Origin of the sequence: Rathayibacter sp. AY1C5, assembly GCF_002931705.1 — a bacterium.
In the GTDB taxonomy this organism is placed as follows: Bacteria; Actinomycetota; Actinomycetes; order Actinomycetales; family Microbacteriaceae; genus Rathayibacter.
Map to the genome: position 1 here is coordinate 168,289 of NZ_PSWD01000003.1, position 56,106 is coordinate 224,394.

Below are 56,106 nucleotides of genomic sequence, written 5' to 3' on the forward strand. Positions count from 1 at the left end.
TACCAGGCGCAGCGGAGCACTCCGCCGTTCTCCTCCGCGGCCTCGCGGATCAGCTCGCCCGAGGAGCGCGTCGTCACCTCGCGGCTGCCCTCGAGAGCGCTGCGGGAGACCCCCAGCGCCGAGGCCGCCCGCGTGGCGGGGAGGAGGGAGTCGCAGCCCAGGCGGGTCGAGGCCGTGGGCGTGGGCGAGGGCGTCGGAGTCGCGGAGGGAGTCGGAGCGACGGTCTCGGACGCCGACGGGGTGGCCGCGACGTCCGAGCGCTCGGCCGACGTGCAGCCCGTCAGCAAGACGAGAACGGCGAGCGCGGCGCCGACCGTCGCCAGGCGCGGGAGGCGGGCCCTCACGCGGCCAGCTCGCGCTCGATCGCGGCCGTGAACGCGTCGATATCGTCCTCCGTCGTGTCGAAGGAGCAGACCCAGCGAACCTCGCCGGTCGCCGGGTTCCAGTCGTAGAAGCGGTAGGCGGCGCGGAGCCGGTCCGCGACTCCGGGCGGCAGCGTCGCGAAGACCGCGTTGGCCTGGGTCTGCTGCGTGAACTCGAGCCCGGTGATCCGTCCGGCGGCGATCGCCTCCTCGAGCCCCGAGCGCAGGCGCGCCGCCATGGCGTTCGCGTGCCGGGCCGAGCGGAGCCACAGGGGCTCCTCCTCGCCGCCGTCGCCGAGCAGGGCGAGCAGCTGCGCCGAGATGAAGCGCATCTTGGAGGACAGCTGCATGTTGGTCTTGCGGAGGAAGGTCAGCCCGGTCGAGGCCGCCGGGTCGAGCACGACGATCGCCTCGCCGAGCAGGATGCCGTTCTTGGTGCCGCCGAACGAGAGCACGTCGACGCCCGCGTCGGTCGTGAAGGAGCGCAGGGGCAGGCCGAGGGCGGCCGCGGCGTTCGCGATGCGCGCCCCGTCCATGTGCAGCCGCATGCCGAGGCCGTGCGCGTGGTCGGCGAGCGCGCGCACCTCCTCGGGGGTGTAGACGGTGCCGAGCTCGGAGGACTGGGTGATCGAGACCACGAGCGGCTGGGCGCGGTGCTCGTCGCCGAAGCCCCACGCCTCCTGGTCGACCAGCGCCGGGGTCAGCTTGCCGTCGGGCGTGGGGACCGTGAGGATCTTGATCCCGCCGACCTTCTCCGGCGCTCCGCCCTCGTCGGAGGTGATGTGCGCGGTGCCCGCCGAGACGACGGCGCCCCACCGCGGCAGCATCGACTGCAGGCCGGTGACGTTGGCGCCCGTGCCGTTGAAGACGGGGAAGGCCTGGGCCTGCTCGCCGAACTCGCGGCGGAACGCCTCCTGCAGGCGCTCGGTGTAGACGTCCTCGCCGTAGGCGATCTGGTGCGCTCCGTTGGCCGCGGCGATCGCGGCGAGGACCTCGTCGTGCACTCCGGAGTAGTTGTCGGAGGCGAAGCCGCGGACGTCGGGATCGTGCAGAGCGCTCATCCCTCCATCTTCGCAGCCCGCCGCCCGGAGGAGCCCCGGAGGCGCCCTCCGAGACACCCCTCCTGCCTCCCGCATGTTTCGGGCAGGTGAAAGGACGACGACCCGAAAGCCGATCTCCGTCAAGAAGTTGGTATCGGCTGGGAGGCAGGCCACTCTTGACGTATGCGCATGGACACGACGGGAGCTGTCCGCGACATGCCCGCCCCTCCCGGGGTGGACGAGATCGCGGCTCGCTTCGGCGATCCCGTCCTCGCGTTCGCGCCCCAGCCGAGGCTGGAGGAGTTCGCCGCGGCGCAGACGATGGCGCTCGGCCGCTTCGTCGAGATCTCGCTCTCGTACTCGTTCTACAAGAACCCGCGCAACCGCGCCGACCCCGTCAACCACGTCCCGCTGACCCCCGAGCAGAAGCGCGCGATCGAGCGCGCCGAGAACGACCACCTGCCGCCGTGGATGGTCGACCAGGTGACGCGGATGCGGTACCCGGTGCTCTGGGAGGCGGTCCGCACCTCCGTGCCGATCCCCGCCGAGCGCAGCCGGCCCCTGGAGTCCCGCCTCGCGGCCCACATGGGCGACGTGCTCCGCAACACCTTCCCGGGCCGCGTGCGCAGCCGCCGCGGCGGGATGCCGGTGGTCGCCGCCGCCCTCCGCGACGAGGACGTCGTGCGGGGCGTCCCGGTGATCGTGGACGGGGAGGCGCTGCGCGGCTACCGCGTGGACACCGATCCGGACGTGGTCGCGATCGGCGCCCGCGTCGACGGCCGCTACATGACGGTCGTGCTCGACCGGAAGATCGTGCCGGAGATCCGGATGGAGTTCGTCCGCCGCACCCCGCCGCGCCCGGCCTCGAGCCAGCCCCGGCGCTGACCGCCCCGGCGTCGAGCACCTCCGACCTGTCCGCCCCGCTGCCGACCGCCCGGCCCACCGCTCAGGGGCGCCCCGGCACCGCGATCCCGTGCTCGTAGGCGAACACGACCGCCTGGATCCGGTCGCGCACGCCGAGCTTCATCAGGATCTTCGAGACGTGCGTCTTCACGGTCGCCTCGCCCACGAACAGCTCGGCCGCGATCTCGGCGTTCGACCAGCCCCGCGCCAGGTGCACGAGCACCTCCCGCTCGCGGTCCGTCAGATCGGCCACTCCGGGGTGGTCGGCGGCGGTCGGCGTGCGCTCGGGCACGGACGCGAACCGCTCGATCACGCGCCGGGTGACGTCGGGGGCGAGCATCGCGTCGCCGCGGGCGACCACCTGCACGGCCTCGACCAGCTCCTCCGGCGACGCGTTCTTGAGCAGGAACCCGCTGGCGCCGGCCGAGAGCGCCTCGAAGAGGTAGTCGTCGCGGTCGAAGGTGGTGAGGATGAGCACCCGCGAGCACAGGCGCGGGTCGGCCACGATCTCGCGGGTCGCGGCCAGGCCGTCGAGCCCGGGCATCTGCACGTCCATGCAGATCACGTCGGGGCGCAGCTCGGAGGCGCGCTGCAGGGCCTCGAGCCCGGTGCGGGCCTCGCCGACCACCTCGATCCCCGGCTCCGACTCGAGGATGATGCGGAAGCCCACGCGGACGAGCTCCTGGTCGTCGACGAGCAGCACGCGCACGTGCTCGGTCATGGGCGGCCCCCGCTCGCTCGCTCCTGACGCCCCCGCGACGTCTCCGACGACGGTACCGGGTCGTCGGCGTCCGGCACGCTCGCCCGGACGGGGGACAGCGGCACCCGGGCGTGCACGAGGTAGCCTCCGCCCCTCGGCCCCATCTCGATCCAGCCGCCGACCGCGGCCGCGCGCTCGCTCATGCCGGTGTGCCCCAGTCCGCAGGAGGCGGGAGCGCTCGGGTGCGGGCCGGACCCGCCGTCGTCGGCGATCTCGAGCTCGACCGCGTCGGGGGCGTAGCGGAGGCGCACCTCGGCGTGCGCGCCGCGCCCCGCGTGCTTGCGGACGTTCGTGAGCGACTCCTGCGCGATGCGGTAGAGGCTGAGCCCCACCGTCGCGGGGATCTCGCGGGGCGTGCCGAGGGTGAGGAAGACGGTGGGCAGGCCCGACCCGCTGGACGCCGCGACCAGCTCCTCGAGCTGGGCCACCCCGCGGGTGGACGCGGCGTCGGTGAGCGGATTCGGGACCGCGTCCTCGGCGCGCAGCGCGACCAGGATGCGGTGCAGCTCCTCGATCGCCGAGCGCGCGTCGCCCTCGATGGCGCTGAGCGATGCCGCCGCCCGCTCCGGATCCCGCGCCAGCACCCGCCGCGCCGCTCCCGCCTGCACGCCCATCACGCTGACGTGGTGCGCGACCACGTCGTGCAGCTCGCGCGCGATCCGCAGCCGCTCGGAGGACACGGCCTGCCGCGAGGAGCGCTCCCGCTCGTCGTCGAGCTCGGCCGTGCGCGTCTCGAGCGCCTCCAGCCGGCGGGCCGACTGCCACGACGCCTCGCCGAAGACGTAGGCGCTGCCGAAGTAGAGCAGGTTCGACACGACCGCGAGGGCCGACTCCGCCGCGTAGGGCGAGAGCAGGCCGGGGGAGTCGTCGACCGGCACGGAGCTGCCGAAGTACTCGCCCGTGGCGAGGGTGGTGAGCAGCCAGCCCAGCATCCCGACCGCGATCGCCACTCGGACGACGAGCGCCGTGCGCCGGTTCCGGCCCCACGCGCCGACCGTGTAGAGCGCGAGGAACAGGCAGATCTGGCCGAAGAGCGACTCCGGCACCTGGAGCACGATCCCGAGCGCGTAGACGACGGAGAGCCCGGCCGCCACGCTCGCGGGGAACCGGCGGCGCAGCGCGAGGGGAAGGGTCATCAGGACGGCCCAGTGGGCGCTGACGACGGGGTGCGCCGCGTCCGGGAAGCCCGCCGAGGAGTACAGCGCGACGGAGACGATCGTCGCCACCAGCAGGATCCCCGCGGTGACCGCATCGCGCACGTATCCGGCCCGGCTCGGCGCTCGCCGGATCCAGCCCGCGTCGAGCGGGTCCGCGGCTCCGTCACCTGAGGGCATGCGCCCCACGCTAACCGACGCCGGTCGGACGGGGCCCCGGGAGGCGGAGGAGCGCACCCCGCCACCTCCCGGGCGCGACGTCAGTCCCGGCCGGTGATGCCCCGGGTCGAGGCGATGACGTCGCCCATCTTCTTCCCGAGGGCCTCGTAGAACATCGACAGCGGGAACTCGTCGTCCAGCACCGCGTCGGTGAGCCCGCGCGGGGCGCCGAGCAGCACCTCGTCCGGGAGCCCGCGGGACCAGGCGGAGGCGGGGTGCGGAGTGAGAGTGGCCGCGATCAGCTCGTGCGCGGCCAGCCAGTGCGCCGTCTTCGGCCGGTCGATCGATCGCCAGTAGAGCTCGTCGATCGCGTCCGAGAGGGCGACGACCACGTCGGCGACGCCGTCCCACTCGAACGCCAGCCGGGTGTCGGTCCAGTGCAGGACGCCGTGCTGGTGCAGCCAGGCGAAGAGCAGCTGGCCGCCGAGGCCGTCGTAGTTGCGCACCCGCGACCCGGTGAGCGGGAAGCGGAAGAGCCGGTCGAACAGGATCGCGTACTGCACGAAGCGCGAGCGCTCGGCCAGCGCCTCCTCCTCGTCGTCGCGGCGGTCGAGCGCGCCGAGGCGGCGCTCGATGGCGACGGCCTCGCGGAAGGCGGTGAGGTCGCACCGCAGCTCCTCCAGCGAGTAGAGGAAGAAGGGCATCCGCTGCTTGATCATGAACGGGTCGAACGGCAGGTCGCCGCGCATGTGGGTGCGGTCGTGGATGAGGTCCCACATCACGAAGGACTCCTCCGCCAGGCGCTGGTCGGCCACCAGGCGCTGCGCGTCCTCCGGGAGCTCGAGACGGGTGATCCGGGCCGCCTCCGTGACGACGCGGCGGAACCGGGCCGCCTCGCGGTCGGCGAAGATCGCGCCCCAGGTGAAGGACGGGACGGAGCGCATCGCGACCGTCTCGGGGAACAGCACAGCGCTGTCGGTGTCGTAGCCGGCGGTGAAGTCGACGAAGCGCACGGGCACGAAGAGGGCGTTGGAGTAGTCCCCGGCCTCCAGCTCGGCGACGAACCGCGGCCAGACGACCTCGACGAGGACGGCCTCGACGTGGCGGTCGCGGCTGCCGTTCTGGGTGTACATGGGGAAGACGACGAGGTGGCGGCGGCCGTCGACGCGCTCGAGCTGCGGCTGGAACGCGGTGAGCGAGTCGAGGAAGTCGGGCAGGCCGAGTCCGCCGGCGCTCCAGCGCTCGAGGTCGACGACCAGCGCGTCGAGGTACGCGGCGTCGTGCGGGAACGCGGGGGCGAGGGTGCGGACGCCGGCGACGATCCGCTCGACGAGGGTGCGCGCCTCCTCGAGCCGCTCGGGATCGGCGAGCGAGCCGTCCTGGGACTGGAGCGGCTGCAGCCCGGCGGCAGCCGCCTTCAGGTCGAGCCAGGCGGCGGACTCCTCCACGCGGTCCTCGACGACCTCGGGTTCTCCGACGACGGTGCTCTGCACGGCTTGCGACATGGTGATCCTCCTCACGCTGGTGATACGGGGCTGCAGGAGCGGAACGCGCTCCGACTCCGAGCGTATGGGCTCGTGCGCGCGCTTTTCTTGCGTCTCAGCGGAGCGAAGCGGCGATCTCGCGGGGGCGGGCGCACGTCTCCGCCGCCCCTCGGAGGCCCCGCGGTCAGCGGCTGCCCAGGTGTTGTGCAGGTGCCACCCCCCGTCCGGGGCTAGATTCCTCACCGCTTCCGTTTCCCTCCCCTGATCGGGTCGAAAATGGGGCGACACCGTGTCCGCATCCCGAGTGCGGAGACATCCGATCGGACAGGCGCGCCGAACACCCTGGCGGCGCGCTCGATCGGCGAGCCATCCTGAGAGAGAGGATCGGAGCGCGTGACGGGACCCGAACCCGGAAGCGACCAGAGAACAGCCAGCATCGACCACCACCCCGAGAACCTCCGCCTGCTCCCCTGGCCGCAGGCGGACGCCTCCGTCCTGCGCGACACCCTCGCGCACGCGGGCGGCGGACTCGAGAGCGAGAGCGAGATCCTCGTGCGCCACGACCGCTACCTGCGCGGTTGGGCGGACGGCGACGCGTTCTTCTACGTGGTCGAGCTGGACGGACTCTCCGTCGGCTCCATCGGCTATTGGTACGGCTGCTCGCGCGGCGTCGTCGCCTACGAGGCGGCGTGGAGCATCGCTCCGCACGCCCGCGGCATCACCGCGGCCTCCGTGCGGATGCTGCTCGAGGAGGCGGCGGCGTTCCCCGTGCCCCGCTTCGTGCACGCCTTCGTGGCGGAGAGCGACCTGGACGCGGGCGCGACCTGCGTCGAGGCCGGCTTCGACCGGATCGACCTCGTCGAGCAGGGCGAACCGCCGGAGCTCTACGTGGACTGGGCGTTCGACCTGGCCGCCGTGGCCTGATCAGATCCCGTGGCGCTCCAGCCACGGCCGCAGCACCGCGAGGAACTCCTCGGGGTGCTCGAGGCCGGGCAGGTGCGCCGCGTCCTCGAGCACGTGCAGCTCGGCACCGCCCACCTCGGCGGCGAGGTGCTCGCAGACCGGCAGCGACTCGGAGAGGTCGTGCGCGCCCGCCACGACGAGGGTCGGCACGGCGATCTCCCCGAGCCGCTCGCCCGCCGGCCCGGAGGGATCGATCGGGCGGGGGGCCTCCGCCTCGTGGCCGACGCCCGTGAGCGCGAGCTCCCGGACCCGCGCGAGGAACTCCGGAGCCACGTCGTCCGCGGAGCGGTCGGGACCCACGGCCCAGAGCTCCGCCTCGACGATCGCCGCGGCCTCCCGCTCGCCCGCGAGCTCCAGCGCCTCGACCTCCCCGAAGCGCCGCTCCTCCTCCGCCGTCAGCGCGGGGTAGTCGAAGCCCGCCAGGCCCGGCGCGATCACGACCAGGCCGGTCACCCGCTCCGGATGCTCGAGCGCCAGGTCGAGCGCGAGCGTCCCGCCCCGCGAGCAGCCGACGACCACCGCGCGCTCGACCCCGAGGTGGTCGAGCACGTCCAGGGCGTCCCGGCGCGGGTCGTACTCCACGTCCTCCGTGCTCGTTCCGCCCGCGCCGCGGACGTCGTAGCGGACCACCAGCCGGTCGCGCGAGAGGTCGGGGACGAGCGGGTCCCACATCCGCAGGTCGGCGATGCCCGCGTGCACGAGCAGCAGGGCGGGCGCGGAGGCGTGGCCGTCCGCCTCCCAGTAGAGGCTCGCGCCGGGGACCTCGAGATGCGGCATGCCGCACACCGTAGGCGCGTCCCGCCGGCGCTGCAACGCCCGGCCACTGCCTAGGGTGGAGGCGCGACAGCGGACGGGCCGCGGCGGGGAGGCGGCGGCGTGGAGGGCGTGCTCACCGGCTTCTCGATCATCGGGGTCGTCATCGCGGTCGGCTACCTGATCGCGCGGTTCCGGATCGTCCCGCCCGAGAGCCGGCTGATCCTGTCGCGGATCGCCTTCTTCGTCACGACGCCGGCGCTGCTGTTCACCGTGCTGTCGCGGGCCGACGTCTCCGTCCTCTTCTCCTCGTTCCTGCTCGTCTCGCTCCTGACGGTGCTGACCGTCGCCCTGCTCTACGTGCTGGCCTCGCGGCTGCTCTTCCCCCGCCCGCTGCCGGAGACGGTGATCGGGACCGCGGCCTCCTCCTACGTCAACGCCAACAACATCGGGCTGCCGGTCGCCATCTACGTGCTGGGCGATCCGCAGTGGGTGGCCCCGACGCTCCTCCTGCAGCTGATCGTCCTCGCGCCGACGATCCTGACGCTGCTCGACGTCTCGACGAGCGGGCGGACCTCGGTCGGCGCGATCCTCACGCAGCCGCTGCGGAATCCGATGATCATCGCCTCCGCCCTCGGCCTCGTCGTCGCCCTCACCGGCGTCGAGCTGCCCGCGCCCGTGCTGCAGCCGTTCTCGATCATCGGCAACGCGTCGATCCCGCTGGTGCTGATCGCCTTCGGGATGTCGCTGCGCGGGCAGCGGCCGCTGGAGGCGGGGCCGGCGCGGGTCGAGGTGGTCGTCGCCTCCGTGCTCAAGTCGCTGGTGATGCCGGCGGTCGCGCTGCTGCTGGGGCGCTTCGCGTTCCACCTCGACTCCGAGCACCTCTTCGTGGTGACGGTGACCGCCGCGCTGCCGACCGCGCAGAACATCTTCACCTTCGCCTCGCGCTACGACCGGGGCGTCGCCGTCGCCCGCGACACGGCCCTCGTGACCACGGTCGCCGCGGTGCCCGTGCTCATCGGGGTGTCCCTCCTGCTGGGCTGAGCGGAGCAGCATCCCCGGCTCCCGCTCGGGCCCGGCGGAGGCGCCGGACGGCCCGCGCATCCGCGTCGCGTGTCCCTCGTCCTGGGACGGGGCCGGTGGCGCGGGCCCGGTCGCACTCCGCCGACCGTCGCTTAGGCTCTCTCGAATGAGCACCACCACGTCCGCCGACCGCTCCGCCCGCGGCAGGCCGCGCCGCCGTCGCGGCCTCTGGATCACGCTGATCGTCCTCCTGGTCCTGCTGATCGGCGCCGTCGTCGCGGTGCTCCTCGGCGTGCGCACCTACGACAAGGCGATGACCGTCCGCGACAAGCTGACCGAGGCGATCCCGCTGGTGTCGCAGGTGACGGACAGGCTGACGACGTTCGACACCTCCGGGGCGGAGGAGACCGCGGGCCGGATCGCGACCCTCACCGGCGAGGCGCGCGACGAGACCGAGGACCCGGTGTGGCGGGTGATGGAGGTGGTGCCCGTCCTCGGGCCGAACCTGTCCGCGGTCCGCGCCGCGACCGAGATCGCCGACGACGTCTCCGGCCGGATCGTCACGCCGCTCTCCACGACCTCGCTCGACATCCTCAAGCCCGTCGACGGCAGGGTCGACCTCGCGGCGATCACCGAGCTGTCGCAGAAGATCACCGTCGCCAAGGAGGTCGTCGACGCGGCGCAGACCCGCGTCGAGGGCATCGACCGCGGCCCGCTGGTGCCGCAGGTCGCCTCGGCCCTCGACTCCTTCACTCCGCAGCTGGCCACCGCGACCGCGGCGATGGAGCAGGTCGAGCCGCTCACCGCGATCCTCCCCGACTCCCTCGGAGCGTCCGGTCCGCGCCACTACCTGGTGATGTTCCAGAACCTGGCGGAGTCGCAGGCTCTGGGCGGCGGCGCGTCGTCGGTGATGCAGCTCGACGTCGACGGCGGCGCGATCTCGATCGGCCGTCAGCTGGGCAGCGGCGACTTCCGCGGTCTGGCGCCCGTCACCGTCGACCAGAGCGCGCTCGACACCATCGGCGAGAACATGGCGACGACCTTCAACGTCTCGACCAGCCGCCCCGACTTCCCGACGGCCGCCTCGATCGCCTCGCAGTTCTGGGCGCAGAAGTTCCCCGAGCAGAGGATCGACGGCGTCCTCGCGATCGACCCCGTCGCCCTCTCCTACCTCCTCGGCTCGACCGGGCCCGTGACCCTCACCGACGGCACGGTCCTCACGAGCGAGAACACCGTCTCGACCCTGCTCAACGAGGTCTACTTCCGCTACCCGGAGTCGGTCGTGGCCGAGCGCACCGACGAGTTCTTCTCGGAGGCGAGCGCGACGGTCCTGGGCAAGATCCTCGGCGGGGAGATGGAGCCGACGAAGATGCTCCCGGCGATCGTGAAGGCGGTCGACGAGAGCCGCATCCTCGCCTACAGCTCCGACGCCGACGAGCAGGCGCTCCTCGCGCCCACGCCGATCGCGGGGGTCCTGCCGCAGACGACGACCGACGGCACGACCACCGGAGTGTTCTTCCAGGACGCCTCGGGCGGCTCGAAGATGGACTACTACCTGAGCACGGCGGTCACGCAGTCGAGCGCGGGCCGGTGCGCCGCCTCCGGCGCGGTCTTCACCACCTCCGTCACCGTGACCAACACGATCTCGAAGGCGGTCGCTCGGACGCTGCCCGGCTACGTCGCCGCGGCCGGCGGGCGCGGTGCGTACCCCCTGGGCGACTTCGTCACCAACATCTACGTCTACGGCCCTCCCGGGACCACGGTGTCGAGCGCGGCCTGGGCCGACGGCACGGGGTACGGACCCGAGAGCCTCGACGACCTCGGCCGTCCCGTCTCGAAGGTCGCGGTGCAGCTCTCGCCCGGCCAGTCCGAGACGTTCGACGTGCAGTTCAGCGCCGGCGACGCCTCCGGCTTCGGCGACCAGACCGTGCGGGTGACCCCGATGATCAACCCCACCGCGGTGACGCTGAACGACGAGCCCGCCTGCGGCTGACCTCGCCTTCGCGCGCCTCCGGGTCGGTGCTGGACCAGCGCCGAGCACGCCGACCGCTGGCGCGCCACCGGGTCGGTGTTGGACCAGCGCCGACCGCGCCGACCGCTGACGCGCCCCCCGGGTCGGTGCTAGACCAGCGCCGACCCGGGGATCGAGCTCGTCACGAGCGAGGAGGCGAGGAACGCGGTGGCGATGCAGAGCACGAACCCGATGACCGGCACGAGGAACGCGCGGCGGCCCACGAGGTAGCGCACGACCGTCACGGCCACGGCGATCAGTGTCAGCGCGGGCGGCCCGATCAGCGCGATCGAGACGCCCCAGTCGATCCGGTCGAAGTCGCAGGCGAAGTTCTGACCCTCGCACTGCGCGGGGAAGACCGAGAGGATCGCGGCGAGGTAGCCGAGCACGATCGTGAGCAGGCCGAGGGCGAGGCAGCCGAGGATCGAGAGCACGAGGTCCCAGCGGCGCCGGCGCGGCTTCCCGGCGGCGATGATCTCGCCCACCGAGCGGTAGGCGTCGGACCGGAACTCGTCGTGCGCGGCTGCGGGACGGGCGGTCGCAGGGCGGGCGGTCGCAGGGCGTGCCGTCGCGGGTCGGGAGGCGGGGCGGGAGGCACCGGCCGAGGCGGCCTGGGCCCGCGCGCGCTTCTTCTTCGACGAGGCCATGCTCAGAAGATCATCGGGCGGTCGTCGTCGAGGGTCGTCTCCAGGTCGAGATCGACCACCACCGGGACGTGGTCGCTCGGGGCGTCGCCCTTGCGCTCGTCGCGGTGGATCGAGGCGCCGGTGACGAGCTCGCCGAACGCGGGGGAGCCGAGCACGAAGTCGATCCGCAGCCCCTCGTTGCGCGGGAAGCGGAGCTGCTTGTAGTCCCAGTAGGTGTAGCCCTCGGGCACGAGGGGGCGGACGACGTCGCGCAGGCCCGCGTCCTCGAAGGCGGCGAAGGCGGCGCGCTCGGGGATCGAGACGTGCGTGGATCCGGGGCCGAGGCTCGGATCGCCCACGTCGCTGTCGAGCGGCGCGACGTTCCAGTCGCCGACCAGGGCGAGCGGCAGGTCGGGCTCGGCGGCCAGCCACTCGCGGGTGCTCGCCTCGAGGGCCGCGAGCCACTCGAGCTTGTAGAGGTAGTGCGGGTCGTCGACCGCGCGGCCGTTCGGAACGTAGAGGCTCCAGACGCGCACGCCGTCGACCGTCGCGCCGATCGCGCGGGCCTCGAGCGGGTAGGAGCCGTCGGCCGCCGCCTCCTTCGCGAAGCCGGGCATGCCCGGGAAGCCGACCTGCACGTCCTCCATCGGCAGGCGCGAGGCGATGCCGACGCCGTTCCACTGGCTGAGCCCGACCATCTCGACGTGGTAGCCGGCCTCGGCGAAGGCCTCGTGCGGGAACTGCTCGGGCTTGCACTTGAGCTCCTGCATGGCGAGGACGTCCACGTCCTCGCGCACGAGCCAGTCGACGACGCGGCCGGTGCGGGCCCGGATGGAGTTCACGTTCCAGGTGGCGATGCGCATCCTGGAAGTGTAGGAGCCGCCGCCGACACGTCTCCTGCGCGTCCTCCGCGCGTCCCGGCGGCCGCGGGCCGGGGGAGTCATCCCCTCGGCGGATTGCGGAACCGGTGTCGGTGGTCGATGGTTGTCTAGCGCCGTCCCGACCGGCCGTTCGTGCCGTCCGGACGCCGCCGCCGCCCGCGCCGTGCGGGCCCGACGGGCTCCCCGGCGCTCCGCGCTCCCCAGCCCGGTCCCCTCCCCTCCCGCTCCTGCTCCGCCCCTCCGGAGGACCCATGATCCTGCTCCGCCTCGCCTCCGCCTACGCGAAGCCCTACGCGCGGTGGGTGGCCGCCGTCGTCGTGCTGCAGCTCGTCGCGACGCTCGCCGCGCTCTACCTGCCGAGCCTCAACGCCGAGATCATCGACCAGGGCATCGGCCGCGGCGACACCGACTTCATCTGGGGCACCGGCATGACCATGCTCGGCGTCTGCGTCGTGCAGGTCGCCGCGGCGATCGGAGCCGTCTACTTCGGCGCCCGCACCGCCATGTCCGTCGGCCGCGACCTGCGCCGCGACGTCTACCGCCGCGTCGACTCGCTCAGCGGGCTCGAGGTCGGCGGCTTCGGCACGGCCACCCTGATCACCCGCGGCACGAACGACGTGCAGCAGGTGCAGATGCTCGTGCTGATGACCCTCAACTTCATGGTCTCCGCGCCGATCATGTGCGTCGGCGGCATCGTCTTCGCCCTGCGCGAGGACGCCGGCCTCTCCTGGCTGGTCTGGGTGTCGGTGCCGCTGCTGTTCGTCGTGGTCGGCTTCCTGGTGTTCCTGCTGCTGCCGCTGTTCCGCCTCATGCAGGACCGGATCGACGGGATCAACAGCGTGCTGCGCGAGCAGATCACGGGCATCCGCGTGGTGCGCGCCTTCGTGCGCGAGCCGTTCGAGTCCGAGCGGTACCGCAAGGCCAACGCGGCGATCACCGAGGTGTCGATCAAGGTCGGCAACATCTTCGTGCTGATGTTCCCCGCGATCATGATGATCCTGCACCTGGCCACCGCGGCCGTGCTGTGGTTCGGCGGGCAGCGGGTCGACGCAGGTCAGATGCAGGTGGGCTCGCTCACCGCGTTCCTGCAGTACCTCCTCCAGATCCTCACCGCCGTGATGATGGGCGTCTTCATGGTGATGATGATCCCGCGCGCGGTCGTCTGCGCCGAGCGGATCCAGCAGGTGCTCGACGCCCGCACCAGCCTCACCACGCCCCAGGGCGGAGTCCCGACGCCCGCGCGCGGCCGCGTCGAGTTCTCCGGGGTCGTCTTCGGCTACCCGGGCGCCGAGCGCCCCGTGCTCTCGGGCATCGACATCGTCGCGGAGCCGGGCCGCACCACGGCCGTCGTCGGCTCCACCGGCGCCGGCAAGACGACCCTGCTCGGCCTCGTGCCGCGCTTGTTCGACCCGCAGGAGGGCAGCGTCACGATCGACGGCGTGCCCGTCTCCTCCCTCGACCGGGCGCAGCTCGCCGAGGTGATCGGGCTCGTGCCCCAGCGCCCCTACCTCTTCTCGGGGACGATCGCCTCGAACCTGCGCTTCGGCCGCCCCGACGCGACGGACGCCGAGCTGTGGGAGGCGCTGCGCATCGCCCAGGGCGAGGACTTCGTGCGGAGCAAGGAGCACGGGCTCGACGAGCCGGTCTCGCAGGGCGGCACCAACGTCTCCGGCGGGCAGCGCCAGCGGCTCTGCATCGCGCGCGCCCTCGTCGCGAAGCCGCGGGTCTACCTGTTCGACGACTCGTTCTCGGCGCTCGACGTCGCGACCGATGCGCGGCTGCGGGAGTCGCTGGCCGACGCCACCACCGACGCGACCGTGATCATCGTGGCCCAGCGGGTGTCGACCATCCGCCACGCCGACCAGATCGTCGTGCTCGACGCGGGCCGCGTCGTCGGCCGCGGCACGCACGACGAGCTCCTCGAGACGAACGCGACCTACCGCGAGATCGTCGAATCCCAGCTGAGCGTCGAAGGAGTGTCCTGAGATGGCGCGCACACGCGACACCACCGCCCCCGAGGAGACGACGTCCCCCGAGCCCGAGTTCGAGCCCGGCGAGGGTGACGGCGGCATGTTCGGGGACGGGCCGCCCGCCCGCAAGGCGCAGAACTTCTGGCCCTCGGCCAAGCGCCTCTTCTCGCTGCTCGGCCCCGAGCGCGCTCGGATGGTCCTCGTGGTCGCCCTGGTCTCGCTGTCGGTCGTCCTCACCGTCATCGCGCCCAAGATCCTCGGGCAGGCGATGGACACGATCTTCAACGGCGTGATCGGCTCGCAGCTGCCCGCCGGCGTCCCGCTCGAGCAGATCATCGAGCAGCAGCGCGCCTCGGGCAACGGCACCTTCGCCGACATGCTGGCCAAGACCGACATCGTGCCCGGCGCGGGCATCGACTTCGTGGTCCTCGGCCGCCTGATCATCATCGTGCTGCTGATGTACGTCGTCGCGTCGGTGCTCATGTGGGCACAGGGCTACATCCTCAACGGCCTCGTGATGCGGGTGGTCTTCGACCTCCGCCAGGACATCGAGGCGAAGCTCAACCGCCTCCCGCTGCGCTTCTTCGACACCCGGCAGCGCGGCGACGTGATGTCGCGCGTCACGAACGACGTCGACAACATCCAGACGGCGCTGCAGCAGGCCTTCTCGCAGCTGGTGCAGTCGGTGCTCACCATCATCGGCATCGCCGCGATGATGTTCATCGTCTCGTGGCAGCTCGCGCTGATCGCGCTGATCTCGATCCCGCTCTCGGGCGTGATCGCAGGCGTGATCGGCGCCCGCTCCCAGAAGCTCTTCGCCGCCCAGTGGAAGAACACGGGCGCGCTCAACGGCCACATCGAGGAGACCTTCTCCGGGCTCGAGATCGTCCGCGCCTTCGGCCGCGACCGCGAGATGCTCGAGGAGTTCGACCGCCGCAACGACAGCCTCTACACCGCCTCGTTCGGCGCCCAGTTCGTCTCGGGCATGATCATGCCCGCGATGACCTTCGTCTCCTACCTCTCCTACGTGCTCATCGCCGTGGTCGGCGGCCTGCGGGTCGCCTCCGGTCAGCTGACGCTCGGCGACGCGACCGCGTTCATCCAGTACTCGCGCGAGTTCACCCAGCCGGTGACCCAGCTGGCGAGCATGGCGAACATGCTGCAGTCCGGCGTCGCCTCGGCCGAGCGCACGTTCGAGCTGCTCGACGCCGAGGAGCAGGAGCCGGAGACGGCGACCGCGTCGCTCCCGCAGCGCACCGACGGCCACGTGGAGTTCGAGGGCGTCTCGTTCTCGTACGACCCGGAGCAGCCGCTGATCGAGGACCTGACCTTCTCCGCGCAGCCCGGGCAGACGGTCGCCATCGTCGGTCCGACCGGGGCGGGGAAGACCACGCTGGTCAACCTGGTCATGCGCTTCTACGAGCTCACCGGAGGGCGCATCCTGCTCGACGGCGTCGACATCACGAGCCTCGCGCGCGGCGATCTGCGCTCGCGCGTGGGCATGGTGCTGCAGGACGCGTGGCTCTTCCAGGGCACCATCCGCGAGAACATCCGCTACGGGCGCCTGGACGCGACCGACGAGGAGATCGTCGACGCGGCGAAGGCCACCATGGTCGACCGCTTCGTGCGCCAGCTGCCCGACGGCTACGACACGGTGCTGGACGCCGACGGCGGCAGCGTCTCGGCGGGCGAGCGGCAGCTGATCACGATCGCGCGCGCGTTCCTCGCGAACCCGTCGCTGCTGATCCTCGACGAGGCCACCTCCTCGGTCGACACCCGCACGGAGCTGCTCGTGCAGCACGCGATGAACGCGCTGCGCACCGACCGGACCTCGTTCGTCATCGCGCACCGGCTCTCCACGATCCGCGACGCCGACACCATCCTGGTGATGGAGTCGGGCCGGATCGTCGAGCAGGGCGCGCACGAGGCGCTCCTGAAGCAGCGCGGCGCCTACTACGAGCTCTACATGACGCAGTTCCGCGGAGGAGGCGACGAGGCGGGCGAGCACGCCGCAGCGGGCGCGCTCCCGAGCGGGGGAGGGGTCGCCCCGTAGAGTAGGCGCGTGACCGACGCACGCCAGCAGCTCATCGAGTACATCGGCTCCGACGCCGTCTTCCACGGGGACTTCACCCTCACGAGCGGCAAGAAGGCGTCGTACTACGTCGACCTGCGCCGCGTGAGCCTCGACCACCGGGTCGCGCCGCTGATCGGGCAGGTCATGCTCGACCTCATCGCGCCGCTCGAGCGCGTCGACGCCGTCGGCGGCCTCACCATGGGAGCCGACCCGATCGCCGCCGCGATCCTCCATCAGGGCGCCGCCCGCGGTCTCGCCTACGACGCGTTCGTCGTGCGCAAGGAGCCCAAGGACCACGGCCGCGGCCGGCAGGTCGAGGGCCCCGACCTCGAGGGCAAGCGCGTCGTCGTCGTCGAGGACACGTCCACCACCGGCGGCTCGCCGCTGAAGGCGATCGAGGCCCTGCTGAAGGTCGGCGCCGAGATCGCAGGAGTCGCCGTCGTCGTCGACCGCGCGACCGGTGCCCGCGAGATCATCGAGGACGCCGGCTACCCGTACTTCGCCGCGATCGGTCTGGCCGACCTCGGCCTGAGCTGATGGTCGACGAGGGGGGACGCGGCGGGGGCCCGGGAGGCGGCGAGCACCCGGAGCCGGAGCGCCGCGGGTCCGAGGGCCGCGAGCCGGAGCCTGCCGGATCGGAGGCCTCCGAGCCGGAGCGTGCCGAGCCGGAGCGTGCCGAGCCGGAGCGTGCCGAGCCGGAGCGACCCGAGCCGGAGCGTCCCGTCGGCAGCAGCGAGTGGCTGCTCCAGCAGCTCAGCGGCGGCCGCCTGAAGAGCATCTTCGACTCGCCCCGCCCCGTCCCTCCCGTGGAGGAGTCGCGCGCGGAGCGGACGTCCGGTCCTGCTGAGTCCGCAGCCGACGAGGCCCACGCGTCAGCGGAGGAGCGGAGGGTTGCGAGCGAGTCGGCCTCCTCCGCCGACGCGGCCGGACCGTCGTCGAGCGACAGCGACTCCGACGCGGCGCCGCGCCGTGCCCCTGCCGCTCCGGTCGGCCTGTGGCCGGGGGAGCCCGTGCTGAGCGCGACGCCCGCCGCCGAGGAGGCCGGCGGCGACCTCCCGAAACCCGCGGACGACTCCGCTCGGGTGGAGGAGCAGGACGCCGACGCCGATCGCGGAACGGTCGTGGAGCCGGAGCGCTCCTCCGACCGCGACGGCGTCTCCGCCGAGGGACGGAGCTCTCCGGGCGACGACACGGGAGTCTCCGACACGGGAGCCCGCGCCATGGGAGTGCACGAGACGGGTGCCCGCGAGACGGGTGTCCGCGAGGCGGGTGCCGGTGGGACGACTGCCCGCGACACGAGTGCCTCCGACGCGGACGTGTCCGACGAGGACGCCTTCGACGCGTTCTTCGCCCCCCTCCGCGACGACGACGCCGACGGCTCCGGCTCCGACGCCTCCACCGATGCCGGCCGCACCGAGGTGCACCGCCGCGGGGCGGACTCCGTGCGCCCGGTCCTGCCGCACACCGACCCTCCCGCCGACCTGCCGACCGCCCCCGCCGGACTGCGCAGCGCCCACCGGCCGGACGACGAGCCCGATGCCGGATCCTCGACCGACGTCGACCCGGCGGACCGCTCCGGCGCCCTCTACCCCGCTGACGGACGCCCGGTCGGCGCGACCCCGCCGACTCCGCGCGAGCCGACTCCGCCCGCCGTCTACGAGTGGCCCGACCCGCGCGGGGACTGGGACCAGCCGCCCGTGTGGGAGCAGGTCGTCGCTCCGCAGGACGAGCCCGACGAGGACGGCGGCGACGAGGAGCTGTGGCGCGAGACCGCCGGCGCCTACTCGTGGAACCTCGAGCCGGCCGCCGAGCCCGCCGACCGCGCCGAGCCCGCGCCCTTCCGCACCGCTCCCGCGGCCGCCCACGTCAACGCCGCTCCGCCGCGGAAGCGCCGCTCCGCCCGGTCCCGACCCGAGAGCCGCGAACGCGACTCGGCGACCGCCGCAGCGCCCGCGTGGCGCACGCTCAGCCGACGCCGGCTCCTGATCGGCCTGATCGCGGCGGGTGCGGTGATCCTCCTCGCCGGGCTCTTCGCGATCGGCATCGCCGTCGGGAGCGCCGGCGGCCGAGCAGAGCCGCAGGCCGTCCCGGTCGTCAGCGAGACGCCCACGGCGGAGCCGACCCCCTCGCCCACGCCGACCGCGACCCTCCCGACCGTCGGACCGCTGCCCGTCGGCACCTGGGCCTGGAGCGCGCTCCTCGGCGGCGAGTGCGTCGAGCCCTTCGACTCCGTCTGGGCGGAGGAGTTCACCGTCGTGGACTGCGCGGGGGCCCACTCCGCCCAGCTCGTCGCCACCGCGGAGCTGACCGACGCGGCGTTCCCCGGCCAGGACGCCCTGGCCGTCACCGTCTCCTCGCTCTGCCAGGCGCAGGGCGTCGTGGACGTCGCCGCGGCCGAGACCTACGGCGACGTGCAGGTCGCCGGTGCGTTCCCCGTCACCCAGGAGCAGTGGGACGCGGGCGAGCGCAGCTACTACTGCTTCATCGACCGGGCGGGCGGCGGCGAGCTGACCGGCTCCCTCGCCGGCACCCCCGCGGCCTGACGCGCGCCGTCCCTCAGGCTTCGGGGGACGCCGCCGGGCACCGGCCCGGTGCACCCGGCCGAGCCGCGGAGCGCCCAGTAGGATCGCTCGTCGTGCAGGAGAACGAGGCGACCCCCGCGACCGGACCCACCGCCTCCGTGGAGCTCACCACGAACGGCGTCGGCCCCTGGCAGGGCGAGCGGCCCGAGGACGACCGCCTCGACCCGGAGCTGCTGGAGCGCGGCGACGCGCGCAACGTGGTCGACCGCTTCCGCTACTGGCGGATGGACGCGATCGTCGCGGAGCTCGACCGCACGCGGCACCCGTTCCACGTCGCGATCGAGAACTGGCAGCACGACATGAACATCGGCTCGATCGTCCGCAGCGCCAATGCGTTCGGCGCGGAGGGCGTCCACATCGTCGGCCGGCGGCGCTGGAACAAGCGCGGCGCGATGGTCACCGACCGCTACCAGCACGTCCAGCACCACGAGACGGTGGCCGACCTCGTGAAGTGGGCCGCGGAGGCGGACGTGCCCCTCCTCGCCGTCGACAACGTCCCCGGCTGCGTTCCGCTCGAGACCTACCGGCTCCCCGAGCGCTGCCTCCTGCTGTTCGGACAGGAGGGACCCGGCCTCTCGGAGGAGGCGATCGCCGCCTCGGAGGCCGTGCTCGAGATCACGCAGTTCGGCTCGACCCGGTCGATCAACGCCTCGGCGGCGGCAGCCGTCGCGATGCACGCCTGGGTGCTGCAGCACGTCCGCTTCTGACCCCCGCGAGCCGCGGTGCCGTGTCAGGAACCGGCGCCCGGCCCGCTGCCGGGCCGCCGGGACTCAGACCGCCGAATCCGGCGGGAACTCCGACTCCAGCGGCTCCGACGACAGGAGCTCGTGCACCCCGCTCAGCACCTCGTCCGGGCGGAACGGGTAGCGCTCGATCTCGGCCTCGTCGCTGATCCCCGTCAGCACCAGCACGGTGTGCAGGCCCGCCTCGATGCCCGCGACGATGTCGGTGTCCATCCGGTCGCCGATCATCCCGGTGTTCTCGCTGTGCGCGCCGATCTTGTTCATCGCCGAGCGGAACATCATCGGGTTCGGCTTGCCGACGACGTACGGATCCTTGCCCGTCGCCTTCGTGATGAGCGCCGCGATAGCTCCCGTCGCCGGGAGCACGCCCTCGGCGCTCGGCCCCGTCGCATCGGGATTGGTGACGATGAAGCGCGCACCCGCGACGATCAGGCGGATCGCCTTCGTGATCGCCTCGAAGCTGTAATTGCGGGTCTCGCCCACGACCACGTAGTCCGGCGCCGTCTCCGTCATGATGAAGCCCGCCTCGTGCAGCGCGGTGGTGATCCCCGCCTCGCCGATCACGAACGCGCTCCCGCCCGGCTTCTGCGACGCGCAGAAGTCCGCCGTCGCCAGAGCGCTCGTCCAGATCCGCTCCTCCGGCACGTGCAGCCCCGACCCGCGCAGCCGCGCCGCCAGATCCCGCGGCGTGAAGATCGAGTTGTTCGTCAGCACCAGGAACGGCGTGCCCGAATCGGTCCACTCCTGGATCAGCTCGGGCGCGCCGGGGAGCGCCTTGTTCTCGTGCACCAGCACGCCGTCCATGTCCGTGAGCCAGGCCTCGACTTCACTGCGGTTCGTCGCCATGGGTCGATGCTATCGGCGGCACCCCCGCGCACGACGGCGACGACCGGCGAACCGCCCGGCTCCCTCCGCTGACGCCCCTGTGGAGGGACGACCGCCGTGCGCCGGACGGCCGGACCCCGGACCCGCACAGCCGCGAGCGGGATAGCCTGGGAGGCATGAGTGGCGAGAACCTGCTGGGCCCCGAACCGACCCTCCTCCCCGACGAGCCCGCGGTCACCGCGGCCCTCGCGAAGCACGCGAACCCGGGAGCCGTCGAATTCGCCGCCCTCGCCGCCGCCCACCCGCGCTCCCCGCTGGCCTGGGCACTGCTCGCCGACAGCGTCTGGGGCATCGACGCGGCCCTCCCCTCCTACGCCTACGCCCGCGTCGGCTACCACCGCGGTCTGGACCTCCTGCGATCCGCCGGCTGGCGCGGCCAGGGTCCCATCCCGTGGCGCCACGGACCCAACCGCGGTTTCCTCCTCGCCCTCTACGCCCTCCGCCGCGCCGCCGACTCGATCGGCGAGACGGAGGAGGTCGCGCGACTCACCCATTTCCTTCAGCAGGCCGATCCCGCCGCCATCGACGAGATCGAGCGCTATCACGAGGACGCGCTTCCCCCCACTGCCGCCATCGTCATCCTCGGCAACGACTAGGCGGCGCCGGGGACGCGGTCCCGGGGGCGTCGGGCTCGGAGGCCGACCCGGAGGGCTTGAGGCGGAGTCGCGATCCCGTCCACCCGCAGTCCTGCGCATCGTCTCCTGTCGGCGTGCCACCCGCCGGCGAGGATCCGGCGGAAGCCCGACCGCTCAGGTCCTCCTCGTCCCTTCCCCTGGGTAGTGTTCGCTCCTGTGACGCTCTTCTCGGACCTCCCCGTCCTTCCCGTCCTCAGGCGCGCACGCGAGCGCGATCGCCTCGCGTCCGCGGAGGCGGGCTGCTGGGCGTGACACGGTCGGCCGGGGAGGCTCCGGTGAGCCGGTGGCGCCTGCGGGTCGCCGGGACCACGGCGGTCCTCGCCTTTCTGCTCCTGCTCGTCTGCGCCGATCCCTTCGGATCGGACTCCTCGCGGCAGTTCGTCCGGATCGCCCGCTCCCATGATCCGACTGGTCTCGTCCACGCCCTGGGTGGAGAAGGGATCGCAGTCTGCGCTCTCGCCTCACCGGCTGCAGCGGCGGCAGCCGCGCTGGTGGCCTCGAGCAGCCGTCGCCCCTTCGTCCCCGCACTCGGAGTGCTCGCGCTGCTCGAGGGGGCGTCGACCGTCGAGATGATCGTCACTCCGCCGTCGGTCGGTGGCGTGCTGTACGGCCTCCTCTCGGTTCTCGCGGGCACGGCGGTCGGGGCGCTGGTCGGCACGATCCTCCGACGAGTCGTCCCGAATCGATCCGCCGCACGCTCACTGCGGATCCTCTGGCGCACGTGGCTCGCCGTCCTCCTCGCCGTCGCACTGCTCGCCGCGGTGGCGGTGCCCCTCTTCGTCCGCCCCGTTCTCGATCCCGTGGGGGGAGCCGATGCGCTCGTGGTGCTGGGTCCTGCTACTGATCGCAGGGTCGGCCGTGCGCTCGCTCTGCTCGAGGAGCACCGGGATGTCACCCTCGTGCTCTCGACTCCGCGCCTGGAGAACGGTTCGTTCGCCCGAGCCGAATGCGATGCCGGCGAGGAGGTCAGAGTCGTCTGCTTCACTCCCTCCCCGTTCACTACGGGCGGTGAGATCTCCGAGCTGAACACGCTCTCCTCGGAGTACGACTGGACCTCGGTGGCACTGATGACCTCCACTCCGCATGTGACCCGGGTCCGCACGATCGCGTCTCGCTGCCTGCGCACACCGTTCTCGGTCGGCTCGGTCGACGAGCCGCGGCGGGTGAGCGAGTGGACTCTGGCGGTGATCTATCAGGTGCTGGCGTTCGGCAAGCTGCTGATCCTGCAATCCTGTGAGAGCGGCCGCTCGTGAAGAAGGATCCGCCCCTTGGGCCCCCCTTCTAGGGGCGGAACCATGGATCCGCGTCGTCGTTCCAGGAAAACGACAGAGTCTCCTCTGCTTCCCTCCGCGGTCGGGGGGTGCGGCCGTCGACAGCCGATGGCGGGATGATCCGAGCATGAGGAGATGACGACGACTCTCGAAACAGGACCCGGATCCCGCCGCACGTTCCTCCGCTACGGAGGGGCCGCGGCCGCGGCCGCCGTCGTCGCCGCACCCGCCGCGGAAGCCGCGGACGAGACTATACCTGCGACCCGCGTCAACGGAATCCACAACTACCTCGAATTCGCCGGGACCACTGACGAGGACAAGCTCCGCGCCGCGATCGACTATTTCGTCGCCGCTCGCCAAGAGGTCACGTTGACGATCTCGAAGAGCTTCAAGATCACGCGCACCCTCGTGATCGACTCCTCGTACATCTCGCTCGAGTTCACCTGCGGTCCGCTGAATGCGACCGCCATCACCAGCGGTCCTGCTCTCACGGTGATCGGCAGTGCCACGTCCGGCTACCCCAACAACAGGGCGGCGATCACCGGACTCCGTCTGCTGGGGCCGGGAGCGTCCGCGACGGCCAGCACCGGAATCCTGTTCAACACCGACAGCACGACTGCCGCCACCACGCGCGGGCTCGGACTCTGGGGCCTGGAGATCTCGGGCTTCGGGACCGGCGTGTCCTTCGAGAACGATGCGTTCCTGATCAGCTTCTACAACTTCCACATCTTCCGCTGCAGGACGGCCGTTTCCATGCCCGCAGGCAGAGTCAACTACGGCGAGAACATCAAGTTCATCGGCGGTGGTATCGGCACCAGCACCCTCGGCGTCTACAACGCCAACCCGAACGGCGAGCTGCACTTCGTCTCGACGTCGATCGACTTCTGCGTGCAGGCCGTGAAGGTCGACGCGGGTCGGGTGATCCTGCACCAGCCGCATATCGAGATCAACGAGAGCGGCGCGAACTCCACGCTCTCGCAGTTCGTCACCGGGTCGAGTACAGCTGCGCAGATCTCGATCTCAGGCGGACACCTCTTCTTCCATCAGGTCCCGGTGGCCAACTACCTCTTCGAGACCACTGCAGGAGGGTGGGGCGGCGGAATCCAGGTCCATCAACTGTCGATGTTCAATACGCAGATGAAATCGGGATATCTCGCCGGTGGCACTGCGAAGGTCCGTATCAGCCAGCACGTCACCTCGGACGGGAACGGCAGCGGTTCGGGGCAGGGGTCGATTCTGCATTCGAAGGCGGCGAACAAGCTCGTCGACGGGAACTTCTCTCTCGCAGCGCCCGTCGACGCGTTCCTCAACGGCGCCGACGCGACGAGCCGCACCACCAGCCCGTCCATGACGCTGACCACCAGCGGCAACCAGCTGCTGATGACCCGAGTGGCCGGCGGTCCCGGTCCGGCGGTCTCCATCGACGTCCCCGTCACAGCGGGGCTGCTGTACGGCGTCGACTTCACCATCGCGGGATCCACGTCGACGGGCACGATGTACGTGTCCGAATCCTTCGTCGCCGTGACCGGCGTGTCCTCGTCGGGGATCCCGATCGTCGCTCGGAGCAGCGCTCGCCCGGTGTCGAATCTCGACCTCGCCGGCGCGAACGCGCAGGCTCCCTTCCGCAAGACCTATCAGCAGACGACCTGGAACCGGGTCGCTCCTGCGTGGGCGACGCACTTCCGGCTGCGGTTCACCTTCGGATCGGTGACAGCAGGAGTGACTCGCTTCTCGGAGATCGTCATCACCGAACTCTGACGGGGGCGGCGGGTGACGGACCTCGAGAAACCCGACTGGTAGCGTCAGACCATCCCTCGCCGGCCGAGGTCGTCCGCTCCGTCGCCGAAGCGGGCGTGTCGCGGTCCGATCACAGGCCGTGGTGCCCTCTCCCAGGTCGTCTCGTGGTGCCCGGGGCGGTCCGCCGAAGAGACGAACGAAGGAGAAGCACGCGAATGATCCGGGCGCTCTTCTCCGTGAAGGACTTCTCCGGCTCGAGCAACCCCTACATCGAGCTGCTCGTCGGTTCGTTCCCGGCGTCGGTGGAACCGGTCGCGTTCACCTGGCGACGTGCCCTTCTCGGGCGCTACGACGTCTTCCACGTGCACTGGCCGGAGTACCTCTTCCGTGCCCCGCGCGGTCCGCGCCGCTGGCTGAAGTCCGCCCTCGCCTTCGGGCTCATCGCCCGGCTGCTCGCGTCGGGGACGCCGGTCGTCGTGACGATGCACAACCTCCGACCGCACGAATCGGGCAGTGCCGTCGAGACTCTCCTCGCGCGCTGGCTGGACCGGCTCACGGACGTCCGCATCTATCTGAACGAGTCCGACGAGAACGACCTGGACCGGGGAGTCGTCGTCCTGCACGGCGCCTATCCGGAGTCGGCCTCTGTCCCGGGCCCCCGTGAAGCGGGTCGGCGCATCCTGTTCTTCGGGCAGATCCGGCCCTACAAGGGACTCGAGGAGCTGATCGCGGCCTTCAGCGCACTCACCGACGGCGAACTCGTCATCGCCGGCGCGGCCGCTGTCCCCGAGTACGCCGACGAGGTGCGCAGAGCGGTCGGAGCCGACGGTCGCGTCCACCTGCGGCTCGGCCACATCGACGACGCCGAGCTGGACGAGCTCCTGGCAGGCGCGGACCTCGTCACCCTGCCGTACAAGTACCTCTACAACTCCGGAGCCGCGCTGCTCGCCCTCGGCGCGCGGAAGACGATCCTGGTCCCGGCGACCGGATCGACGCGGGCCCTCGCCGCGGAGGTCGGGAGCGGCTGGGTGGAGCTGTTCGACGGCCCCGTGTCGCCGGCGGCGTTGGAGGCGGGCCTCGAGCGAGCGCGCCGGCACGGAGAGAGGGAGCGACCCGACCTGTCCAAGCGCGAGCGTTCCCTCGTGGGAGCGCTGCACGGCGCCGTGTACGAGGCGCTCGTCGCTGCAGGCCGAGGTCGAGGACGAGGCGGGAAGGGGAGGAGAGCGGCGACGCTCGCTCGCCTCCGCGCAGACCCCCGCTTCCTCCGGCATTCCGAGCTGAATCGATGAACGAGCCGCAGGGAGTCGAATGAGGCGTTCAGCGCCGAGCCGCCGTTCACGTACCAGGACTACTTCGAGGGGACAGGACGGACCGGGTCGGAGTACACCCTCTTCGATGATCTCGACTCCGCCGTGGCTCACGCGACGCGGATCCGGCTGCACTCCTAGACGCCCGCTGGCTGCGTGGGATCCGGCGCCCCTGCTGGACGCCTTCCCGATCGACCGCTGGCGGCGCTGAGGACGGGCCGTCAGCGCCGCACTCGGCGCGGTGCCGCCAGCACCGCGTCGAGCAGCTGTGCGAGGTCGGCGGCGCGACGGTGCCAGCCGTACTGCTCCGCGTAGACCGAGCCCTCCCGGTTGGGTCCCGACGCCGCAGCCTCCAGCGCGGACCGCAGCCCGTTCTCTGCGCCCGCAGGGTCGTCGTAGAGCCAGACGCCAGGGGCGGAGCGGGCTCGCAGTGCAGGGGAGGCGGACGAGACGATCCTGAGGCCGGCGGCGAGGTACTCGAAGTACTTCATCGGGCTGCGACCCGCGTTGCCCGGGTCGTCCGAGAGCGGGAGCAGCCCGACGCGGGCGCTCTTCAGCAGCGCGGGCGCCCGGGAGTAGGGCACGGCGCCGAGCAGCTCCACGTTCGCGGGCAGCGTCTCCACGTTCTTCGGGAGCGGACCGGCGAGTCGGAAGGGGACGTCAGGGAACGCCGAGGCGAGCATCCGGACTCCTCCCCAGTCGAAGCGGCGGTCGAGCGCCCCGAGGTAGACGACTCCCGCACGCTCGGCACCGAGACCGTGGAACCGCTCGTACTCGACTCCGTTCTCGAGGACCAGCGTGCGCTCCGGCGCGGCCACTCCCTCGGAGACCGCGCGCAGCACCGGCTCCGACGTGGCGACGAGAGCGTCCGCCCGCTCGAGGAGCTCGATCTCCGCCGCCCGCATCCCCGGTTCGAAATGAGCGTCCGTGGGCCGGTAGACGACACGCTTCGGCTGCAGGAGCTCGAAGAGCGGCACGCCCATCAGGGGCTGGTCGACGATGAGGACATCAGGACGCATCGCCCCACTGGGCGCCCGCCAGGGCCGCAGCGGCACCCGCAGAGACGGCGTCCGCATCCGCGCCGGGAGCGATCCCAGTGGGGCGACGGTGAGCGGTTCGGCGTGCACGACGCCCGCCGCGTCCGTGCGTGGACCTCGCAGCGCAAGACCGAAGCGGGCCCGCACGGTGGCGTCCCGCAGGCGCCCCGCGTGCAGGAGCGAGGACGGCGTCGAGACGTGCGTCACCGTGTTCCCGAGGCGCGAGAGCTCGCGAGCCAGGTGGTGGCTCCCCACTCGGAAGACCCCGACCTCGGCGGTGTGGCTCGCGAAGACGATCTTCACGGGCGCCCGACCGGTCCGGAGGCGTCGACGAGGAGGTCGACGAGTCGTCCTCGCTGCATCCGCAGCGCCGACACGGAGTCTCCGACGCGCCTCCAGTAGTCGGACGGGTCCTCCCGCAGCTCAGCGATCTGGTCGCGGATGAGCGAGAGATCGGCGTCGAAGGCGTTGTGCACGAACCGGTCGATCCCGAGGTCGTCGTAGGCACCCCAGCCCTTCCGCTCGTAGCTCAGATGGACACTCGGAACGCCGCTGCGGATGGTCTGGATGCTGCCGTGCAGCCGGACCGAGACCACGACCGCCGGCCGATCCGCGACCCCGCTGCCGACCGCGTCGCGGAGCAGGCGGAATGGCCCTTCGTGGCCGAGCCGCTCGTAGAACTGCGGATCGTTGTTGCCGCGAGCGGTGGCTTGAGCGAGCAGCTCCGACTCCGGATCGCGCGCGAGGGCGTCGATCCGCGACTCGTAGGCGGCACGTCGCGACCGGCTCGAGGACAGCGCGCGGGCGACGATCCCGACGGGCCCGGGAGCTCCGGCCCGCACGACGGTCCTCGGATCGAACTCGTCGGGGAGGCCCAGAAGGGCCATGTCCGGAGCGCGGTGCACGTTCGCGAGGCCGGACAGCTCCTCGACGGAGCGGTCGTCCCGGGCGAAGACCCCGACGGCGCGGGCCAGTCGCGCCGCGATCACACGGCGGGTCCCGAGATTGAGCGGCCCGATGCTCTGCGGAAGGTAGACGAACGGAACGCGGTCGCTGCGCCGGGGCATCTGGACGAAGTTGGTGCACATCATCTTGACGACTTCGACGGGATTCTTGGTGCGGAGGTAGCCGCCCCCCACGCCGACGACGAGGTCGGACCCGGCGATCGCCCGGGCGTAGCCGGCGCTCCGGCGGCCGGAGAGCAGCGCGACCCCACCGCGTCGCAGCGTCTCGAGGCTGCCGATGCTGCCGGCACGGCCGGTGAGGGGGTGCAGGACACTCTCGTAGAGCTCCTCGTCGAAGCTCGCGGGATCGAGGGCGACGAGCGTGATCTCCGCCATCGGCAGGGCCGAGAGGACCAGCTCCCGCGCCTCCTCGACGAGCAGGCCGTCGCCGGAGTTGGTGGTGCTGTAGGCGTGGACGATCGTGACCCTCACCGCGCGGCCTCCTCGAAGACGCGAGCATGCGCTGCGATGGAGTCCGACCAGTGGAATCGTCGAGCGTTGATCAGACCCCGGCTCCGCAGGTCGTTGCGGAGGGACGGATCGGCGACGATCTCGCGCATGTGATCGGCGATCGCCGTCGCGCCGATGTCGGTGAGCGTCAGCGCCGCGCCGCCCGCCACCTCGGCGAGCGACCCGCGATCGCTGCAGATGACGGGAACGCCGCACGCCATGGCCTCGACGACCGGGAAGCCGAAGCCCTCGTAGGTGGAGGGGAAGCAGAAGGCGAGCGCTCCCCGGAGCAGCGGGACGAGCGCCTCATCCGGTACGCGGCCGAGGTAGCGCACGCCGCGGGTTCCGCGGACCGCCTCGAGGATCGCGTCGCTCTCCCACGCCGGAGCGCCGGACACCAGGAGCGGCACCCCCGTCTCGTCGAAGACCTTCGAGGCGGCTCGGCACAGCTCGATGATGTTCTTGCGGGGGTCGAGGTTGCCCGCGTAGAGGAAGTACGGGCCGTCGATCCCCAGCTCGTCGAGCGCGACGGAGTCCTGGTCGGTGGAGCGGGTGTTGAACGTGTCGTGGTCGATCCCGTGCGGGATGGTGACGATCTTCCCGGCGGCGTCGGGTGCGACAGTCGCGATGTCCCGGGCGGAGGAATCGGAGACCGTGATGATCGTGGTCGAGAGTGCTGCGAGACGCGCGACGCGCAGGCGCCACAACCGGTCGGAGCTCCGGCTGCGCACATCGTCCACGTGGAGTGTCGCCAGCCCGTGGATCGTGCCGACGATCGGGAGGCGGCTCGGAACCAGCGGCCCCGTGTCCGCGGGGAAGTGGAGGACGTCGATCCCGGAGGGGCGGAGCCTCGGCAGCACGAGTCCCTCATAGGCGCCGTAGACGGCGCTGCGGGCTCGGCCCCCCTCGATCGGAGGTCGGGACAGCACGTGCTGCACGCCGTGTCCGGCGAGCCCGCTGTAGACGGTGCGGGCGTATCGGGTGTTGCCGCCGACCTGTCTGTCGAGGACACGGGCGGAGACGAGCACTGTCGTCATGGCTTCCTCCTCCGAGGGGCGGTCGGCAGCAGGCCGAGGTAGAGCCGCTCGAGCATCTGCGACTGGTGCTGCACGGTGTTCAGGGCGAGGGCGTGCTCGGCGGCGGCGACGAGACGGGAACGGGCCGCCGGGTCCTCCAGATCGCCCCAGTACGACGCCACATCGTGGGGGGAGTGCGCGACCAGGGGCAGGCCGAGGCGATCGAAGGCGGGGATGTCCCGCACGACGAGGGCCAGCCCCATGCCGTGCGCCTCCAGAACGGCCATCGGCATCCCCTCCCACTGCGCGCTGTGCAGGTACACGTCGGCATCGCCCAGTCGGCGGAGCGCCTCGTCGCGGCTGAGCCAGCCGGTGACGTGGACGCCGGCCTGGTCGAGGGCGGTGCGGTGACGCCCCTCGCCTCCGCCGATCCACGTCGCGTCGACGGAATGGCCGGCGGCGCGCACGGCCTCCACGGCCTCGGCGAAGAATCGGGGATCCTTGTGCGTCGAGAGCCGACCGGCGCCGACGAGGCGGAGAGGCCTCGGCCCGCCGGGGCGAGTGGCGGGCGGGAGCGAGGCGGGCACCGAGTTGGGGACGTGCACGACCTCCGCCCGGCTGAACGGCCACCGGCTCAGACGGGCCTCGCGAGCTGAGCAGGCGGCGAACACGGTGGTGTTGAAGGCGAGGACGCCCTCGAAGACCCGGAACGCCGCCCGGGCGGGCAGCGGGAGGTCTCGGCGCTCGAAGCCGTAGCAGTGCGGCGTGTAGACGATCGGACGTCGCCGGCCCGCCCGGACCGCGAGGCGCGCGTACGCTCCGCCGAAGCTGGAGTGCGCGTGCACGACAGCGCCCGGCATTCCGGCCAGAACCGTTCGCAGAGCGCGGACTCGGGCGACGTGCCCTGTCGGCAGCGCCGTCACGCCTGCGAACGACGCGAAGGCGCTCTCCGGTACCGGAGAGTCCTCCCGCGGTGAATACACGAGCCTGTGCTGGAAGGCGGGCGTGGCCGCTACGTAGTCGCTGATCGCCGACGCGGTACCTGCGCCGAAGCTCTCCGTCACGTGCACGATCGTGCGCTCGCCTTCGCGCCAGTCCTCAGCGAGTGTGGATCCGCTTGTCAACCGTTCGCGCCCTTCCGGCTTGGCCGAGCCGTGGAAGGCTCCGGTCCCTGTCGATGACCATCGGACAGGATCCCTCACCGACCACGCGGTCCGTCGGCATGACTCCGTGAGCGATCCTATGTGCTCCCGGCCGACGGTATGAGGTCGAAAGGGGACCACCTCCGGGGGACCGGGACCGTGGTTAGTCTGTAGTCCTACAGAGCTGAACGGAGCTGCTGCAGGAGACGATCGATGCTCGATCACGTCGGAGATGAGGCGCGCGATGGCTCGAGGGGGCGCTGCGACCGCGACGACGCGAGAGGGCGCGGCGCGTCTGGATGTCGTCCAGCGGCTTCTGTTCCTCGCCATCGTCTTCATGCCGTTCCAGCAGGCGCTCACCATTCAGGTCGGCTCTCCGCTGAAGATCACCGAGATCGCCGTCATCCTGGCCATCGGCTTCTCCGTGATCACCGTCCAGAAGGACCGGTACACGCCGGTGGGACGGGAGATCGTGCTGGGGCTCGGTGCGCTGGTCGTTCTGGCGACGATCTGGGCATTCCTGTTCAAGCAACCCGAGGTTCCAGCCGCCTACGGCTATGACCTGGGCTTCACCAACGACATGATCCTCTACTGCGGATACGCTCTGCTGGCCCTCGCGGTCTGGTGGTACGTCGGCCACCGACTGGGATTCCAGGACATGGAGCGGGCTCTCTCGATCGCCGTCCGCCTCGCTTTCGTCTTCTGCGCGATCCAGCTGGCCCTCCACCTCGCCGGGGTCCCGCTGCCCGCTCTCCTCAACTCGACGATTCAGATGGGGGCGACCTTCGGCGTCAGCCTGCCGAGGAACGGCCCGTTCCTCGAGGGGAACTACCTCGGTTTCTTCGCCGGGATCGCGCTGTTCGCCTGCCTGCGCCGTCGCGACCGCATCGGAATCGCCGCCGCCGTCGCCTGCCTCGTCTACTCGCAGTCGACGTCGGCACTGATCGCGACCGTCTCTGCGGCGGTCCTCACGGCGACGCTCCGCCCCCAGCGGGGAGTGGGAGTGCAGATCTTCAGCGTCGGCGCGCTGGGCGCGGTGATCGTCCTGCTCGTTCCCGCCCTGCAGCGCTTCGTCCTCGCGCAGCTCTCGAAGCTCGGACTGGGCACAGGCGCCGTCGACGTCGGCACCCGCTCGCTGAACGTCCGATCCCAGTCGTCGAGCACGGGCTTCACCATGGCCGCGGACAATCCGCTGTTCGGAGTCGGACCCGGCCGGTTCGGCGTGTGGAGGACCGACTACTCCCAGGCGGTGGCGGGGCTCACCTCGAACGGCGCCTCTCGCGGTCTCGCGAACAACGTCTACGCCCAGCTCGCTGCCGAGACCGGAGTGATCGCCCTGGCCCTCTTCGCCGTCCTCCTCGTGATGCTGATCGTGCGGGGATATCGGCGCAACGGGACGGCACTGGGTCTGGGGGTCTTCCTCGCCGTCGCTCTGGCCTCCGCCCCCGCGTGGACCGCCTTGACCGTGTGGATCGCGCTGGCGTACGCCGCATCGCTCGCCTCCGAGCCGCTGCCGGCGACGACCTCGATCGCCCGGTCCGGCCTCGACTCGGAGCGACGGGCAGCGGCGGTGTCGCGATCCATGGCGGTGCGTCCGGCGCCGTCCACCGGTCGGCACCGGCAGTTGTCGGATCGACGGTGAGCTCCGCACCCGCGACGACCGAGCTCTCCCTCGATGATGCGGTACACCTCGCACACGCCCTCACCGCGCACCTCTCCTCCACGCACGGGCTCCGCGCCCTGTTCATCAAGGGGCCCACCGCCCATGCACAGGGCATCCGCACGAGACGCGTGTCCAGCGATGTCGACGTGCTCGTCCACCCGGCGGACGTCCAGCGCCTCGTCGACCTGCTGGCCGAGCGCGGATGGATCCCCCGGCCCGACCGCCCGGCCCCGCGCGCTTACCCGGTGCACTCCGTGACCCTGTTCCATCCGCAGTGGACCTGCGACATCGACGTGCACGACCGCTACCCCGGATTCTTCGCAGAGCCGGAGGAAGTCCTCGACGTGCTGTGGACGTCGCACCGGACCGTGACGATCGCGCACAGGAGGGTCGCTGTGCCCTCCCCGGTCGCGGGCGCGGTCGTCGTCGCGCTCCACGCGCTGAAGGATCCCCTCCTTGCCCGGAGCACGTCCGAGCTCGAGTCGGTCATCGGGTTCCTCAGGGGCGCGAGCGAATCGGACCGGGAGGCGCTGCTCCTGCTCGTCGAGAGCACCCGCAGCGCCTACCCCCTCCGCCCGGTGCTCCACGCCCTCGGGCTGGACGTGCCGGACGACCTGGCCGTGCACGAGCGCCGGTTGTGGGATCTGCGGGTGGCCGGAACGGGGCGGTCCAGCTATCACTGGGCGCTCGCCTTCGTCGAGGCCACAGGGAAGCGGCGCATCGTGCTGATCGTGTCCGCGCTGACGACCGTGATCGGTCTCACACGCCGGGCGCGCCGGAGGGCTGCGGAGACGGGGATGGTCCGCTTCGATCGGCCGTCGTTGTCAGATCTGCGGGCGTTCCTCGGGCTCGTGCGCTCGCTCGCCGCCGATCGTCGACGCCGTCGCCGAGAGAATGCGACCCACTCGTGACCACCGTCGATCCGGGAGCTCTGGATCACGCCGTGTGGGCGCGATCCGATCAGCTGGCCTTCGTCGAGGACGACGCGCAGGCGGTGCTGCTGAACCTGTTGTCGCCGTTTCCCGTGCCCCTCGTGCTGAAGGGCACGGCGCACGCGATCTGGAGAAGGCTCGAGCATCCGTCCACGACCGTCGAGATCCTCGCGGGGCTCGCCGACGAGTTCGGCGTCCCCCGAGAGGTCCTCGAGGAGGACGTGCTCAGTTTCCTCCTGGAGCTGAGCACAGCAGACGTGGTCCACAGGCTGCCCTCGCGCTGAAGGTGAGACATCGTGCAGCAGTGTGCGCCGTGCGGGGGGTGTGAACGGCGGTCGTGACGGCGGCCTTTCCTCCGTACTGTTCGGGAATGGGAGCATCATCGCGGGATCGAGGACGACGGGCGCTTCTGAGCCTGACGGCGGCAGCGGGCGCGGGCGCCGTGACGGCGGTGGCGACGGCCCCCCCGGCGACAGCGGCCAACGCCTTCCCGGACGCACGGCTGGACGGCTTCCGGGACTCGACCGAGTTCCCGGGAGCGACTGCTGAGCAGCGGCTCCGGGCCGCTCTCGACGCGGCTCACGCCCTCGCGACCGAGTCCTTCCTGGTCGTCTCCGAGCCCGTCGTGCTGACAGCACCCTTGACGATCGACCTCTCGCGTGTGTCGATGGAGTTCGCCGGAGGCGATGTCGATGCGACGGCGGTGTCGGGATCGGCGCTCGTCCTCACCGCCTCCGAGGCCTCCGATGATGCGCCGCACACGCGCGTGAGCCTGCGCGGACTGCGCCTCACGGGTCCCGGCCGAGCGGCTCCTGGATCCGTCGGCCTCGAGCTGTCCTCGGCGACAGGCGTCCGAGGCGCAGGACTGTACGGAGTGGAGATCATCGGATTCGAGACGGGTGTCCGGTTCGGTCCCGGCGCCGAGCATCTGCGCCTCTTCCACGTGGCCGTGGAGGAGTGCGGCACGGGCGTCCTGGTCGCCGGCACTGCCCCTGGGGCGAATCTCGCGATGGTCGGCGGTTCTGTGCGCTCGTGCACGACGGGACTGTCCTCCGCGTCGACCAGTGGCGAGCTGCACACGACGTCGCTGGCCATCAGCGGATGCGATCGCGCGGTCGAGGCTTCAGGGGGTGCCGTCACGCTGCACGCTGCGACCGTCCGCCTGACCCCGGCGAGCACGGTCAGCGCGTTCTCCACCGCTGCGACGACGACGGCCAGGATCAGCATCAACGGCGGCACGGTCTCCGCCGCCGCCCCGCTGGCGGCGGCCACAGTCTTCGAGACGGCTCACAGGAGCTGGGGAGGCGGGATCGTCGTGACGAGCACCTCCTTCCGCAACGTCGCTCCGGCATCGGGCTACCTCGTCGGAGGGACCGGACTCGTCCGGTTGGCGGACGTCTCGATCCTGGACGAGCCCTCCGTCGTGCCGACCTCGGTTCTCGTCCACCGCGCCGCGAACCGGCTCGTCGATGGAGCCTTCGATGTGGGCACGGTCGCGGACGCGTACCTGGACACTCCGGACGCCACCTCTCGGAGTGCGAGCCCGTCGGCCACGCTCGCCGTCGCGTCAGGGCGGCTCCTGGTCCGGAAGACAGGCACCGGACAGACGAGTCTCTCGTTCGATGTGCTCAGCAGACCCGGGCGGGTCTACGCCGCCGACCTCGTCATCGGACAGGCCGCTGCGAACGGGTCGATGATCGTCTCGGAGTCCTTCGTCACCGTCTCCGGTCGTGACGCCCGCGGCATCCCTGTCACCGTCCGCTCGGAGCCCGTCTCCTCGACGACGCAGTCGATGGCGGCGATGGCCGCGGCACTCCCGTTCCGGGTAAGACCCGCGACCGGCGTGGATCGCCAGGCGCCGTCCTGGGCGTCGCATTTCCGCGTGACCGTCGGCCTGAACGACCCCGCCGCGGGAACGGTCGGCATCGACGACGCGGTCGTCACCGAGATGTGAGGACCGGCCGCTCGCGCGGTGGCCCGATGCGTCAGTGGGCGCCGCCTCCGGGGGCGACGACGGCCTGCACGGTTCTCGCGAGCAGCGCGAGGTCCCCGGTGAACGACCAGTTCTCCACGTAGTACAGATCCAGTCGGATGGCGTCCTCCCAGGAGAGCGTCGACCGCCCGCTGACCTGCCAGAGCCCGGTCATGCCCGGCTTGACGTTGAGGCGCCGGCGCGCGGCCTCGTCGTAGAGCTCGACTTCTCCCGCCACCTGCGGCCGCGGCCCGACGAGCGACATGTCGCCTCTCAGCACGTTGAAGAGCTGAGGGACCTCGTCGATCGAGTACTTGCGCATGAAGCGTCCGATCGGTGTGATGCGAGGGTCGTCAGTGATCTTGAACAGTGGTGTTCCGGACGTTCCCTGAGCGGCGAGCAGCTCGGCGAGCTGATCATGAGCGTTCACCACCATCGAGCGGAACTTGATCATGCCGAAGGGCTTGCCGTTGATGCCGATCCGCGTCTGGCGATAGAACAGGGGCCCCGAGCTCGTCAGCTTGACGGCCAGTGCGACCGAGGCGATGAGAGGCATCAGCACGGCGATGAGGCTCAGCGATCCGACGATGTCGAGGGCACGCTTGCGGGCCTGCTTGCTGCCCTCGAATCGAGGTGTCTCGATGTGCACGAGAGGAAGGCCCGCCACCGGGCGCATGTGGATCCTCGGTCCGCTGATGTCGGTGAGGCTCGGCGCCATGACCAGGTGCTGGCGCCTCGGCTCGAGACTCCAGCTCAACTGTCGGATCTGCTCGGGTGGCAGGTGGTCGCTGCTCGTGATGATGACGGTATCGGCGCCGGTCCGGTTCAGGATGCCCGGCACCGCATCCACCGTGATGTTCTCGAAGACAGGCACCCCCCACCCGCTCACCCGATCGCTGGCCAGATCCTCGGGGATGCACACGCCGACAACGAGATACCCGGCCCCGGTGGCGCGGACGAGCTCGCGGTAGATGTGCTCGACGCTCCGTGGCGAGCCGACGAGGACGACGGAGGAGGAGTACCGGCCCGCGCTGCGCTGCTGCCGCAGCCACACCCTCCAGGCTCCGCGTCCGAGCCAGAGCAGGACGAGGCCGAGCGGGAGCGCGGTGATGATGTACCCGCGGGCGAAGCCGATCTGGCCGAGGTAGGCGACGCACGTGATCACGGCGAACAGCAGGAGCGTCGCATCGAGGATGCGCTTGTACTCCGTCACCTCTCCGCCGAGGACACGGTCTTCGCGTGTGGCGTAGAACTTCAACAGGGCGGCCCACAGCACCACGATCATCGAGGAGACGATCCAGTAGTTCGCGAGCAGGCCCGCGATCTCCGGCTGATGGCCGGCCACGAACAATTCTCGGCTCTCCACTCCGAACCAGAAGAACTGACTGCTGAAGACCGAGAACACGATGACGAGGACATCGGTGATGACGAGTTTTCTGGCCACTGCTCGGGACCAGGAGCTCCGGCCCTTCTCGGAGGAAGCGCTCTTCGTGGAAGTGGGTGTTTGCAGTTTCACCGTGTGAGCCCTGTCTGCGACTGACCGCTGTTCTCTCGCATAAGCGACCTGCCCTCAGCGTAGTGGTCGGGCGTCGTGCTCCTCCGTCCTGAGCGAAGCTCCGCGCAAAGGCCCCTCCTAGGGGATGCTCTCGGCTATTCCGACTATTCCCCGACGATGAGGACGCGCTCGGACCTCCGTTGTGCGCCGTCGACGACCGCTCGGACGTCGGCGGCGGAGACGTCCCGAGCACGGGGAGTCGAGGTGGTTCGGCGGGTCGGATCCGTCGGGCGGCTCAGGTCTCTCGGCTCGCGCGGTCGGCGCTCGTGCGTCCGGTGCTGATGCGGTGTCGCGGCGTCCCGCCGCTGTCGATGGGGCGTGACGCGCAACGGCAGGAGAAGACTCGGGAGAGGCGCCGCGAGAGCTCGCGAGGGGAGACCGGCGGACGATCGTCGGGCACCGACGGCGGGCACTTCGTCGCCGGCAGGGACGAGCAGGACGCTTCCGCTGCCGGAAACGACGACGGCACACTCGTGCTCATCGAGACGGACAGGTGCTGCGCCGGAGTGCTCCTGGGCGTGGAGCCGAGATCGGCGCATGCGTCTGCGGTCATCGGCTCCGGCCACGGCCGCGGCCAGGCGCCCGTGGTCGGGCGCTCCGGGGGCGAGTGCCTCGCCGGCGGACGATCCTGCCTCGACGGGGAGCTGCTCGGAGCCGATGACGAGCCGTGTCACGGCTTCCCGGGGCGCTTCCGCTCTCCGTTCAGGACGTCGCGGATCGCTCGGGTCGTGTCGGGTTCGGGCCGGTGAGCGCGACCGGGGATCGAGGCCCTGTCCCCGTCCGCCCGAGCCGGTCGTCCTGTGAGCGAGGCATCCGCTCGCACGAGCGGGTCCGGTGACGTCCTCCCTCGGTGATCGAGGGGAGGACGTCACCGGACCCGCGAGTCCTGCTCGGGGGGCGCGCCGTCGTCAGGGCGCCCCCTGGTGATCAGCTCAGCCGCAGAGTGCCGCGCCTGCCACGTAGAACGCGCGGATGCCGATGTTCGGCGTCGAGGCCGACGCCACGCTGGTGACGTTCGTGATCGTGACGACGGGGCTGCCGGTGCTGTTGCTGTCCCACGTCCCGGGGTTGCTCAACGGGGTGCGGTAGTACTGGTTGTTGTCACCGATCACGTTGATCCAGTTGCCGCCGATCTCGACTCCGAGGTCCTTCGCCGTGCGTCCGGCCGGAAGTGCGGTGAGCTGGGTGCCGTCCTGGTCGAACACAGCGGCCGTCGTCGCGAAGATGCGACGCGTCGCGCCGAAGACCTGGGTGTCGGCGGCGACCTGACGCAGCCCGGTGACTGTGGCGAGGACCTGCGTCCACGGCGACCAAGACGCTCCGGCCTCGATGGTCTTCGTCGCCTCCCAAGCCGTCCCGTCGGTCGCGACGAGCGACACCCGCCACAGGCTGTCGTCGCTGAACGACACGGCGATGTCGAGGACAGTGCGGCCTCCGGGCGCGGCCGCGAGCGCGACGCCGTCCCAGTCGTACACCGTGCTGCCGCTGGCCGAGAACAGGCGGGCTCCGCGGTCGCCGCCGGCGATGATCAGACCGTCATCCGCCGCGATGCTGGTCATGCCGATGCGGATGGGGGTCGTCGTGTCCCACTCGTAGAAGCCGCCGGAGGGGGCGGTGTGCGAGTAGACGTCGCCGTCCTGGGAGACGACGTAGCTCAGGTAGGTCGCAGACGCAGCCGTGTCACCGACGCCGGTCCACGCGACTGCGAAATCGACCACAGTGGTGACAGCTTCCGGCATCTCGGACTCGACATTGTTGCGACGTCCGCGGAAGGTCGAGGTGCGGGTGCCGCTGGTGCCGTTCACGATCGCTGCGGTGGTCGCATCGGCCACGGGAACGGTCGGCTGGGCCGGATTCACCACGCCTGCTGTCGTGGCCGTGATGGTGCCCGTCTGGCTGACTCCGGCGGTGGCGAAACGCAGACCGTTGAAGCCCTCCAGGAGGAGGCTTCCGCCGGCACCCGTGAACAGCGTGCGAGGTGTGGCCGTGCCGTCGTACCAGCGCAGCGCGGTCGGCAGAGTCACCGTCACCGCGATGCCTGCGGCGGCCGGAACTCCGGAATCGCTCACCTGGAGGTAGGCGTTGAACGGGTTGCAGCTGCTCGTCGTGTAGGAAGTAGTGGCATCGCCACCCTCCTGGTCGACGAAAGCGACCGTGCGCACGGTCACCGGGGCCGATGCGGCGGCGAGCGGCGCACCGATCGCCGCGACGACGACGGGAGTGGTCCATGCGGCCGCCTGCAGGACGGTCCGGCGGCCGGGAACCGCATTGCGAGCCGGAACGGGCGAATCAGAAGGGGACGTGTTCGACATAATATGCCTCTCTGGTTGGACGAATGGCCTGCGGATCTTCAACGAACGACCTGAGCCGTAGACGGCAGACGTTCCCTCGGAAGATCCACTGCTCATGTCGCAGCGTCCCGAGAGTTTTTCCGCGACGATTGATTTCGCGAGAGGGCTGTCCTTCCCGCGGCAGGCCTGAGACTACTGCACACCAAGTAATTCCACGCAACGGGGTTCGACGATCTCGAGACAGATGAGAGAGGCTCCGAAACGGCGGCGGAACGACTATCCGCCTCACTCCGAGGTCGCCCTGTTCTGCCGCAAGAGAGATGATTGATCGACAGGTGAGGCGCAGAGCCGTCTCCCGCTTGTGTTCCTTCTCTCTCCTGGCGGATCGATCGGGCCGTGAGTCCGGCCGGATGAGGCGCTCCGGTGTCGGCTGCCCGGATGCGTCTCCCCGCTCGCTTTCCCGCCCGAGGAACCCCTACAAGGCCGATCGGAGGATGGCCTCTACGGCCTTCGTGATTCCGTCACCAGGCGCGCACGGGCAGGACCGCCTCCCGAGGGCGTCCTCCTCGTTCAGGTGCAGCGTCTCCGTCGGCTGCACGGCCTCGTCGTGATCCGACTGATCGGCCTCACCTCGGCCGGGCGCGGGCTCGTTCGCGGATCCCCGGCGGCGAGAGGAGGATCGCCGGCGCATCCGCAGTCGCTCATCGACCCATCAGGACGTCCGCTCCGTTCCGGCTCCTCCGACGCTGCCGTCGCGTCGTCCGACCTCGGCGCCGGAGCGGCGGCGACGGGCGCCGCTCCGATGGGACTCGGGTCGGGTCCGGTGAGCGGGCGCGTTCCGCCTCCGGCGCAGTCGGGTGCGGGAGGATGATCGGATGGACGACACGGCGGTACGGCGGCTCCTCGAGGGGCTCGCGGGGGCGGAGGCGAGCTTCCCGTTCGGCCCGGGCACGCGGGTGTGGAAGGTCGCCGGGAAGGTCTTCGCGCTCGAGTCGGAGCGCTTCGAGCGCCCCGTCGTGAGCGTCAAGGCGCTGCCCGAGAACGTGGTGCACCTCGTCGCGGGGGTCGAGGGCATCGAGCCCGGGTACCACCTGAACAAGAAGCACTGGGTGACCGTCGATGCGGGCGGGGCGGTGGAGTCCGGGCTGGTGCTGGAGCTGATCGAGGAGTCCCACGCGATCGTCGTCGCCGGACTGCCCAAGCGGCTCCGGCTCGCCCTCGGCGGCACCGCCGCCGGCTCGCTGAACGAGGACCGCTGAACGCCGCCCGCCCGGCGCCGCCCTGCCGCAGCGCCCCCGCCGCGGCAGAGGCTCGCGGGGCGCGGCCTACAGGCCGTAGGAGCGGAGGTACGCGGCGGTGTCGTGCCAGCCCTCGACGGCGAAGCACTCGACGCCCATCGCCTTGACGGGGTAGTCGTTGCCGTCCGGGTCGAGGCGGTCGCCGACGAAGATCATGTCGTCGAGAGGGATGCCCGTCAGCTCGGTGAGCTTGTTCATCCCGTACGCCTTGTCGATGCCCTTCCGGGTGATGTCGACCGACGTCGAGCCGCCGGAGCGGACCTCGAGGTCGGGGAGCACGGCCTGCACGTTCTCACGGAGGGTGTTCTTCTTCTCGCCGTCCGGGTCCCAGGCCTGCTTGACCTCGACGGGCGCGGACTGGCCGAGGGCCGAGAAGGTGATCTGCGAGTCGCGGTCCTCGAGGATCGGGCCCCAGGTCTCGGACTCCCAGTAGCCGAGCTCCTTCGCCTTCTCCTCGACGGCGGCGAGCGCGCGCGACTTCTCGTCCTCGGTGAGGTTCTCGGCGTAGATCTGCGCCCAGTCGCCGTTCTCGTACCGGTAGTACTGCGTGCCGCAGGTGGGCATGAGGTGCAGCTTCGCGAGCACCTCGGGGTCGGCGCCCTCGAGGCGGTCGAGCACCTGCATCCGGAACTGGCCGATCTGGCCGCCCGAGATGATGCACACCTCGGTGGCCTGGAGCAGCTTCACGAAGAGGTCGGCCATCGCCGGGTCGACGGGGGACTTCGAGGCGGCGAGGGTGTCGTCGAGGTCGAAGGCCATCAGGCGGGGCAGGGTGCTCATGGAACTCGTTTCACGGTCTGCGGACGGGGCGGTAACGAGGATACGGGGCGCCGCCGGAACGCGCGCGCGGTCGGCGCGAGCGGGCTCCGAGCGCAGACTGGGGGGCATGACCGCCGCCACAGCGCCCGACGGAGGACGCCGCTCCGTTCTGCGCACTCTCGCCCGCATCCTCCTGGGCCTGCTGCTCGTCACGGCCGGCACGGCGCACCTGACGGTCGCGCGTCAGGCCTTCCAGGCGCAGGTCCCGCCGTGGCTGCCGGCCGACCCGGACCTGGTGGTCGTCGCGTCGGGCGTCGTCGAGATCGCGCTCGGGCTCGCGCTCGTCGTGCTCGTGCGGTGGCGCGTGATCGTGGGAGTCGTGGTGGCCGCGTTCTTCGTCGCGGTCTTCCCGGGGAACATCTCGCAGCTGGTGACGCGGACGCCGGCGTTCGGCCTCGAGACGGACGCGGCGCGCGCGGTGCGGCTCGTCTTCCAGCCCCTGCTGGTGGTCTGGGCGCTCTGGTCGACCGGGGCGTTCTCGGCCTGGCGGGCCCGCCGGTCGCGACGCCGCGGGGACTGAGCCGCCGGTCCGCGGCCCGATCGTCCCGCGATCCTCCGGAACGGCGAACGGCGGCCGGCGGGAGACCCCGCCGACCGCCGCCCGTGCCCTGCTCGGCTAGGCCGCGAGGCGGCGTCGCGCGACGACCAGCGCGAGACCCGACAGCAGCAGCACGAGGGCTCCGCCGATCAGGCCGGCCGCGTCGGCGCCGGTGTTCGCGAGCGAGCCCGGGCCGGAGCCTCCCGCGACGGGGGCCGCCGTGGTGGTGGGGTGCGGCGACGGAGCTGTGGTGGGCTGCTCCGTCGGGGTGCCGGGCTCGGTCGGCGCCGGGGTGACCGGGACCTCGGCGGCGGGCTCCGTCGTCAGCGACCAGTTGGGGTCGTAGAAGTCGGCCTGGTCGATCACGCCGCGGGCGGTCGACCAGTCGATGAGGAGCTGGCGGATCTCGAGACGCTCGTCGTAGACGAGCGGTGCCTGCGCGACGGCCGGGTAGGCGCCTCCGCCGCTCTGGCGGTAGTTGTTGACCGCCATCACGAAGCGATCGTCGTCGGCGACCGGGGTGCCGTCGGCGTGGGCGAGACCGCGGATCCGCGAGCCGGCGGGCTGGGAGACGTCGATCACGTAGTCCAGGCCCGAGATCGCGTCGTAGTTGTAGTCCGGGATGCCGTCGGGGCGGTCCTCGGTCGTCGCGTTGGTGCCGGTCTCGGGGTCGAACACGGCGCCCTCGGCGGTCTGCACGAAGTAGCGGGCCGAGAACTCGAGGTAGTCGCGCACCTCGGCTCCGGTCAGCTCCACTCCGCGGAGGGTGTTCTCGTAGATGTACAGGCCCGCGATGTCGCGGATGCTGACCTGCCCCTTCGGGAAGACGGCGGTGCGCGAGAACGGCGACGCCTGCGAGATCACCGGCAGGTCGGCCCACTCGGTGCCCTCGAGCGCCGACTCGACGGTCTCGGCCTGGACGGTGTTGATGAAGTCGATGATCGGGGTGTCCTCGTAGCGCGAGGTCGCGGCCGAGAGCTCCTCGACCGAGTCGGCGACGGGGGTGTTCACGTACTCGATCGTGGCGGCGTGCTGCTCGGCGAGGGCGTCGACCAGTGCGGGCGACTCCTCGGCGATGTCCTTCGCGTAGACGGGCTGCGTGACGGGTGCGTTCCCGGCCGACCAGTCGACCTCGAGGCCGCCCGCGGCGTCCGGCACCAGGTTCAGGGTGACCTCGGTGAGGCCCTGCGCCCAGAACTCGGGCTGGGTGACCAGCACCTGCTCGCCGGCGACGTTGGTGAACAGCGTCTGCGGCAGGTCCTTGTGGCTGTGGCCGGCGACGACCACGTCGATGCCGGGGACCTGCGTCGCGATGTTGTTGACGACGTCCTCGTTGAGGTCGGCCGGGTCGTACTCGGCGTCCGGCACCGTGCCCTGGCCGGTGTGCGCGAGGACGACGACCACGTCCGCCTGCTCCTGCACGATCGGGACCCACTGCTTCGCGGCGGCGACCATGTCCTGGAACTCGAGGACGCCGTCGACGTACTGCTTGTCCCAGACGCGGACGCCGGGGGTGACGAGGCCGAGGACGCCGACGGTGACCGTCTTCCCGTCGATCTCGCGCTCGATCAGCGTGTAGGGGTCGTGGTACGGCTTGCCGGTGGCGACGTCGACGACGTTCGCGCCCAGCAGCGGGGCGTTCAGGTCGCCCTCGTACGCGCTGAGCATGTCGAGCCCGTAGTTGTACTCGTGGTTGCCGACGACCTGCGCGTCGTAGCCGATGGTGTTGAACGCGGTGGCCATCGGGTGCGTCGTCTCGCCGGAGAGGACGCCCGCGGCGCCGTCGCCGAGGCCGTAGTAGTAGGTGAGCGGCGTGCCCTGGATCGCGTCGCCGTTGTCCATGACGAGCACGGACTCCTCGCCCTTCTCGGCGCGGAGGCGGTCGACCTCGGTCGCGACGCGGGTGAGGCCGAGCGCACCGTCGGCCGGGTACGGCGCGTTCGCGAAGTAGTCCCAGTCGTAGACGTGCCCGTGCGTGTCGGTCGTCGACACCAGGGTGAGCTCGACGCCGTCGTCGAGAGGGGCGGCCGAGGCGATCGGAGCGGCGGTGGCGGCTCCGAGTGCGACGACGGCGAGGAGGCTTGCGGCGCGGAGTCTGCGCATCGTGGTCCTGTTCGCGTGATGAGTGGAGTGTGAACGTCCTCGAATCTATGCGCCGCGTGTGAACTGCGCATGACGGGATCGAGAGCATTGCTCGGCGATGCGTCCGCGGTGCCGGCCCGGAGCCGGTCGAGTCCGCGGGGCCGACCCCGAGCGCTGGAGCCGTCCTCCGGCCCCTCCGCTAGAATCGAGCGGCTGGTCGCGCGGAGGCGGCACGACTGCCGCGCCGCACCGGCCCACCCCCGCCCCTCCCGTCGAGAAGGACACGCCATGCCAGCAATCGTCATCACCGGCGCCCAGTGGGGCGACGAGGGCAAGGGACGCGCCACCGACCTCCTCGGCAGCCGCGTCGACTACGTCGTGAAGTTCAACGGCGGCAACAACGCCGGGCACACCGTCGTGGTGGGCGACGAGAAGTACGCCCTGCACCTGCTCCCCTCCGGCATCCTCACCCCGGGCGTCGTCCCGGTCATCGCGAACGGCGTCGTCGTCGACATCGAGGTGCTGTTCCACGAGCTCGAGGCGCTGAGCGCCCGCGGCGTCGACGTGTCGAAGCTGCTCGTCAGCGCCAACGCGCACGTCATCACCAGCTACCACCGCACCCTCGACAAGGTGACGGAGCGCTTCCTCGGCAAGCGCCAGATCGGCACCACCGGCCGCGGCATCGGCCCGGCGTACGCCGACAAGATCAACCGCGTCGGCATCCGCATCCAGGACCTCTTCGACGAGAACATCCTCCGTCAGAAGGTCGAGGGCGCCCTCGACCAGAAGAACCACCTGCTGGTGAAGGTCTACAACCGCCGCGCGATCCTGGTCGAGCAGGTGCTGGAGGACCTGCTGCAGTACACCGAGCGCCTCCGCCCGATGGTCGCCGACACGTCGCTGATCCTCTCGCAGGCGCTCGACGCGGGCAGGACGGTGCTGTTCGAGGCCGGCCAGGCCACGATGCTCGACGTCGACCACGGCACCTACCCGTTCGTCACCTCCTCCAACGCGACCTCGGGAGGAGCGGCCACCGGCTCCGGAGTCGCACCGAACCGCATCGACCGCGTCATCGCGGTCATCAAGGCGTACACGACCCGCGTCGGCGCCGGCCCGTTCCCGACCGAGCTCTTCGACGAGTGGGGCGAGTACCTCCGCCGGCAGGGCTTCGAGTTCGGCACCACGACCGGCCGCCCGCGCCGCTGCGGCTGGTACGACGCCCCGATCGCCCGCTACTCGGCGCGGATCAACGGGGTCACCGACTTCGTCCTCACCAAGCTCGACGTGCTCTCGGGCCTCGAGACCATCCCCGTCTGCGTCGCCTACGACGTCGACGGCGTGCGCCACGACGAGGTCCCGGTCTCGCAGAGCGACTTCCACCACGCGAAGCCGATCTACGAGGAGTTCCCCGGCTGGCAGGAGGACATCTCCGGCTGCCGCGAGTTCTCGGACCTGCCGCAGACCGCGCAGGACTACGTGCGCGCGCTCGAGGCGATGAGCGGCGCCCGGTTCTCGGCGATCGGCGTCGGCCCGGAGCGCGAGCAGGTCGTCGTGCTGCACGACCTGCTCGACTAGAGGCGGCGAGGAGCCGGGCCGGGCAGCCCTCTCGGAGGCGGCCGACGTGGTCACAACGGAGGAAGAACCTCGGTGACCTCGCGGAGTGACGCGGATCCCCGGCCCTCTCGACGAATCCTTCCTGCGGTGTGGACACGAAGGCCGCCGAGCGCGCCGGATAATCGGCGCATGCAGATCTACGCCGACCTCCCGGCCGTCCGCGCGCGGCAGATCCTGGCCGACGCCCTCGCTCTCGGCGTGGCCGTCGTGGCGATCGCCGCGGGGATCGCGGTCGGCTCGCTGATCGCCGGCCTGGCCGAGATCGGCCGTCGGCTCGAGAGCGCCGGCAGCGGCTTCGGCTCGACCATGAGCGACGCCGGGACCACCCTCGGCGGCATCCCCCTGCTCGGCGACGCCGTGCGCGCGCCGTTCGACGAGGCGAGCGGGGCCGGCTCCGTGCTCGCCGCCGCCGGACGCGACCAACAGCAGCTCGCGAGCGCCCTGGCCGTGGTCGCCGGGCTCGCCGTCGGGGGCCTCCCGCTCCTGCTCCTGGCCGTGCTCTGGCTCCGGCCCCGGCTCCGCTTCGCCCGCCGGACCGCCGAGCTGCGCGCCCTCGGCTCGACCGGCGGCGGAACCGAGCTGCTGGCCCTGCGCGCGCTCACCCGGGCGTCCCCCCGCGACATCCTCGCCGCGCACCCGGAGGCCGCCGCGGGCTGGCGGACCGGTGACCCCGCCGTTACCGCCGCGCTGGCGGCCCTCGCCCTCCGCCGGGCGGGGCTCCGGCCCCGCTGACCCCGCAGGACCACCGCGGGTCCGCCGGAGGGATGACGCCGCGAGCCACTGCGGACGACGCCGGCGACACGGGTGCCTCCGTAGCGTCGAGGACATGCAGAACCAGACCTCCTCCGTCGTGGCGCGCGTCGAGGGCGTGCGCAAGCTCTACGGCAGCACGCCGCCCGTCGTCGCCCTCGACGACGTCACGCTCTCGATCGAGCGGGGCGAGTTCACCGCGGTGATGGGCCCCAGCGGATCCGGCAAGTCGACGCTCATGCACGTCCTCGCCGGCCTCGACACCGCCTCCTCCGGCCGCGTGTTCCTCGGGGACGCCGAGATCACCTCGATGAGCGACGCCGAGCTGACCGTGCTCCGCCGCCGCAGCGTCGGCTTCGTCTTCCAGGCCTTCAACCTCGTCCCCACGCTCGACGTGCGCGGAAACATCCGCCTCCCGTTCGAGCTCGACGGCCGCTCCGTGACCGGCGACGAGGAGCAGTGGATCGCCCGGCTGATCGAGTCCCTCGGGCTCCGCGAGCGCCTCACGCACCGGCCCCACGAGCTCTCGGGCGGGCAGCAGCAGCGTGTGGCGATCGCCCGCGCCCTCGCCACCCGGCCGCAGCTGATCTTCGCCGACGAGCCCACCGGCAACCTGGACTCGCGCACCGGCCGCGAGGTCCTCAGCCTGCTCCGGGCCTCCACCCGCGAGTACGGCCAGTCGATCGCGATGGTCACCCACGACCCGATCGCGGCGGCCTACGCCGACCGCATCGTCTTCCTCCGCGACGGAGCCGTCGTCGACGACCGCCGCGGGATGAGCGCCGAGGAGATCTCGCGCGCGATGCTCACGATGGAGGGCGCGGCGTGAGCGGCGTGCGCACGGGCTCGAGCCAGGGCGGGGGCGCCATCGTCACCGTCGCCGCACTCGCCGCGGCGTTCGGCGCCGTGCTGGTGCAGGTCATCGCCGACATGGTCGCGGCCTTCGCGGCAGCGGGGATCGACGGCATCGGCCAGGTCGCCCTCATGCTCGGGATGGTCGGCGCCGTCTTCTTCGGCATCGCGGTGTTCGTGGGCGGGATCGTCACGGCCAACGCGGTCTCGACCGTCATCGCCGGGCGCACCCGCGAGATCGCCCTGCTGCGCCTGCTCGGCGCCTCCGGCCGGTCGCTGCGCAGCGGGATCGTCCGCACGGGCCTCCTGCAGGGGCTCCTCGGAGCGGCGATCGGCCTGGTCGCCGGCGTCGCTCTCGTGGCGCTCGCCGCGGAGCTCGCCATCCGGAGCGGCACCCTGCCCCGCTTCGACTACCCGCTCGTCTCGCCCGGCCTCGTGCTGCCGCTGATCGCCGTGGTCGCCTCGACGGTCATCGCCTCGTGGTCCGGATCGCGCCGCGTGCTCGCGGTCGCGCCGTCGCAGGCCGCCGGATCGTCCGCCGAACCCCGCTACGAGGAGCTGCGCGGCCGCACCGCCCGCAACATCACGGCGATCGTCTTCGTCGTGGTCGGCGCGCTGCTGCTCGCCGGCGGCGTGGTGTTCGGGCTGGCCAACCCCGGCGGCGTCCTGCTCGGGCTGGTCGGAGGCATGGCGTCCTTCACCGGCGTGATCCTCGGGGCGCCCGTCCTGCTCCCTCCGCTCACGGCCCTCGTGGGCCGCGCCTTCGGCCGGGGCCCCGTCGCCCGCCTGGCGTCCGCCAACGCCGTCCGCAATCCGGCGCGCAGCGCCCGCGCCGTCATCGGACTGGTCATCGGAGTGTCGCTGGTCACGATGTTCGCGGTCGCCGCCGCCACCTTCGGCACGATCATGGAGCGCTCGGGTGAGACGAATCCCGAGGTGATCGCGGCGTTCGAGCAGTTCATCCAGGTGAGCACCGCGGTGATGAGCGTCCTGCTCGGCTTCTCGGTCGTCCTGGCCGCCGTCGGGATGGTCAACACGCTGTCGCTCAGCGTGCTGCAGCGCCGGCGCGAGCTGGGCCTGCTCCGCGCGCTCGGCTTCACCGGCTCGCAGGTGCGGTCGATGGTGGTGCTCGAGGCGGCGCAGATGATCATCGCTGCCGCGGTGCTCGGCATCGTGCTCGGGATCGTCTACGGCTGGTGCGGCGCGATCTCGGTGTTCGGCTCGCTGCCGGGCATCGGACTGATCCCGCCGACCGTCCCGGTGCCGATCCTGGTGGCGGTGCTCGTGGTCGGTGTCGTGATCACGGTCGTCTCGGCCGTGCTGCCCGCCCGCCGCGCCACGAAGGTGTCGCCGGTCGCCGCTCTCGCCGTGGCCTGAGGACCGGCACCACGTAGAACCCGCGGCCCGAGGATCGGCGCCCTCACCACGGAGGACCCGGTGCCCCGAGGGCCGGCGCCGCGCAGAACCCGCAGCCGGAGGGCCGGCGCCCTCACACCACCGAGAACCCCGCGGCGAGGGGCTCCCGCCCGCTCAGCGCGAGCAGGAGCTCCTCGCCGCGTCCGGCTCGAGCGGCCAGCCCGCCGGTCAGCGCGCAGCACGCCTCGACGGCCTCGCCGGGCAGCACGTGCGGGATCCCGGTGGCCCGCGAGAGGTCGAGCGTGTGCACGACCAGCTCGAGCAGCCGGGTCCGGAGGTACTCGTCCAGCTCGATCGCGTGGCCGCCCACGGCGACGAGGCGGCCGGGACGCTGGGCGGCGACCAGCTCGACCGCGCGGCCCGCCGCCTCCGCCAGCGCCTGAGCCGGCCTGTCGCCGAGCAGCAGCCCCGCCTCGACCCCGCGCCGCGCCACCGCCGCGGGGTCGGCGACGTTCCCGGCCAGCGCGTCGTAGTAGTCGAGCGCGTCCTCGATGGTCGGCTCGGGCGGCTCCGGAGCGAGGAGGTACGCGTCGACCGTCAGCACCGCCCGCGACGCGTGGCCCGCGAGGCCGCGGACGTCCCAGACGCCGAGCCCCGGCTGCTCCCACTGGTCGTCCCGCACCTGCGCGAGCAGGCCGACGAGGGCGGCGGCGGCGGACTCGAACAGCGCGGCGGTGCTCATGGAGCCATGCTGGCACGGTGCCCCACACTGATCGCATGAGCAGTCCCCGCCGCCCCGGTCCCGTCACGCTCGTCGGCCGCTCGATCGTCCTCGAGCCGCTCGCCGCCGAGCACGTCGAGCCGCTCGGGCGGGCGATCGGGCGTCCGGAGGTGTTCGCCGGCGGCTACGGAGGGGGACTCGCCGGCCTCCCCGGCACCCCGGAGGAGTTCCGCGCCTTCGTCGACCGCTACTACCCCTGGGGCACGGGCCTGCCGTTCGCTGTGCTGCAGGAGGGGCGCGTCGTCGGCACGACCTCGCTGGCCGACTTCGACGAGACGCGCGAGGCGGCCCACCTCGGCTGGACGGCCTACGCGCCCGAGACGTGGGGCACCGTCGTGAACCCGGAGGCGAAGCGGCTGGTGCTCGGACTCGCCTTCGACAGCGGCTACGAGCGGGTGAAGCTCCAGGCGGATGCGGTGAACGCGCGCTCGCGGTCCGCGATCCTCCGCCTCGGCGCCGTGTTCGAGGGGGTGCTCCGCCACGACCAGCGGCGGGCCGACGGCTCGTGGCGCGACACGGCCGTCCACTCGATCCTCGCGGCCGAGTGGCCGGCCGTCCGCGACGCGCTCGACCGCCGGATCGACGCGGCGCTAGCGCTCCCCGCCTCGACCGCGCAACCGCTGACCGGGCGGCCGCCCGAGGAGTAGGAATAAGGCATGGAACGCATCCACTACGCCGGCAGCTCCGTGCTGACGGGTACCGCCATCGCGCGGTCGCTGCTGGCCTACGCGGAGGCGCTGGCGCTCACCAAGGGGTCGATCACAGTCGACATCCCGATCCGCCAGGAGTCCGGCCGGCCCGGACGGGCGGCGCTGCTGATCGGACCGGCGAGCCAGCTGTTCTCGGAGTCCGAGGACGACGGAGCCGAGGAGCTGCTCGACGAGGAGCTCGTCGAGCGCTTCACCCGCGAGACGGCCCGCCTGGGCGTCTCGCACCCCGTGGCCGAGGAGGACGGCGGCGCCGGGCCCCTCTCCGCCGTCGACACCGAGATCCCGCACTTCCACGGCGAGGACGACTCCTGGTGAGCATCCGTGGCGCCGGTAGGATCGACACTCACGACTCCGCCCGACCCTTCGCGGACGGGCGACTTCCCGAACGGAGAACCGCCTGATGGGGCGACTGATCTACGACTCGACCCTCGAGGCCGACTTCGACGACCGTCTGCTGGCGCACCTGCAGATCGTGATCGGCTCGAAGCTCGCGCGCAACGAGTCCTTCTACTTCTCGTGGAAGGACTCGCAGGCGGTCGGCGACGGACGCACCTCGATCTGGCTGCACCCCGCCATCCCGCTGCGCTTCAAGTACCACGGCGGCCGTGCCCCGAACATCAACCCGGACTGGATCCGCCAGCTGCTCGCCGACTCGCACACGGCGCACGGGCTGCGGATCAGCGAGGAGCCCCACGGGACCACCCGTCAGAGCGAGGAGAGCATGCTGTGAAGCGCGTCGAGATCATCTACGGCGGGGCGCCGTTCAGCCTGAGCGAGACGTCGGCCGCGGAGGTGCGCGAGAGCATCGACCGCGCCCTGGACGGCTCCGCGTCGCGCTGGATCACGGTGAACCAGGGCGAGGGCGAGCCTCGCGAGACCTCGATCCTGATCACGCCGGGAGTGGCGTTCTCGGTCGCCGACGTCGCGCACTGAGGTCGACGCCGCGGTCACGGTGATCGCCGCCGCTCACGCCGCCGGCTCGGTCCGGAACGACTGCCGTCCTCAGCGCACCCGCCCCGCTCAGCCCGCCAGCACGCGCGGGAACTCCCCCGGGATCTCGCTCGCGAGGTACCCGGCCGGGCCGATGCGCGCGGAGAGGCGCGTGTCAGCCTCCGTGTGCAGGAACGCGCCCCACGCGGCCGCGCCCATCGGATCGACGCCGCGCCCGCGCAGGCCCGCCGTCGCTCCGGCGAGCACGTCGCCGCTGCCCGCGGTGGCCAGCCCGGGGTGCTCGCCCTCGATCCGCACCGCGTCGCCGTCGGGCGAGGCGATCGTGTTGAACAGGCTCACCACCGCGCCGTAGCGCTCGGCGACCGCGAGGGCGGCCCGCTCGACGTCGTCGACCTCCTCGCCGAGGAGCCGGGACGCCTCCTCCGAGTTCGGGGTCAGCAGGAGCCGGCCCGCGAGCCTCCGTGCGAGACGGCGCTGCCCGGGCAGGACTCCGAGCGGGAAGGCGTCGAGGTGCACGGCCGGCACGTCGTCGAGGAGCGGAGCGAGGGCACGGAGGGTCGCGGCGGTCGCGCGCGGGTCGTCCAGGCCGGGTCCGATCAGGGCGACGTCGGCGGAGGAGAGCTCGCCGGCCAGGACGTCGAGCCCGCGGCCCGAGACGGAGCCGGTGCGCGTCTCCGCGAGCGGGACCACTCCGCACTCGGGCAGCGCGACCGCGGTGGCCGACGCGACCGACTCGGCGACGCAGAGCGTGATGCGACCCGCGCCGGTCCGCAGCGCGGCGATCCCCGCGAGGATCGCGGCGCCGGGCGTCTTGCGGGCGCCGCCGACGACGACCACGTCGCCGCGGGAGTGCTTCGAGCCTCCGGGCTCCGGGAGGGGCCAGCGCTGCTCGAGCAGGGCGCGGGAGACGAGGTCACTCATGAGGGTCTCCTTCTCCGTCCGCGCGGTCGTCGTGCCGGGTGACGGGGGCGCCGGAGCGCTCGAGGTGGGACGTGCGGTTGAAGAGCTCGAGGCGCCACGCGTCGCCGTCGCGGACGAGACGGGTGACGGAGCCGTTGGCGACGGGCGTCGAGGCGCCGATGTCGAGCAGCTCGTGCTCGGAGAGGCCCTCGAGGACGTAGCGGAGGACGAGGACGACCGCGTCGTGGCAGAAGAGGATCGCCGGCCCGGGAGGCGCGGCGACGGCGAGGTGGTCGACGAAGGCGCGGACGCGGAGCGCGAGGTCCGTCCAGGCCTCGCCTCCCGGCGGCCGGTAGTAGAACTTGCCGAGCCACTCGCGCCGCGCCGCCTCCTCGGGCATCCGGGCCCGCACGCCGGCGGAGGTGAGGCGGTCGGTGACGCCGAGGTCGCGGTCGCGCAGGCGCTCGTCGGGGCGCAGCCGCAGGTCGATGCCGGCCTCGCCGAGGGCGAGACGCGCGGTCGCGGAGGCGCGGCGGTAGGGCGACGTCCAGGCGGAGGCGGGCCGCGCCTCCTCGGCCAGCCAGCGGCCGAGCGCGCGGGCCTGCTCCTCGCCGGCGGGGGAGAGCTCGACGTCGGGGTCGCGGCGGTCGACGGCGATCTCGTGCGCCCCCGAGGCCTCGGCGGCGCTCGCCGCGATGTTGGCGAGGCTCTCGCCGTGACGGACGAGGAGGAGCTCGGTCGGGCCGGTGGAGGAGGCGGGCATGGCTCCACGCTCCGCCTCGCGGGCCGGAGGCGCCAGGGGGTTCCGCCGCGGCGACGCGGGTTGCTACGGAGTCGTCAGGGGTTCCGCCGTCGTCAGGGCGCCTCTCCGTCGGCGCGCTCCTCCGCCGAGACCGCCGTGACGACCGCGGTGAGCGTCTCGGGGTCGCTCAGGATGCGGAAGTGCCCGCCGGTCTCGATCCGGACGTTGACCGCGCCCTCGAGCATGCTGCCCTCGGGGATGTGCGGATCGAAGAGGCCGAACACGGAGGTGATCCGCGCGTTCGCTCCGGAGCGGCTCGACAGCAGCAGGGTCGTGGCGTCGCGCGGCGAGAAGGCGCGCAGGCTCCGGAGGACCAGGTAGGGCGCGTAGCGGGAGCCGCCGAACGGGGTCGCCACGGCGACCATCCGGTCGACCCGGCCGTCCGGGTCGAGCTCGGTCATCACGTACTTGCCGATCAGTCCGCCCTTGCTGTGGGCGACGATCACCACGTCGCGGAGCCCGTGCTCGGCGAGGTAGGCGGCCACGTCCTCCGCGGTCCGGGCGACCGGGCGGCCGTTCCGGCCGAGGCTCGTCAGCACGTGGAGCGGGTGCCCGCGCTCGTGCAGCGGATCGATGATCGGGCGGAGGAAGGACCAGGTCTCCCAGATCCCCGGGAGGACCACGACGGGCCGCCGGTCGCCGTCGAGGTAGTCGTCCGGGGCGCGGCGCGAGAGGACGCCGCGTACCTGCCAGGCGACGGCGTAGGCGTAGTCGCGGATCCACCAGACGGCGTCGCGGACCAGGCGTCGGAGCCGGCTCATGCGGCCGGCTCCGACCGGAGGGGGAGCGGGGCGGCGGGCCTCTCGCCGAGCGCAGCGGCGAAGCGGAGGATCTCGCGGGCGAGCGCTCCGGGCTCGGTGCGGGGGACGACGTGGCGCGAGCCGGCGAACTCGACGAGCCGCCCCTCGCGCGCGTGGGCCGTGAGCCGCTCGCACCAGTCACGGGTGGCGATCGGATCGTCGCGGCCGCGGGCGACGAGGACCGGCACCTCCAGCCGGGCGACGCGCTCCTGCACCGGATGCCTCAGCATCTCGGGCAGCTGGCGCAGGTACCAGCGCAGGCCGCCGCGCAGGTAGTCGGCCAGCAGGATCGCGTCGACGCCCACCGGCTCGCCGAGGCAGTCCCGCAGCAGCGCGAGCCCCTGGCGGACCGCTCCGGGCCGCTGCGGATCCACCACCGGCCCGATCAGCACCGCGCCGTCGACCAGGCCGGGCGCGCGCAGCCCCAGCTCGACCGCCACCTGCGACCCCATCGAGTGCCCGACGACGACCGCGCGCGAGACGCCCAGTCCGCGGAGGACCTGCTCGACCTGCCGCGCGTGGTCCTCGAGGCCGACCCTCCGCCGCGGGCGCGCGTTCGCGCCGAAGCCGGCGAGGTCGACGCCGATCACCCGGCCGTGCCGCTTCAGGCGGGCGGCGAGCGGCGAGAAGGTGTGGTGCGACATCCCGATCCCGTGGATCAGGACGAACACCGCGCCCGCTCCGGCCGGACCGGTGTCGACCGTCCGCAGCGTGACGCCCTCGACCTCGTGTCGCACGGGGAGGACGCGGCGGGGCGGTGTCGGCAGCATCGTCCCAGGCTAGGGATCGGCGGCCGGCCGCGCGGGGGGATGCGCCCGCTCCCGCCGTGGTCTAGGCCGCATCCGCCCTGGGGAGGAGCGTTCACCCCGCCGGCCGCCGGCGGTCCCCGCCGAGCGTCCCGTCGTGCCCGCTGTCAAGCGGCTCCTCCTCGGCGGCGCCCCTGCCTAGCCTCGGAGAAGGGGGTCGGCGTGCGCCGCTCCCGGAGGGATGACGCCATGCGGATCGCGATCGTCGGGGCGACCGGCAACCTGGGGACGGCGCTGCTGCGGCGCCTGCACGGCGAGGCCGGGGTGGAGGAGATCGTGGGCATCGCCCGCCGGGCCCCTCGGCTCCGCTCGGAGGAGTACCGCGACGTGCGCTGGGTCGAGATCGACCTCGCGTCGAGCGTCGCCCCGCGGCGGCTCCGCGAGGCCTTCGCCGGCGTCGACGCCGTCGTCCACCTCGCCTGGGCGCTGCAGCCCAGCCACGACGAGCCGTTCCAGCGGCTGGTCGACGTCGGAGGCACCGCGGCCGTGCTCGAGGCGGTCGCCGCCGCGGGAGTCGGCCAGGTCGCCGTCGCCTCGTCCGTGGGCGCCTACAGCGCGGCGCCGAAGTCGATCCGGGTCACCGAGGACTGGCCCACGGGCGGCCTGCACACCTCGACCTACAGCCGCCACAAGGCCGCGAACGAGCGGCAGCTCGACGCCTTCGAGGAGCGGCACCCCGAGATCGTCGTCACACGCCTGCGCCCGGGGCTCGTCTTCCAGCGCGGAGCGGCGACGGAGATCGCCGGGCTCTTCGGCGGTCCCCACTACCCGACGCGGTGGCTGAAGGCGGTCCGGATCCCGGTCCTGCCGCTGCCGCGGAGCATCGTCTTCCAGGGCGTGCACGCCGACGACGTGGCCGACGCCTTCTGGCGCGCGCTCGACCGGCGCGCCGGCGGGGCCTTCAACATCGCGGCCGAGCCGGTCCTCACTCCGGAGCGGCTGGCGCACGCCTTCGGCGCCCGCCTGGTCACGGTGCCGTTCGGGCTGCTCCGCTCCGTCGTCACCGCGACCTGGCACCTGCGCCTGCAGCGCACCGACGCGGGCTGGCTCGACATCGCGGGCAACGTCCCGGTCATGTCGACCGAGCGCGCCCGCGCCGAGCTCGGCTGGGCGCCGACCCGCACGGCGGAGGAGGCGCTCGCCGAGCTCGTGGCCGGCCTGGCCGACCGCTCGACCGTCCCGGGCTCGCCCCCGCTCCGGGGCTGATCCGGCCGGGAGTCGATCAGAGGCGAGCCCTCGCGGTCAGTCGGCGACGCGGATGAGCACCTTTCCCGTCGCGCCCTGCTCGACCGCGTCGTGGGCGGCCGCGGTCTCCTCGAGCGGGAACCAGGTCAGCGGGAGGCCCGCCTCCTCGCCCACCGGGAGCGCGCCGTCGACGAGCGCCGCGGTGATGTCCTCGGCCGCGGCCTGCAGCGCCCCCTCGCCCACCGTGTAGAGCAGCAGGCCCTGCCACCGGGCGTTCTTCGCGAAGCTCGCGACGATCGGCACGGTGAACTCGTCGCCGTTGTTGTTCGCGTAGTACCCGATGCTGCCGTGGTTGGCGAGCACCTCGACGTCGAGCGCGGCGTTCTGAGCCGGTGCGACCTCGACCACGTGCTGGACGCCCTCGGGGGCGAGCTCGCGGATCCGGTCGGCGAGGGCGTCGTCCGGGTACTGCAACACGTGCTGCGCACCGGCCGCACGGGCGAGCCGCTCCTTGGAGTCGCTGCTCACCGTCGCGATGACGGTCGCCCCGGCCCAGACCGCGAGCTGGATCGCGGCGTGCCCGACGGCTCCGGCGCCGCCCTGGACCAGGACGGTGCGGCCGGCGAGGGCGCCGGGGGCGAGGCGTGAGGGGCCGTGCTCGTGCACGGTGAGGGCGCGGTGGGCGGTCATCGCGGGGACGCCGAGGCTCGCGGCGACGTCGGTGCCGACGCCCTCGGGCAGGCGCACGACGTGCTCGGCGGCGAGCACCGCCGACTCCTGCGCGGTGCCGGTGGGGCGGCGGTGCGCGGAGAGGTACATCCAGACCCGGTCGCCGACGGCCAGGCCCTCGACGCCCTCGCCGAGCGCCTCGACGACACCGGCGCCGTCCTGGTTCGGCACGACCTCGTCGAACGCGAGGTCGCCGTCTGCGCGCGCCTTCCAGTCGGTCGGATTCACGCCCGACGCCAGGACGCGGACGCGGACCTCGCCGGAGCCCGGAGCCCGCTCCTCCCGGTCGACGAGGGAGAGGACGGAGGAGTCACCGGTGCGGGAGTAGACGATCGATCGCATACGGAGGGCAAGGAGCGCGGGCGGCGGTGTATTCCCGGCGGTACGACGAAGGGCGGCGGGCCCGGAGGCCCACCGCCCTGTCAGCGCCGACGGATCAGTGCTGCACGTCCTCCTGGACGGCGTGCTTGGCCTCGCGGGCCGAGTCCTTCACGTCGTCGGTGGCGGAGGTGCCCGCCTCCTTGACGTTCTGCGCGGCGTCGGTCGCGGTCTCCTTGACGGAGGCGAACGCCTGCTGCGCGGGCTCGCGGAGCTCGCTCGCCGCCTCCTTGGCTGCGTCGGTCACCTTGTCGACGACCGGCTGGGCCTGCTCCTTGACGCGGCTCGCCGCCTCCTTCTCCTTGCTGGAGGCGGGGATGAGCGAGGCGACGAGGAGTCCGGCGCCGAGGGCGATGAGCCCCACGGCGAA

General features: G+C 72.1%; 52 protein-coding genes (2 of these 52 cut by a window edge). 28 read left to right on the forward strand and 24 right to left on the reverse strand.

The genetic code is table 11. The annotated features are described in order from the left end of the window. Together C5C57_RS18000 and C5C57_RS04420 are read right to left on the reverse strand one after the other, a co-directional pair. A protein-coding gene (locus C5C57_RS18000; RefSeq protein WP_104297339.1) for a hypothetical protein crosses the window boundary here: on the reverse strand, positions 1-344 show its start. Its footprint begins 676 nt before the window's first position; the window shows 344 of its 1,020 coding nt (coding positions 1-344); the start codon lies at positions 342-344; its stop codon lies beyond the left edge, outside the window. Continuing rightward, positions 341-1,423: a low specificity L-threonine aldolase gene (locus C5C57_RS04420; RefSeq protein ID WP_104222816.1), complete on the reverse strand. Its 1,083-nt coding sequence runs from the start codon at positions 1,421-1,423 to the stop codon at positions 341-343. The genes C5C57_RS18000 and C5C57_RS04420 overlap by 4 nt, the downstream gene beginning before the upstream one ends. A gap of 168 nt (positions 1,424-1,591) precedes the next feature. Here C5C57_RS04420 and C5C57_RS04425 point away from each other — a divergent pair, with 168 nt between their 5' ends. After that, positions 1,592-2,287 carry a hypothetical protein gene (locus tag C5C57_RS04425; protein WP_104239200.1) on the forward strand — a complete coding sequence of 232 codons (696 nt, stop codon included), beginning with the start codon at positions 1,592-1,594 and terminating at the stop codon, positions 2,285-2,287. Between the two features lie 61 nt (positions 2,288-2,348). Here the strand turns inward: C5C57_RS04425 and C5C57_RS04430 are convergent, their stop codons facing one another. From C5C57_RS04430 to C5C57_RS04440, 3 genes are all read right to left on the reverse strand, one after another. Continuing rightward, positions 2,349-3,026: a response regulator transcription factor gene (locus C5C57_RS04430; RefSeq protein WP_104247976.1), complete on the reverse strand. Its 678-nt coding sequence runs from the start codon at positions 3,024-3,026 to the stop codon at positions 2,349-2,351. Further along, positions 3,023-4,399 (reverse strand): sensor histidine kinase, encoded by a 1,377-nt coding sequence (locus C5C57_RS04435; RefSeq protein WP_104260958.1) that lies wholly within the window; start codon positions 4,397-4,399, stop codon positions 3,023-3,025. Before C5C57_RS04435 ends, C5C57_RS04430 begins: the two co-directional genes overlap by 4 nt. A gap of 80 nt (positions 4,400-4,479) precedes the next feature. Next, positions 4,480-5,883, reverse strand: coding sequence for a DUF6421 family protein (locus tag C5C57_RS04440; RefSeq protein WP_104297340.1), 1,404 nt, complete (start codon positions 5,881-5,883; stop codon positions 4,480-4,482). Positions 5,884-6,255: 372 nt separating this feature from the next. Here C5C57_RS04440 and C5C57_RS04445 point away from each other — a divergent pair, with 372 nt between their 5' ends. Then, positions 6,256-6,786, forward strand: a complete 531-nt coding sequence (locus C5C57_RS04445; RefSeq protein ID WP_104222811.1) for a hypothetical protein — start codon at positions 6,256-6,258, stop codon at positions 6,784-6,786. Here C5C57_RS04445 and C5C57_RS04450 read toward each other — a convergent pair whose 3' ends face one another. After that, complete coding sequence (locus C5C57_RS04450) at positions 6,787-7,602, reverse strand: alpha/beta fold hydrolase (protein ID WP_104273543.1); 816 nt, start codon at positions 7,600-7,602, stop codon at positions 6,787-6,789. Between the two features lie 99 nt (positions 7,603-7,701). Here C5C57_RS04450 and C5C57_RS04455 point away from each other — a divergent pair, with 99 nt between their 5' ends. Together C5C57_RS04455 and C5C57_RS04460 are read left to right on the forward strand one after the other, a co-directional pair. After that, entirely contained in the window at positions 7,702-8,622 is a 921-nt protein-coding gene (locus C5C57_RS04455; RefSeq protein ID WP_104222809.1) for an AEC family transporter, read from the forward strand. Between the two features lie 145 nt (positions 8,623-8,767). After that, positions 8,768-10,594 carry a DUF4012 domain-containing protein gene (locus tag C5C57_RS04460; protein ID WP_104222808.1) on the forward strand — a complete coding sequence of 609 codons (1,827 nt, stop codon included), beginning with the start codon at positions 8,768-8,770 and terminating at the stop codon, positions 10,592-10,594. Positions 10,595-10,722: 128 nt separating this feature from the next. On the opposite strand, the gene C5C57_RS04465 is transcribed toward C5C57_RS04460, so the two are convergent. Both C5C57_RS04465 and C5C57_RS04470 read right to left on the reverse strand, forming a co-directional pair. Further along, the gene (locus tag C5C57_RS04465; protein ID WP_104260953.1) at positions 10,723-11,259 is read right to left on the reverse strand and encodes a hypothetical protein; all 537 of its coding nucleotides are present in this window, start codon (positions 11,257-11,259) and stop codon (positions 10,723-10,725) included. A 2-nt stretch (positions 11,260-11,261) separates the two neighbouring features. Further along, positions 11,262-12,101: an exodeoxyribonuclease III gene (locus tag C5C57_RS04470; protein ID WP_104297341.1), complete on the reverse strand. Its 840-nt coding sequence runs from the start codon at positions 12,099-12,101 to the stop codon at positions 11,262-11,264. A gap of 269 nt (positions 12,102-12,370) precedes the next feature. Between C5C57_RS04470 and C5C57_RS04475 the strand changes: the two genes are divergently transcribed. From C5C57_RS04475 to C5C57_RS04495, 5 genes are all read left to right on the forward strand, one after another. After that, positions 12,371-14,104 (forward strand): ABC transporter ATP-binding protein, encoded by a 1,734-nt coding sequence (locus C5C57_RS04475; protein WP_104297342.1) that lies wholly within the window; start codon positions 12,371-12,373, stop codon positions 14,102-14,104. A gap of 1 nt (position 14,105) precedes the next feature. After that, entirely contained in the window at positions 14,106-16,142 is a 2,037-nt protein-coding gene (locus C5C57_RS04480; RefSeq protein ID WP_104273943.1) for an ABC transporter ATP-binding protein, read from the forward strand. A gap of 9 nt (positions 16,143-16,151) precedes the next feature. Continuing rightward, a complete protein-coding gene (gene pyrE / locus C5C57_RS04485) occupies positions 16,152-16,700 on the forward strand; it encodes an orotate phosphoribosyltransferase (protein ID WP_104225724.1) in 549 nt (182 codons plus the stop codon). After that, entirely contained in the window at positions 16,700-18,706 is a 2,007-nt protein-coding gene (locus C5C57_RS04490; protein WP_104297343.1) for a septum formation family protein, read from the forward strand. The genes pyrE and C5C57_RS04490 overlap by 1 nt, the downstream gene beginning before the upstream one ends. A gap of 92 nt (positions 18,707-18,798) precedes the next feature. Next, positions 18,799-19,452 carry a TrmH family RNA methyltransferase gene (locus C5C57_RS04495; protein ID WP_104297344.1) on the forward strand — a complete coding sequence of 218 codons (654 nt, stop codon included), beginning with the start codon at positions 18,799-18,801 and terminating at the stop codon, positions 19,450-19,452. 63 nt (positions 19,453-19,515) lie between these two features. On the opposite strand, the gene C5C57_RS04500 is transcribed toward C5C57_RS04495, so the two are convergent. Continuing rightward, the gene (locus C5C57_RS04500; RefSeq protein WP_104225721.1) at positions 19,516-20,334 is read right to left on the reverse strand and encodes an HAD-IIA family hydrolase; all 819 of its coding nucleotides are present in this window, start codon (positions 20,332-20,334) and stop codon (positions 19,516-19,518) included. A gap of 155 nt (positions 20,335-20,489) precedes the next feature. Between C5C57_RS04500 and C5C57_RS04505 the strand changes: the two genes are divergently transcribed. The 4 genes from C5C57_RS04505 (at position 20,490) to C5C57_RS04520 (ending at position 25,305) form a co-directional block, all read left to right on the forward strand. Next, positions 20,490-20,969, forward strand: a complete 480-nt coding sequence (locus C5C57_RS04505) for a DUF3151 domain-containing protein (RefSeq protein WP_104222800.1) — start codon at positions 20,490-20,492, stop codon at positions 20,967-20,969. Between the two features lie 314 nt (positions 20,970-21,283). Next, positions 21,284-22,261 carry an ElyC/SanA/YdcF family protein gene (locus C5C57_RS04510; RefSeq protein ID WP_104297345.1) on the forward strand — a complete coding sequence of 326 codons (978 nt, stop codon included), beginning with the start codon at positions 21,284-21,286 and terminating at the stop codon, positions 22,259-22,261. A gap of 153 nt (positions 22,262-22,414) precedes the next feature. Then, a complete protein-coding gene (locus C5C57_RS04515) occupies positions 22,415-24,037 on the forward strand; it encodes a twin-arginine translocation signal domain-containing protein (RefSeq protein WP_104222798.1) in 1,623 nt (540 codons plus the stop codon). A 194-nt stretch (positions 24,038-24,231) separates the two neighbouring features. Beyond that, the gene (locus tag C5C57_RS04520; RefSeq protein WP_104222797.1) at positions 24,232-25,305 is read left to right on the forward strand and encodes a glycosyltransferase; all 1,074 of its coding nucleotides are present in this window, start codon (positions 24,232-24,234) and stop codon (positions 25,303-25,305) included. Positions 25,306-25,544: 239 nt separating this feature from the next. Here the strand turns inward: C5C57_RS04520 and C5C57_RS04525 are convergent, their stop codons facing one another. The 4 genes from C5C57_RS04525 to C5C57_RS04540 are packed head-to-tail and all read right to left on the reverse strand — an operon-like array spanning position 25,545 to position 30,335. Continuing rightward, the gene (locus C5C57_RS04525) at positions 25,545-26,663 is read right to left on the reverse strand and encodes a glycosyltransferase (protein WP_104297346.1); all 1,119 of its coding nucleotides are present in this window, start codon (positions 26,661-26,663) and stop codon (positions 25,545-25,547) included. Beyond that, the gene (locus tag C5C57_RS04530) at positions 26,660-27,796 is read right to left on the reverse strand and encodes a polysaccharide pyruvyl transferase family protein (RefSeq protein WP_181069090.1); all 1,137 of its coding nucleotides are present in this window, start codon (positions 27,794-27,796) and stop codon (positions 26,660-26,662) included. The genes C5C57_RS04525 and C5C57_RS04530 overlap by 4 nt, the downstream gene beginning before the upstream one ends. After that, the gene (locus C5C57_RS04535; RefSeq protein ID WP_104225715.1) at positions 27,793-28,851 is read right to left on the reverse strand and encodes a glycosyltransferase family 1 protein; all 1,059 of its coding nucleotides are present in this window, start codon (positions 28,849-28,851) and stop codon (positions 27,793-27,795) included. The genes C5C57_RS04530 and C5C57_RS04535 overlap by 4 nt, the downstream gene beginning before the upstream one ends. After that, the gene (locus C5C57_RS04540) at positions 28,848-30,335 is read right to left on the reverse strand and encodes a glycosyltransferase family 4 protein (protein WP_104297362.1); all 1,488 of its coding nucleotides are present in this window, start codon (positions 30,333-30,335) and stop codon (positions 28,848-28,850) included. Before C5C57_RS04540 ends, C5C57_RS04535 begins: the two co-directional genes overlap by 4 nt. Between C5C57_RS04540 and C5C57_RS04545 the strand changes: the two genes are divergently transcribed. The 4 genes from C5C57_RS04545 (at position 30,217) to C5C57_RS04560 (ending at position 34,521) form a co-directional block, all read left to right on the forward strand. Further along, positions 30,217-31,614, forward strand: a complete 1,398-nt coding sequence (locus tag C5C57_RS04545) for an O-antigen ligase (RefSeq protein WP_181065640.1) — start codon at positions 30,217-30,219, stop codon at positions 31,612-31,614. The two genes, C5C57_RS04540 and C5C57_RS04545, sit on opposite strands and share 119 nt — an antisense overlap. Next, complete coding sequence (locus C5C57_RS18005) at positions 31,611-32,546, forward strand: nucleotidyltransferase family protein (RefSeq protein ID WP_181027180.1); 936 nt, start codon at positions 31,611-31,613, stop codon at positions 32,544-32,546. The genes C5C57_RS04545 and C5C57_RS18005 overlap by 4 nt, the downstream gene beginning before the upstream one ends. Beyond that, positions 32,543-32,851 (forward strand): PqqD family protein, encoded by a 309-nt coding sequence (locus C5C57_RS18010; protein WP_181027179.1) that lies wholly within the window; start codon positions 32,543-32,545, stop codon positions 32,849-32,851. Before C5C57_RS18005 ends, C5C57_RS18010 begins: the two co-directional genes overlap by 4 nt. Positions 32,852-33,018: 167 nt before the next feature. After that, the gene (locus tag C5C57_RS04560) at positions 33,019-34,521 is read left to right on the forward strand and encodes a hypothetical protein (protein ID WP_146082353.1); all 1,503 of its coding nucleotides are present in this window, start codon (positions 33,019-33,021) and stop codon (positions 34,519-34,521) included. 31 nt (positions 34,522-34,552) lie between these two features. Here C5C57_RS04560 and C5C57_RS04565 read toward each other — a convergent pair whose 3' ends face one another. Continuing rightward, positions 34,553-35,983, reverse strand: coding sequence for a sugar transferase (locus C5C57_RS04565; protein ID WP_258063295.1), 1,431 nt, complete (start codon positions 35,981-35,983; stop codon positions 34,553-34,555). 1,043 nt (positions 35,984-37,026) lie between these two features. Beyond that, positions 37,027-38,406: a hypothetical protein gene (locus C5C57_RS04575; RefSeq protein WP_146078822.1), complete on the reverse strand. Its 1,380-nt coding sequence runs from the start codon at positions 38,404-38,406 to the stop codon at positions 37,027-37,029. Positions 38,407-39,260: 854 nt separating this feature from the next. Between C5C57_RS04575 and C5C57_RS04580 the strand changes: the two genes are divergently transcribed. Beyond that, complete coding sequence (locus tag C5C57_RS04580; RefSeq protein ID WP_104222787.1) at positions 39,261-39,644, forward strand: MmcQ/YjbR family DNA-binding protein; 384 nt, start codon at positions 39,261-39,263, stop codon at positions 39,642-39,644. Positions 39,645-39,710: 66 nt separating this feature from the next. On the opposite strand, the gene C5C57_RS04585 is transcribed toward C5C57_RS04580, so the two are convergent. After that, positions 39,711-40,463: an HAD-IIB family hydrolase gene (locus C5C57_RS04585; RefSeq protein ID WP_104225711.1), complete on the reverse strand. Its 753-nt coding sequence runs from the start codon at positions 40,461-40,463 to the stop codon at positions 39,711-39,713. A gap of 106 nt (positions 40,464-40,569) precedes the next feature. Between C5C57_RS04585 and C5C57_RS04590 the strand changes: the two genes are divergently transcribed. Beyond that, entirely contained in the window at positions 40,570-41,022 is a 453-nt protein-coding gene (locus C5C57_RS04590) for a DoxX family membrane protein (protein ID WP_104225710.1), read from the forward strand. A 96-nt stretch (positions 41,023-41,118) separates the two neighbouring features. Here the strand turns inward: C5C57_RS04590 and C5C57_RS04595 are convergent, their stop codons facing one another. Next, entirely contained in the window at positions 41,119-43,143 is a 2,025-nt protein-coding gene (locus C5C57_RS04595; protein ID WP_104273159.1) for a bifunctional UDP-sugar hydrolase/5'-nucleotidase, read from the reverse strand. Between the two features lie 267 nt (positions 43,144-43,410). On the opposite strand from C5C57_RS04595, the gene C5C57_RS04600 reads away from it, so the two are divergent. The 4 genes from C5C57_RS04600 to C5C57_RS04615 all read left to right on the forward strand — a co-directional run bounded on the left by C5C57_RS04600 (position 43,411) and on the right by C5C57_RS04615 (position 47,715). Further along, positions 43,411-44,697 carry an adenylosuccinate synthase gene (locus tag C5C57_RS04600; RefSeq protein WP_104234282.1) on the forward strand — a complete coding sequence of 429 codons (1,287 nt, stop codon included), beginning with the start codon at positions 43,411-43,413 and terminating at the stop codon, positions 44,695-44,697. 168 nt (positions 44,698-44,865) lie between these two features. Continuing rightward, on the forward strand, positions 44,866-45,468 hold the full coding sequence (locus C5C57_RS04605) for a hypothetical protein (RefSeq protein WP_104247484.1): 603 nt from the start codon (positions 44,866-44,868) through the stop codon (positions 45,466-45,468). A 94-nt stretch (positions 45,469-45,562) separates the two neighbouring features. Continuing rightward, positions 45,563-46,315, forward strand: a complete 753-nt coding sequence (locus C5C57_RS04610) for an ABC transporter ATP-binding protein (RefSeq protein WP_104222781.1) — start codon at positions 45,563-45,565, stop codon at positions 46,313-46,315. After that, the gene (locus C5C57_RS04615) at positions 46,312-47,715 is read left to right on the forward strand and encodes an FtsX-like permease family protein (protein WP_104247483.1); all 1,404 of its coding nucleotides are present in this window, start codon (positions 46,312-46,314) and stop codon (positions 47,713-47,715) included. Before C5C57_RS04610 ends, C5C57_RS04615 begins: the two co-directional genes overlap by 4 nt. 112 nt (positions 47,716-47,827) lie before the next feature. Here the strand turns inward: C5C57_RS04615 and C5C57_RS04620 are convergent, their stop codons facing one another. Next, a complete protein-coding gene (locus C5C57_RS04620; protein WP_104297350.1) occupies positions 47,828-48,436 on the reverse strand; it encodes a maleylpyruvate isomerase N-terminal domain-containing protein in 609 nt (202 codons plus the stop codon). A gap of 35 nt (positions 48,437-48,471) precedes the next feature. Here C5C57_RS04620 and C5C57_RS04625 point away from each other — a divergent pair, with 35 nt between their 5' ends. From C5C57_RS04625 to C5C57_RS04640, 4 genes are all read left to right on the forward strand, one after another. After that, on the forward strand, positions 48,472-49,122 hold the full coding sequence (locus C5C57_RS04625) for a GNAT family N-acetyltransferase (protein ID WP_104297351.1): 651 nt from the start codon (positions 48,472-48,474) through the stop codon (positions 49,120-49,122). Positions 49,123-49,131: 9 nt separating this feature from the next. Next, on the forward strand, positions 49,132-49,500 hold the full coding sequence (locus C5C57_RS04630) for a hypothetical protein (RefSeq protein WP_104222777.1): 369 nt from the start codon (positions 49,132-49,134) through the stop codon (positions 49,498-49,500). An 85-nt stretch (positions 49,501-49,585) separates the two neighbouring features. Then, positions 49,586-49,915, forward strand: coding sequence for an ATP-dependent DNA ligase (locus C5C57_RS04635; RefSeq protein WP_104297352.1), 330 nt, complete (start codon positions 49,586-49,588; stop codon positions 49,913-49,915). Continuing rightward, positions 49,912-50,118 carry a hypothetical protein gene (locus C5C57_RS04640; protein WP_104222775.1) on the forward strand — a complete coding sequence of 69 codons (207 nt, stop codon included), beginning with the start codon at positions 49,912-49,914 and terminating at the stop codon, positions 50,116-50,118. The genes C5C57_RS04635 and C5C57_RS04640 overlap by 4 nt, the downstream gene beginning before the upstream one ends. Before the next feature lie 87 nt (positions 50,119-50,205). Here the strand turns inward: C5C57_RS04640 and C5C57_RS04645 are convergent, their stop codons facing one another. The 4 genes from C5C57_RS04645 to C5C57_RS04660 all read right to left on the reverse strand — a co-directional run bounded on the left by C5C57_RS04645 (position 50,206) and on the right by C5C57_RS04660 (position 53,408). Next, entirely contained in the window at positions 50,206-51,057 is an 852-nt protein-coding gene (locus C5C57_RS04645) for an NAD(P)H-hydrate dehydratase (RefSeq protein WP_104273158.1), read from the reverse strand. Then, the gene (locus C5C57_RS04650; protein WP_104247480.1) at positions 51,050-51,799 is read right to left on the reverse strand and encodes a histidine phosphatase family protein; all 750 of its coding nucleotides are present in this window, start codon (positions 51,797-51,799) and stop codon (positions 51,050-51,052) included. The genes C5C57_RS04645 and C5C57_RS04650 overlap by 8 nt, the downstream gene beginning before the upstream one ends. A gap of 92 nt (positions 51,800-51,891) precedes the next feature. Continuing rightward, complete coding sequence (locus C5C57_RS04655) at positions 51,892-52,599, reverse strand: triacylglycerol lipase (RefSeq protein WP_104239324.1); 708 nt, start codon at positions 52,597-52,599, stop codon at positions 51,892-51,894. Further along, positions 52,596-53,408 (reverse strand): alpha/beta fold hydrolase, encoded by an 813-nt coding sequence (locus tag C5C57_RS04660; RefSeq protein WP_104288360.1) that lies wholly within the window; start codon positions 53,406-53,408, stop codon positions 52,596-52,598. The genes C5C57_RS04655 and C5C57_RS04660 overlap by 4 nt, the downstream gene beginning before the upstream one ends. A gap of 225 nt (positions 53,409-53,633) precedes the next feature. On the opposite strand from C5C57_RS04660, the gene C5C57_RS04665 reads away from it, so the two are divergent. Next, positions 53,634-54,650, forward strand: a complete 1,017-nt coding sequence (locus tag C5C57_RS04665) for an NAD-dependent epimerase/dehydratase family protein (protein ID WP_104288361.1) — start codon at positions 53,634-53,636, stop codon at positions 54,648-54,650. A gap of 36 nt (positions 54,651-54,686) precedes the next feature. On the opposite strand, the gene C5C57_RS04670 is transcribed toward C5C57_RS04665, so the two are convergent. Continuing rightward, entirely contained in the window at positions 54,687-55,700 is a 1,014-nt protein-coding gene (locus tag C5C57_RS04670) for an NADPH:quinone reductase (protein ID WP_104297353.1), read from the reverse strand. Between the two features lie 94 nt (positions 55,701-55,794). Further along, a protein-coding gene (locus tag C5C57_RS04675) for a DUF3618 domain-containing protein (RefSeq protein ID WP_104222768.1) crosses the window boundary here: on the reverse strand, positions 55,795-56,106 show its 3' portion. 258 nt of this gene lie beyond the right edge of the window; only the last 312 of its 570 coding nucleotides appear in the window; its start codon lies off the right edge, out of view — the gene reads right to left on this strand; it ends in the stop codon at positions 55,795-55,797.

Coding starts and splice junctions, on each gene's coding strand:
- C5C57_RS04460 (WP_104222808.1), top strand. CDS start 8,768: ATGAGCACCACCACGTCCGCCGACCGCTCCGCCCGCGGCAGGCCGCGC.
- C5C57_RS04465 (WP_104260953.1), bottom strand. CDS start 11,259: ATGGCCTCGTCGAAGAAGAAGCGCGCGCGGGCCCAGGCCGCCTCGGCC.
- C5C57_RS04420 (WP_104222816.1), bottom strand. CDS start 1,423: ATGAGCGCTCTGCACGATCCCGACGTCCGCGGCTTCGCCTCCGACAAC.
- C5C57_RS04430 (WP_104247976.1), bottom strand. CDS start 3,026: ATGACCGAGCACGTGCGCGTGCTGCTCGTCGACGACCAGGAGCTCGTC.
- C5C57_RS04605 (WP_104247484.1), top strand. CDS start 44,866: ATGCAGATCTACGCCGACCTCCCGGCCGTCCGCGCGCGGCAGATCCTG.
- C5C57_RS04545 (WP_181065640.1), top strand. CDS start 30,217: ATGGCTCGAGGGGGCGCTGCGACCGCGACGACGCGAGAGGGCGCGGCG.
- C5C57_RS04470 (WP_104297341.1), bottom strand. CDS start 12,101: ATGCGCATCGCCACCTGGAACGTGAACTCCATCCGGGCCCGCACCGGC.
- C5C57_RS04595 (WP_104273159.1), bottom strand. CDS start 43,143: ATGCGCAGACTCCGCGCCGCAAGCCTCCTCGCCGTCGTCGCACTCGGA.
- C5C57_RS04450 (WP_104273543.1), bottom strand. CDS start 7,602: ATGCCGCATCTCGAGGTCCCCGGCGCGAGCCTCTACTGGGAGGCGGAC.
- C5C57_RS04635 (WP_104297352.1), top strand. CDS start 49,586: ATGGGGCGACTGATCTACGACTCGACCCTCGAGGCCGACTTCGACGAC.
- C5C57_RS04585 (WP_104225711.1), bottom strand. CDS start 40,463: ATGAGCACCCTGCCCCGCCTGATGGCCTTCGACCTCGACGACACCCTC.
- C5C57_RS04515 (WP_104222798.1), top strand. CDS start 22,415: ATGACGACGACTCTCGAAACAGGACCCGGATCCCGCCGCACGTTCCTC.
- C5C57_RS04540 (WP_104297362.1), bottom strand. CDS start 30,335: ATGGTGAGCGCCTGCTGGAACGGCATGAAGACGATGGCGAGGAACAGA.
- C5C57_RS04665 (WP_104288361.1), top strand. CDS start 53,634: ATGCGGATCGCGATCGTCGGGGCGACCGGCAACCTGGGGACGGCGCTG.
- C5C57_RS04630 (WP_104222777.1), top strand. CDS start 49,132: ATGGAACGCATCCACTACGCCGGCAGCTCCGTGCTGACGGGTACCGCC.
- C5C57_RS04670 (WP_104297353.1), bottom strand. CDS start 55,700: ATGCGATCGATCGTCTACTCCCGCACCGGTGACTCCTCCGTCCTCTCC.
- C5C57_RS04505 (WP_104222800.1), top strand. CDS start 20,490: ATGAGTGGCGAGAACCTGCTGGGCCCCGAACCGACCCTCCTCCCCGAC.
- C5C57_RS04645 (WP_104273158.1), bottom strand. CDS start 51,057: ATGAGTGACCTCGTCTCCCGCGCCCTGCTCGAGCAGCGCTGGCCCCTC.
- C5C57_RS04600 (WP_104234282.1), top strand. CDS start 43,411: ATGCCAGCAATCGTCATCACCGGCGCCCAGTGGGGCGACGAGGGCAAG.
- C5C57_RS04660 (WP_104288360.1), bottom strand. CDS start 53,408: ATGCTGCCGACACCGCCCCGCCGCGTCCTCCCCGTGCGACACGAGGTC.
- C5C57_RS04655 (WP_104239324.1), bottom strand. CDS start 52,599: ATGAGCCGGCTCCGACGCCTGGTCCGCGACGCCGTCTGGTGGATCCGC.
- C5C57_RS04440 (WP_104297340.1), bottom strand. CDS start 5,883: ATGTCGCAAGCCGTGCAGAGCACCGTCGTCGGAGAACCCGAGGTCGTC.
- C5C57_RS04625 (WP_104297351.1), top strand. CDS start 48,472: ATGAGCAGTCCCCGCCGCCCCGGTCCCGTCACGCTCGTCGGCCGCTCG.
- C5C57_RS04650 (WP_104247480.1), bottom strand. CDS start 51,799: ATGCCCGCCTCCTCCACCGGCCCGACCGAGCTCCTCCTCGTCCGTCAC.
- C5C57_RS04500 (WP_104225721.1), bottom strand. CDS start 20,334: ATGGCGACGAACCGCAGTGAAGTCGAGGCCTGGCTCACGGACATGGAC.
- C5C57_RS04575 (WP_146078822.1), bottom strand. CDS start 38,406: ATGTCGAACACGTCCCCTTCTGATTCGCCCGTTCCGGCTCGCAATGCG.
- C5C57_RS04610 (WP_104222781.1), top strand. CDS start 45,563: ATGCAGAACCAGACCTCCTCCGTCGTGGCGCGCGTCGAGGGCGTGCGC.
- C5C57_RS04480 (WP_104273943.1), top strand. CDS start 14,106: ATGGCGCGCACACGCGACACCACCGCCCCCGAGGAGACGACGTCCCCC.
- C5C57_RS04590 (WP_104225710.1), top strand. CDS start 40,570: ATGACCGCCGCCACAGCGCCCGACGGAGGACGCCGCTCCGTTCTGCGC.
- C5C57_RS04580 (WP_104222787.1), top strand. CDS start 39,261: ATGGACGACACGGCGGTACGGCGGCTCCTCGAGGGGCTCGCGGGGGCG.
- C5C57_RS04535 (WP_104225715.1), bottom strand. CDS start 28,851: ATGACGACAGTGCTCGTCTCCGCCCGTGTCCTCGACAGACAGGTCGGC.
- C5C57_RS04425 (WP_104239200.1), top strand. CDS start 1,592: ATGGACACGACGGGAGCTGTCCGCGACATGCCCGCCCCTCCCGGGGTG.
- C5C57_RS04475 (WP_104297342.1), top strand. CDS start 12,371: ATGATCCTGCTCCGCCTCGCCTCCGCCTACGCGAAGCCCTACGCGCGG.
- C5C57_RS04620 (WP_104297350.1), bottom strand. CDS start 48,436: ATGAGCACCGCCGCGCTGTTCGAGTCCGCCGCCGCCGCCCTCGTCGGC.
- C5C57_RS04435 (WP_104260958.1), bottom strand. CDS start 4,399: ATGCCCTCAGGTGACGGAGCCGCGGACCCGCTCGACGCGGGCTGGATC.
- C5C57_RS04520 (WP_104222797.1), top strand. CDS start 24,232: ATGATCCGGGCGCTCTTCTCCGTGAAGGACTTCTCCGGCTCGAGCAAC.
- C5C57_RS04490 (WP_104297343.1), top strand. CDS start 16,700: ATGGTCGACGAGGGGGGACGCGGCGGGGGCCCGGGAGGCGGCGAGCAC.